The following is a 56,384-nucleotide window of genomic DNA, read 5'->3' as shown; positions in this document are numbered from 1 at the left end:
GGAGGCCAGCGCCGATGTGCTGATCGACGAGGTATCGCTCGCCGAGAATATCGAGCGCGCTCCGCTGCATCCGCTCGATCAGTTCCGCGCTTTCCAGGCCATGCGCGAAAAGGGCATGACCGAGGAAGCCATCGCCGCCGCCTTCTTTGTGGATGCCAAGGTGGTGAAGCAGCGCCTGCGTCTGGTTTCCGTCTCACCGGCATTGCTCGACGTCTATGCCGAGGACGGCATGACGCTGGAACAACTCATGGCCTTCAGCGTCAGTTCTGACCATGCCCGTCAGGAGCAGGTCTGGGAAGCGATCAGGGATGGCTGGCAGAAGGAACCCTACCACATCCGACGCCTGCTGACCGAAACCACAGTCCGCGCCGCCGACAAACGGGCGGTGTTCGTTGGTATCGATGCCTATGAAGAGGCTGGCGGCTGCGTGCTGCGTGATCTCTTTCAGCAGGACAATGGTGGCTGGCTGCAAGATCCGGTGCTGCTCGACCGGTTGGTGGGCGAAAAACTGAAGGCCGAGGGCGAAGCCATCGCCGCCGAGGGCTGGAAATGGATCGAGGTCGCCATCACCTTCCCCTATGGTCACGACCATGGCCTACGCCAGATTGTCGGCACCACGGTCGATCTGAGCGAAGAGGAACGCGCCACCCGCGAAGCATTGCGCGACGAGTATGACCGGCTTGAAGTCGAATATGGCGAGGCGGACGAGCTGCCTGACGAGATCGACGCCCGCTTGGGTGAGATCGAACTGGCTCTGGAAACCTTCGAGCGCCGTCCGATGACCTTCGAGCCGGACCAGATCAGCATGGCGGGTGTCTTCATCAGCATCGACGCCGATGGCGCATTGCTGATCGAGCGCGGCTATGTTCGCGCCGAAGATGAAACGCCTGCGGAACCGGAAGCTGAAATCGTTGACCCGGAAACCGGCGAGGTGATCCAGCGGTCAGAACCGGAGGTAAGCCGCATGGGTGCAGTTATCACGCTGGGCGGCCAGGCGGTCGAAACTGAGGAGGAAGACGAGGCCGACATCATCAAGCCGCTGCCCGATCGCCTGGTCAGCGAGCTGACCGCGCATCGCACGCTGGCGCTGCGGGATGCGGTGGCAGTAAACCCGCATGTCGCTATGACGGCACTGCTGCACAGGCTGGCCATGGATTGCTTCATGCCGCATTCCAGCAAGGGATGCCTCGAAGCCCAGGTCCGGGAGGTTCATCTGCCCGCACAGGCCGAGGATCTGCGCGACAGCGCGTCGGCCAAGGCTATCGCTGACCGCCACGAACGCTGGTGCGATCATGTCCCGGCAGACGATGCCGCCCTCTGGGATTGGCTGACCGATCTGGACGATGGTTCGCGCATGGAGTTACTCGCCCATTGCGTCAGCTTCGGTGTCAATGCGCTCTATGAGAAGCCGAACCCTTACAGCGGCACGGGCGTCAGCCAGCACGGGCTGGACATCCGCCTGTCGCAGGCTGACCGGCTGGCCCGTTCGACCGGCCTCGACATGGTGGCCGTGGGCTGGCGGCCGACGGTCGGCAATTATCTCGGCCGCGTGACCAAGCCGCGTATCCTTGAAGCTGTACGTGAAGGGGCCGGAGACCGGGCCGCCGAGTTGATCGGACATCTCAAGAAGGGCGACATGGCCAAGGAAGCCGAACGCCTGCTGGCGGAAACCGGCTGGCTGCCTGAGCCGCTGCGCATGGCGGACGAGGGTATCGAAGTCGACCCGGCATCGGGCACTGCGGCGGAAGCCGACAATCTGCCCGATTTCCTCTCCGGCGATGGCGAGGACGACCCCGCTGACGATGAGGAAGAACAGCATATGGTCGCTGCTGAATAGCACTCATGCGGGGCGGCTTCGGTCGCCCCGTTCTAACCGCTCCGTTTCCGTAACTCGCCCGATCCTCGTGATCGGGCTTTTTCTTTGGAGAGCCGCCATGGCTGCCAGCATCGACGTTGATGAAATATTTGCTCAGGATCGGGAAAACCGTCCGCTGGAGCGTACACTGCCCTGGGAGGAAAGCCGCGACGGCATGACCGTTGTTGTGGAGCCAAAGCCCCATTGGGCCGAAGATATGCGCGTTTTCCGGCTCGATGCCCGTGAATACTGCCGCTATGCCGAATGGACTGCCCATGGCGGCCGTGCGCGCTTCTATGGTCACATCGATACATCGGGCGACGATCTGATGATGAAAGCCCGCGCGATGGTTGCCCGCGAAATTGCCGATGGGCTTTGGAGCTGAAGACCCGATCGCAGGGTCTCTGGCCGTGAGGATGGGATGTCTGCACCGGACGGGCCCAATCCGGCTTCACCATGCAATCCGCCATCCCGATCAGGACAAGCGGCAGCCATCTCTGGCCTGAAGGAACACGATCCTGATGCCAGCATGGTGGCAAGGCTGACGCGGCAGAGCATCTGCGACGGGTATCCGGCATCCTGTCAGATGCGAAAAACCACCCCCGCTTCCATTCGCAAACCTTGGTCCGATCCGTCTCTTTGACATTCAACCCCAAAGGGGTCGGCTTACGCGCGCGTGCCGCCCTCGGGGATTCGGGAAAAGTCCGAACGCCCTCGGGTGATTGCAGATCCGGTCAGACACTTCGGGCGCCTGTCGCGCGGGGGATGGTCCCCCGCCTCCCAAAGACAGGAGCCGGAACCCATGTCCTATGCAGATGCCACCGCCTTCGCCGCCAGCCTTGCCGCCACGCTGATGGTTTCGATCGTTGTGTTCCAGGCCGGAGACGGCACCCACGCCGCGTGCCCTGCCGCCGAGTTCGACGGCGACGACGACATGGTGAAGCTGGAGCTGGACCCGTGGGAATAAGGCGCGAAAGCGCCTCATCCCCGACGGCCCGAGCGCGGCAGCCCGCGCTTCGGGCCTTCAGCGCCTCGCGATGGTTCCCATCGCCGGCAGCGGAACCGGGAACGAGCCCGGTCAGAGAGGAAGAGTGCGGGCCGTTCGGCCGTGACGGGTTGAGGGTCGGAGAGAGAGGCTCACCGGCGCCCGTCATGGAGTGATCCCGATGACCTTTGCCCGTTCCGAAACCTTCCGTTCCATCGGCCAGATTCTGGCTGCCGATGTTCTGCCCGCGCTTTATCGGTCGCAAAAGCTGCCGCTGCGTATCTCATGCCTTGGCGTGGCCAGTTATGACGCCAGTGACGCGGCGAACGGTTTTGACCGCGTGATCCCGCTTGGCGAATGCCCGTCACCGGAAGAGGCCATCCAGGCCGCAGCCTTGCGCCTGTCGCGCGGTGATATTCGCACGGGGCCGGACAGCTTTCCGTATTTTCAGCCGCGCATCATGCTCATTCAGGACCGAGATCAGCGCCTGGTCCTCGCCGGTGAAATCCGCGCCGGCATTATCCTCTGGCAACAGCCAGTCGCATCCGATGCCGAGGCACGCAGGATCGTGACCGAGGCCAGCCGCTTGCGCGGTATGGCATTCCGGGCCTCGGACCCCGGTGATGCGAGACGGCTGCGTTATCGCGCCGCTGCGCTGGAGGCCCGGTTGGTCGATCCCTTCTGGCGCGAAACCTCGGCCGATCTGCTCCGCCTGCCGCAGGCCGCCTGAGCTTAACCCTTTCCATCCCATTCGGCTCGGCCATACGCCGGGCCATGTCATGTCTGGAGACCGCCATGCCCGACTATTACACGCATTTTTCTTGCCTCCTCGACGTAGGCACCCCCGAAAACGCTGCCCGCGCGCTTGATCTCTACAACGCTCTGGCGGATGACAATGCCGCCGAAGATCCGCCCTCGGATGGCTTCCTGCTCTCCATCCAGCCAGAACATGGTGGCACACAGCTCTGGATGCGTGATGATGTCACCGGCGATCCCGAGCATGTCATCCAGTTCGTCAAACGCTGCGCCACTGAATTCCGCCTGACGGGCCTATGGGGCCTTCAATACGCAAACAGTTGTTCCAGGCCGAGAATCGACGGCTTCGGCGGTGGTGCGCATGTCCTCGATCTTGCCACCGGCGAAACAGTGGACTGGATCTATACTGACGGCTGGCTTTCCTCAGTTTTGGAAGGGAGAGATCCCTATGCCTGAGATCATCGAAACCACCGTCTATCGCTTGGGAGAACTTTCCGACGCGGCGAAGGACAAGGCCCGCGCCTGGTATCGTGAGGGCGGCTTCGACTATGACTGGTACGATGCCGTCTATGAGGATTTCCAGCGCATCGCCGAAATCCTCGGGCTCAACCTCAAGACCCGCACCGTCCGGTTGATGGACGGCGGCACACGGCAGGAACCGTGCATCTGGTTCCGGGGCTTCTGGTCACAAGGGGACGGTGCCTGCTTCGAATCTCTCTATTCCTACCGCAAACAGGCGCCGCACCTGATCCGGGAATACGCCCCGCAGGACACCGAACTGCACCGCATCGCCGATGCCCTTCAGGCGATCCAGCGCCGAAACTTCTATCAGATTCGCGCAGAGGCGAGCCATCGCGGCCATTATTATCACGAATACTGCATGTCGATCTCGGTCGAGCGCGACAGCCCGACCTGGCAGGACATGACCGCTGATGCCGAGAAGACGATCATCGAGGCGTTGCGCGATCTGGCCCGCTGGCTCTACCGCCAGCTTGAGCGCGAATATGACTATCTGTCCTCGGACGAAGCGGTCGATGAAACCATCGCCGCCAATGAATACACGTTCACCGAAGCCGGTCGCCGCTTCGGATGATCCCGAGAAGACACTGACAAGCGCCCCGCCGTCCGGTCGGGGCGCTTTTTCATGCTGCGCTTTGAGAGTGAGAGGTGGGCCGGAAAGGGTCAGGTCCGGGTGGTCGAGAGAGAGCGCTGTCCGGGCTTGTCCTTCCCGCTCTCCTGAGGTTCCCGACATGAACATGGTTTTCCCCGTAGCCGATCCGGTCACACCGTTGGCGGCCACGCCTGCGATCCTGGCTGCGGCCAATCTCCTGCTCCCCCATCTCGAACGGGGTCAGCGTGTCGATGCCGCCACCTTGCGCGGTGCTATGGAAACGGCCTTCGGCGCATCCGATGCTACCGGCGCGTGGGACTGGAAGATGGCTTATGAGGCGTGCGAGGTCGCCACAGTTCTCTTCCTGCGCAAATACGGAAAGGCGCTTTTCCGTAAAGCAGCGTCTCGGGCTGCACGGATTTCCGTGCTGGCAAAGATCGCCGGACTATTGCCGACGCAGACCCGGCGTTCCGAGGAAAGCCAGAACTTCCAGCAATTCTCGACGCCGATCCCCCTCGGCCTTGCCGCTCTGACGGCTGCCGCGATTACGCCCGATGACAGGGTGCTGGAACCATCGGCGGGCACCGGCCTTCTGGCGATCCTGGCGCAGACCATCGGTGGCTCGCTGATCCTCAACGAACTGGCCGAGACCCGCGCCGATCTGCTTGCCGAGCTCTTTCCGGCTTTTGCCGTCACCCGCTTCGACGCCGCCCAGATCGATGATCATCTGGCTCCGGATGCTGTCCCGTCCGTGGTGCTGATGAACCCGCCATTCTCGGTCATGGCCAATGTCAGCGGTCGCATGGCCGATGCCGCGTACCGCCATGTTGCCTCGGCACTGTCTCGTCTTGCTCCCGGCGGCCGCCTCGTGGCGATCACCGGCGCTGGCTTTGGCCCCGAAGCTCCGGCATGGCGAGACGCCTTCATCCGCTTGCAGGCCCGTGGCCGCGTGGTGTTCAGCGCTGCCGTCGATGGTGCGGTCTATGCAAAGCACGGCACCACGATCGACACGCGGCTGACCGTGATCGACAAACTGCCCGCCGACGATCCTGGCATCTTTCCGGCCTCACCGGGCATCGCTCCCGATGTTGCCACGCTGATCGGCTGGATCGAGGCGCATGTCCCGCAGCGTTCGCCGGTATCATTGCCGAAGATCGTGGTGCCTGCTTCGACCGCCGCGCCGAAAACCGTGCGGGGCTATCTGACCCGCGCGACAGCGGCACGACCTGCCGCTGCTCTCGCTAACGATCCCGAGGGCGCCGAACTCGCCTATGAGACCGTGGACTGGACGCAACCGGAAGGCGCTCGCCTGTCCGACGCCATCTATGAGGAATATACGCCGCAATCGCTACGCATTGCTGGCGCGCAGCCGCATCCGACCAAGCTTGTGCAATCCGCAGCCATGGCCTCGGTCGCACCGCCGAAGCCCTCCTACCGGCCTTTGCTGCCCGCTGACATCTGCGCGCGTCTGTCGGACGCCCAGCTTGAAACGGTGATCTATGCTGGTGAAGCCCATGCCGATCATCTCGCGGGTGCATGGACCGTGGACGAGCATTTCGACAATGTGAGTGCCGCGCCCGAGGATGCTGCCGGATCGATCCGCTTTCGCCGGGGCTTCATGCTCGGTGATGGAACCGGCGCTGGCAAGGGTCGCCAGTCCGCCGCCATCATTCTCGACAACTGGCTTCGCGGTCGGCGCAAGGCGATCTGGATCTCCAAATCCGACAAGCTGATCGAGGACGCGCAACGCGACTGGTCGGCGCTCGGCATGGAACGGCTGCTGGTCACGCCTCTGTCACGCTTCCCGCAGGGCAAGCCGATCACGCTGTCGGAAGGCATCCTTTTTACCACCTATGCCACGCTACGCTCCGACGACCGGGGCGAGAAGGTTTCCCGCGTCAAGCAGATCGTCGAATGGTTGGGGTCCGATTTCGATGGAGCCATTATCTTCGACGAGAGCCATTCCATGCAGAATGCCGGTGGCGGAAAAGGTGAACGCGGTGATGTCGCCGCCTCGCAGCAGGGACGTGCGGGCCTGCGGCTTCAGCACGCGCTGCCCGACGCCCGCGTCGTCTATGTCTCGGCGACTGGCGCCACCACCGTCCATAATCTCGCCTATGCTCAGCGCCTCGGCCTCTGGGGCGGTGAGGACTTTCCGTTCCAGACCCGCGCCGAGTTCGTCGAGGCGATCGAATCCGGTGGCGTTGCGGCCATGGAGGTCCTGGCCCGCGACCTGCGATCTCTCGGCCTCTATACCGCCCGCTCACTCTCCTATGATGGCGTCGAATATGAACTGATCGAGCATCAGCTCACGGACGAACAGCGGCACATTTACGACTCATATGCTGCCGCCTTCGCTGTCATTCATGGAAACCTGGTCGCGGCGATGGAAGCCGCCAACATCACCGGCAGCGATGGGACGCTGAACCGGCAGGCCAAATCCGCCGCCCGTTCGGCCTTTGAAAGCACCAAGCAGCGCTTCTTTGGCCATCTGCTGACCTCCATGAAAACCCCGACCCTGATCCGGTCCATTGATGCCGATCTTGAAGCGGGCCATGCGGCCGTCATCCAGATCGTCTCGACCGGCGAAGCGCTGATGGAACGCCGGCTATCCGAGATCCCCACCGAGGAATGGAACGATATTTCCGTCGATGTCACGCCGAGGGAATATGTAGGCTCGTATTTGCAGCATTCCTTCCCGGTGCAGCTCTATGAGCCGTTTACCGATGGCGAGGGCAACCTGTCGTCACGCCCCGTCTTCCGCGATGGTCAGCCGGTGGAATGCCGCGAAGCCGTGGCGCGGCGCGACGAGATGCTGGAGCAGCTGGGTTCGCTTCCGCCTGTCCCGGGGGCGCTCGACCAGATCGTGCAGCGCTTCGGCACGGATATGGTGGCGGAGGTCACAGGCCGTTCGCGCCGGATCGTGCGCAAGGGCGAAGGTGCAGCGGCACGTCTTGCGGTCGAGAACCGTGCGCCTTCTGCCAACCTTGCCGAGACTTCGGCCTTCATGGATGACCAGAAGCGCATTCTGGTCTTCTCTGATGCCGGTGGCACGGGGCGCAGCTACCACGCCGAACTCTCGGCGAAAAACCAACGGCTGCGCGTCCATTATCTGCTGGAACCGGGCTGGAAGGCAGATGCCGCCATTCAGGGGCTGGGCCGCACCAACCGCACCAATCAGGCGCAGCCGCCGCTCTTCCGGCCCATCGCCACGGATGTCAAAGCCGAGAAGCGCTTCCTCTCGACCATTGCCCGCCGCCTCGACACGCTGGGCGCGATCACCCGCGGTCAGCGCCAGACCGGCGGTCAGGGGCTGTTCCGTCCCGAGGATAATCTCGAATCCGCCTATGCCCGCGATGCGTTGCGCCAGCTCTATCTGCTGATCGTGCGCGGCAAGGTCGAGGGTTGCTCGCTGGAGCGGTTTGAATCCGCCACAGGGCTGAAGCTGATGGACAGCAATGGTGTGAAGGACGAACTGCCGCCGATCACCACCTTCCTCAACCGCCTGCTGGCGCTGACCGTCGAGTTGCAGGGCATCCTGTTCTCGGCCTTCGAACAGCTCCTGCAGGCGCGGATCGACGGGGCGATTGCATCCGGCACCTATGATATGGGGCTGGAAACGCTGAAGGCCGAAAGCTTCATCGTCACCGACCGACAGGTGATCCACACCCATCCGGGCACCGGGGCGGAAACCCGGCTCCTGACGCTCACCGAGCGCAAACGCAATCAGCCGGTCACGCTCGATGCCGCCCTGGCGGAACTGGATGATCCGCGTGCCAAACTGCTCATCAACGAGCGATCCGGTCGTGCCGCCGTGCAGATCCCGACCACCAGCGTCATGCTGGATGATGGCGAGATCGAACGGCGCGTGCGGCTGATCCGGCCCATGGAGGCGATGAACATACCGGTGCGGGCGATGGGCGACACCCATTGGCTTGAGGCCGACCATGCCGCCTTCACCGTGGCCTGGAAGGCGGAACTGGCCGAGGTGCCGGAGTTCACCGATAATATCCTGCATATGGTGACGGGGCTGCTTCTGCCGATCTGGAAACGCCTGCCGCAGGAATCCTCCCGCGTCTATCGGCTCCAGACCGACGAGGGCGAACGCATCATCGGTCGCCGGGTCTCGCCGGCCTGGGCCGCCAATGCCTCGACCAGTGGCGTTACCAGCAGCCTGACACCGGATGCCGCCTATGCCGCGCTGATCGAAGGTCGCACGATCCTTGATCTCGCCGAGGGGCTGCAACTGCGTCGCGTCCGCGTCATGGGCGCCAACCGGATCGAACTGACCGGCTTTACTGACGCGATGCGCGACCGGCTGCGGGCCTATGGCCTCTTCAGCGAGATCATCTCGTGGAAACTGCGCTTCTTCGTGCCTGTCGATGCAACGGGACCGGAGATCATCGGCAAACTGCTTGACCGCTTCGCGGCCCTGCGCATCGGTGAGCGGGAGGCCGCATAATGGCGCGTCTCAACGCTTCCGAACTCGCGCAGCGTCTCGGCCGACAGGCCGAGGCGGTGTGCCGCCACTATCTGTCGAATGGTCGCAAGCAGGGCAATTACTGGCAGGTTGGCGATGTCCGAAACACGGCTGGCCGCTCCATGTTCGTCCGGCTGCACGACAGCGTGAAAGGCATTGCCGGTAAATGGCATGACTCGGCCACGGGGGAATATGGCGATCTGCTCGACGTCATCCGGGACTCGCTCGGTCTGATCGACTTCGCAGACGTTGCCGAAGAGGCCCGGCGCTTCCTCAGCCTGCCGCATCCTGAACCGCAGCCGCCATCCCGTCAGCCCCGAGCGCCAGCACCATCGGGATCATCCGAGGCAGCACGCCGCCTCTGGCGCATGACGCAGCCGCTGATCGGCAGTACCGCAGAAGCGTATTTACGCGGACGCGGCATTACGGATTTACGCCAGACCGCAAATCTGCGTTTCCATCCCAACTGCTACTGGCGGCCCGAGGACGATGGCCCGACCGAAACATGGCCCGCCATGATCGCCGCCGTCACAGACCTCGATGGCCGGATCACCGGTGCGCACCGCACCTGGCTGGCCCCGGACGGTTCCGGCAAGGCACCTGTCGATCCGCCGAGGAAGGCAATGGGCGACCTGCTCGGACATGCGGTTCGTTTCGATGATGCGCAGGATGCCATGGCAGCGGGGGAAGGTATCGAAACCATCCTGTCGCTGCGTCAGGCTCTGCCCACCATGCCAATGGTTTCCGCACTCTCGGCCGGGCATCTCGCTGCCATCCTGTTCCCGCCGCAACTTCGCAGGCTCTATATCGTCCGCGACAACGATCCGGCAGGTGACAGCGCCCGCGATAGCCTGGTGGACCGGGCGCACGAGGTCGGGATCGAGACCATCACGCTCTCCCCCATGATGGGGGACTTCAACGAAGATCTCACAACTCATGGACTGGATGCCGTTCGGACAGAGATCCGGGTGCAAATCGCTCCCGAGGACGTCAGCCGCTTCATGGCTTCAATTGCATAGCCGGCACGGGGCCGTGATCGGACCGTTCCGATCCTGTCATGCGTGCAGGCTGCATCCTGTCATCAGCAGAGGACCGCGCCTTGGCCTTCCGAGAGGGCGATCGGCCCACAAACGCTCCGGTCAGGCAATGGCGGCGCCCGACTGATTTCCGTCGGCGGGCAGCCCGCCTTTACAGCGCGAAACAAATCAGCCGGGCTTTGCCATCAAGGCCCTCGCCAGAGGCTCGCGCTGCCAGACCGGAGCGCCCGTGGGCGTGTCTCGCCATGAAGGCCGCGACGGTCGCGGTCCAACTGACGGAAGCATCCCATGTACGCGCACGACGATTTCGAACCCGATCACAGCACGTCCCCGACCGGCCATGCCATCGAAGAACTCGAACTCTACGGCTACCGTCCCTCCGAAGACGAGGCCGATCCCCGGATCACACCCGAAGATCACGTCATCCAGGGCGCAGTCTCCGATATCTTCGACGCCCTGATTTCCACCATGGCCGACACCAGCCTCGATTTCGACCTCGACGAAATCCTGTGGTCCACCGTCAACACCTTCCACCGTGCTGTCGAGCGGATCGAGATCAAACTCGACGATAACGAGCAGGCACAGAAGCGCCTTCAGCGTGAACAGGACGGCAGCGAGGTCAAATCCGTCCAGCTCGAAACCCTGATCGGCGCGGGCCAAAGCCTGATCGAGCGCCGCGACAGCATGGAAACCTTCCGCGATACCGCTGCCGACATTTATCTGCGCACCACCGGAACGCCCTGGTCGCAACGCTCCGGTTCACGGGTCAACCATCGCCAGATGACCTCGGCCATGATCGACAGCCGCGACTTCATCGCCGCCAAACGTCGGGCCGACAACGAGGTGCTGTTGCCCGCCGGACCAAAGATCGCCTTCTCGGGCGGTGACACCACCGATCACCGGACGATCTGGTCCAAGCTCGATCAGGTCCATGCCAAGCACCCGGACATGGTGCTGATGCACGGCGGATCGCCCAAGGGCGCGGAACGCATCGCGGCCACCTGGGCCAACAATCGCAAAGTCGCGCAGGTCGCCTTCAAACCCGATTGGGCGAAACACGCCAAGGCGGCGCCCTTCAAACGCAACGACCAGATGCTGGGCATCATGCCGATCGGCGTCATCATCTTCCCCGGCACGGGCATTCAGGACAACCTTGCCGACAAGGCTCGCAAGATGGGCATCCCGGTCTATCGCTTCGGGACCGGCAGCGCGTGAGCGCTGCCTGTTCGGCATAAGCACTACTGCAATAGCGCCAGGTCGTCCCAACGAATTCGGACATAACGGCCTGAGCGCTTTGGCAATTGCTTGCGGCTGACCATTCGCCCGGAGACCTGGAATTCCGCATTAATTTTGACCACGAGCAGCTTGCTGAAATGCCTGGCTGTATCCACCATCACCACGTCTTTGCTCTTGAAAGGAGTGATGGTTTTGATCTCGACATGATCATTTTCAAGCCTGCCGTCCGAACCTTGCGCGTAGGTCTTGTTCAACTTGATGCCGTAGGCGATGGCACCGAACAGCTCACCGATGTCGCCATACACAGATAAATGCAGGCCCGTCTCCAGATTGTAGCTCTCAGCGAGTGAGATCAGGTCCTCAAAATACGGGATCATTGATCGGATGGCGTTTGGATACTTCGCTCCCCATTCCTTGTGGCGAAGCTGTTCGTCAATGTCTGACCAGCTTACCCATTCGCCGTCATCATAAAATGCCCGATCTGACCAATCGATTTCTGCCATAGACTTTAACCTGCAGCCTTCCACCCAACAATATAGCCACCGTAGAGGTAGAGCCGATACTGGTCTACCAGACGCATCAGCTTTCCTGTTCAAGCGGCGAGTTTACAGAGAGGCTTGACCTTACAAACTATCTCATCTCGCCCGGTGAGAGAAACGCTGCTATTCTGTGGCTGCGCCGTGGTGGTGGTGGAAGGCGCAACCGTCCAACCTTTTGCACGGAGACACCACCATGATCGTTCTCGGAATCCTCGTCTCCATCGCAGCCATTGGCACCATGTGCTGGCTGCTGTTCAATCTCGCCGTATTCGCTTTGCCGTTCTTTATTGGCCTGAATGCAGGCGCTTGGGCCTATGATACTGGGGCTGGCTGGCTCGGCGGCATCGTCGTTGGTCTTCTCGCCGCCGGTCTGACGCTGGCTGTTGGTCAGGGCCTGCTCATGCTGATCCGCCCGATCTGGGCGCGTCTGCTGATTGCTCTGGCCTTCGTCGCTCCGGCGGGAATGGCCGGGTTTTACGCCACGCTCGGTATTGTCAAGCACATGATGCCCTCGGAGACATGGCAACTCATCTTCTCGGTGATCGGAGCGGTTGCGGTGGGCGTGACGGCGTTCCTGCGCGTTGCAGGCATGGCGGCAACCGGCCCTGCGGACAGGAACCTTGCACGCACCTGAACTGGAGTGACCCGTAGAGGCAGGACCAGAAGCGGATACGGATCATCTGCCGTCTTCGTCAGGAGGCGGGTGGGTAGATGCGTGTGGATCCCGGGGCAGCGTGAGGCACAGGCACGGTCCATAGGAGCGCAGGACGGTCAGTGCCAGCATTCGAGGACTGACCAAAAACCGGTTGGGGCAATGCCGATAGCACAGGCCGGAGAAAAGGATGTGCACGACCTGAAACGCGGGGGGCCAGACAAGCCGGTGCGCCGGTCTGGTCATCCTGATGGAGCGTCGAGGTTGCCACCGTCCCCGTTCAACCCCCGTGTCTCGACCGCTCCAAACGGCCTCTTCAATGGCCTGATCTGGCCGAAAACCAGCGCGATGCGCTTCGACCGCTCTAGCGCAACAGCGTCGTCACAACTTTCTTCCCCTGCCGGCAAAGCCGACATTCCGCGCGGAACAAGAAAGTTTCTCCTGTGCTGTCCAGCCCCTTTGGGGTGCGCCAGCGTTCGTCTCCGGCCGGTCGATCGCCATAGAGGCCGCAATGGTGCGGGCTCGGAAACGGAAATCGGAGACTTAAAATGGCAACCATCGGCACCTTCAAGAAGACCGGCTCGAACGAATTCACCGGCGAAATCGTCACCCTCAGCGTCCAGGCCAAGGGCGTGCGCATCATCCCCGACCTGCGCGCCACCGGCGAGAACGCCCCCAGCCACCGCGTTCTGGTCGGTCGCGCCGAAATCGGCGCCGCTTGGTCCAAGCGCTCCAACGAGGGCCGCGACTATCTGGGCCTCAAGCTGGACGATCCAAGCTTCAACGCTCCGATCTACGCCAACCTCTTCGACGAAGAGGACGGCGAAACCTTCTCCCTCATCTGGTCCCGCCCCAACGGTCGCCGCGGCGACTGAGGCGCGGAACAAAGGCTCCGACCGCAAGGTCGGGGCCTTTCCCGTGCCCGCGGGAAAGCCGCCAGGCCCGGTGACTTGTCCGGGCTGGAACTGCTCAGCCGGTCAGGATCGGGATCATGGTTTTCACATGGGCGTCGATCCGTTCCAGCACGAGAGGGGGGACCACTTCGCGTTCCGGCAGGGTCCACCATTTTGCATCGATGCGTTTCACCGTCTCGACAACGGCCTTGAGCACGGCTGGCTCGGGAAGCCTTGCCCGATTGGCAAACATCTTCCAGCGGGCCGGGGCCAGGCCCTTGAAGGCCCGCTCGCCGCCCAGAGACAGCGCCAGCCCATCTGCCGGAATATAGGGCACGGTCGAAAGCATGTCGTAGATCGGTGCAAGAGCGGGCGTGTCGCCGTCACCCGGATAGATCAGCGACCAGTTCTTGAGGTGCATGTCGCCATTGCCCATGACCACCGAGAAGGTCAGCCGCCGGACAAACTCCAGCGCGGCGAACGGCGAGATCGCAACATTCAGCACAGAGGCGATGTCGTGGGAGGCGGCGCCATCATATTTGCGCGCCGGGTACAGGCCGAAAACCTGCGCGAAATCCTCGATATGGATGCGCTGCCCGTCTGCCCCGCGATCAAAACGCCGCACGAGCAGGACCAGCCCCTCGGCAAGTGTTTCGAACTCTTCGGGAATGCCCTCGAACTGGTCTCGGCTGACCAGTTCTCGCTCAGGCACGTCCATGCCGATGGCTTCGGCAAGCGCGAGGTTCGCGAACTCGTTTTCCGACACGCCCGGAAAGGCGGTCGAGGGGAATTTCGCAATATATTGGCCCTCGTCATCCCCGAGCGGCAAGGTCAGCCCGCCGCCCTTGCCGGTGTTCTTCATCACCGAGAGCTTCATCTGCACGCCTGCAAGCGAGAAGCGGGCCTTGGGCCGCCCTTGGGATGGCGCCGCCCCGATGCCGGGTTGACCGTCACTGGGCAGCACCCGAACGGCCCCCGGCAAATCCGCACCAAGGGTGGCCAGGAGATCGAAATCGTTCCCCGGCCGCACATTACCCGCATGGTGCTTTTCCATCGCCTCGCGCAGCCGGTCTTCGGGCAGAAGGTTGGCAAAGAAGGGCGGCAGGCTGCCTGCGACAGGTCGCGGATCCTTGCGCAGGCCCCCTGATGCCGCGCGCAGGGACAGGCTCAGAACCGGAATACCGCCGGTCGCGCGATAAGCCGGATCAAGGCTGAAGGCGTTGAAATCACCCGGCGTCCTGACGATCGTGCCGACCTTCGCACTGTTCAGGAACACGTCCAGCGCGGTAATGGTCTCAGCGGTGCGGGCGGCTGTCATCGTCGCTCTCCGGTTGCGGGCTGAAGGCGGGATGATCGTCCTCGGCATCGGGGCGCAAAAGCGCCTCGATGGCCGGCACCATTGCCTGCGGAACCAGCATCATTTCCAGCCCAAGCGCCCTGGCAATGTTGATCAATGTCGTGGTGCGCGCAGCCGCTGCCCCCGTCTCGATGTCGCGGTAGCGCGGGCGCGAAATGCCGGCAAGATCGGCCACTTGCTCCTGGGTCAGCCCCGCTGCAAGACGCGCGCGGCGAAAATGGTCGCCGATCAGCCCCAGTGTTTCTGCTTCCGCCTTCATGTGATGCCTTTACAGATCATTCCTGCTGCATTGATCTGGATAGGTATCATATCTAGTGTGGAATGCAAAGAAAATGATCTCCAAACATATCACGATTATTTCCCATGGAGCGTTTGGGGATCATCTTGCGCTGGTCGGCACTACGGCCAGCACAAGTGCTGCAATTGCGGCATGCAGGCGAATCAGACGGACTGCATGCTCAGCCGTGCAGATAACGTCCTGGCCAGATTCGACGAATTCGTATGGCGTATCGGGCGAAGGCGACTAAAATAGCCGTAGTTCTGGAATGCGCGCCGGTCGCGATGGGAGGTGATCATGCATGATCACCGCTCGACAGTCGCGGGCCGCACGCGCGTTGCTGGGTTGGACGCAGGAGACGCTTGCTGACAAGGCCCGAATATCGCTGACTGCCCTGAAACGCCTTGAGTCCGAGAACCGGCTCGAGGTGTATGAGACAACGCGGGATCAGGTGCGCCGGGCGCTTGAAGCAGCAGGGATTGTTCTCCTGTCCACGGATCGCGGACAAGGAGTATTGCTGGTTCATGGGGAAGACGAGAAGAGACACCGACAGATCCATGGCGCCTGACCGGCGCGGGCGGCATCATCGATCCGCTGCGGCGGCCTATGCTCTGTGGCGACTCGCGACATGACATCTCCGCTTCCCCCCTTCGACGATATTGCACCTGTTAGCGGCGAGCTGACCGAATATGATCGCGCACATATCAAGCTCTATATGCGGCTGCTCGATGCCGCCGATGATGGGGCGGAATGGACCGAAGCCGTCAATGTGCTGTTCGGAATTGACCCTGTTCGGGAACCTGAACGCGCCCGGCAGGTCCATGACAGCCATCTGGCACGGGCGCGCTGGATGACACGGAGCGGCTATCGTCAGCTGCTGCGTCATCCAACAGATCGGACCTGACCTCGCCGCCGTCGCACCAGTGATGCCCTCAGAGCATCACCCCATGTCTTCGTTCCGGCTTCCATCTCGGTAGAGGTGCCGCAATTCTTTCACGCTCCACCTGTGCAGTTTCAACCAGGAGCGGAGCAATGAAGCCGGATACATCCCGCTGGCGAGACCAGGACCAGTATGAATTCTACGATGCGCTGCCCGTTGAGGGCGTCGCCTGGGAATGCCTGCGCCGTAACGCCTCCTATCAGGCCAGTTTCGATGATCTTGTAGCGCAAGGCACCGGGCATCTTCCCTTTGCGGATGATGTCCAACATCGCTGGGGGTTGCGATTTTCCGGCAGACCCCTGCTTTTCCGCGCTCGACCAACCGGTCATCTGGTCGCCTGCTGCCAATCCGGACGTGCTGATGCTCGGGGCGGCGCCCGATTTTCTTCCGCCTTCTCCGTCCGCCTTATCGGTCGATCTTGCTGATGCCATCTGCGGACCAGAGGGGACATATGGTGTCTTTGACGCCAGAGACGGCATTCAATATCTGATCCTCGCCGACACCGATGCCAATTCGCAGCCGGCGATCATCCTGCCAATTGACCAAAATCTGCCGGATCGGCTCGAAGCCATTCTCAGGCTCTGGCACATGCTGGCCGGGAAACCCGCGCGCCGCGACCCCAGAATGACGCCGTATCAGCGCCGGCGGTTCCGCCTGATGATGCAAGCCGCCGACGGAAACACCAACCACGCGACTTATCGTGAGATTGCCATCGCCATCTACGGAGAGGCGCGCGTTCGGGCCGAACCGTGGAAGACATCGGCTTTGCGCGCCTCTGTTATCGCCCTTGTCCGATCTGCCGCCACTCTGATCGACGGCGGCTACCGTGACCTTCTGCGTCATCGTCGCAAACCCTGACGCTGACGCCTGATCGAGGGTGAGGATTTTACCCCTTCGATCTTCCTCATCCCCCATGCCGCCGCGCCTTCGCCACCGTGCGCATGTCATGCCGTTGATCGTCAGCGGCATCCTGCACAACCACGGAGGCCACCCCATGCGACCTGATCTCGCCGCCTTGCCGCCACGCTACCTGCGCACCAAGGAAGCTGCCGATTTCCTCAGCCTGTCCGCGCGCACGCTGGAAAAGCACAGAACCTACGGAACCGGACCTGCCTATCACAAGCTCGGCGGCCGCGTTGTCTATTCGGTCGAGGATCTCGCAGCCTGGGTTGCGCGCGGATCAGTCACTTCCACGTCGGACCCGCGTGGACAGGTTCTCCCGGCGAAACCTTTGCCCCCGACCGCGTTCACCTCGCCCAAGCGCATCACGCGCTGAACGTGGTTGTCACCCCCTGATGGCAGCGCAGCATCCATCCGCCTCGGAACGCGGACAACTCGATCTGTTTCGGGCGCTTCCCGGGGAATTCGCACCACGAGACGCGCAGGATCTCATGGCCTATCCTTTCTTTTCCCTTTCCAAATCGCACCGTATCCGCCCGATTGACTTTGCCTTGGGCAACGTCTCGATCCGTGTCGAAGCTGTTCCCGATCACGGTATGGCGACGATCTGGGACGCCGATATACTGATCTGGGCGGCCAGCCAGATCGTGGAAGCGCGGGACGCCGGTCTGCGCACGTCGCGCCTGATGGCGGCAACGCCTTATGAAATCCTGACATTCACAGGGCGCGGAACCTCCCTGAGGGACTATCAGCGCCTGAAGGCGGCGCTGGACCGGCTGCAATCGACCACGGTTGCAACCTCGATCCGCCAGCGCGCGAATGGACGGCGACATCGTTTTTCGTGGATCAACGAATGGCACGAGCGGACCGATGCCAATGGCCGTCCGGACGGCATCGAGATGATCGTGCCCGACTGGTTCTACAGTGCGGTTCTGGATGACGCCCTGATCCTCACCATCGACCGGGCCTATTTCAATCTGACCGGCGGGTTGGATCGCTGGCTCTATCGCCTGGTGCGCAAGCATGGTGGGCGACAGAAAAACGGTTGGCGGTTCGACTTCCGTCACCTGCACCAGAAATCGGGCAGTCTGTCGCCGTTCAAGCGCTTCGCCTTCGAGCTGCGCGACATTATCCGCCGCCAGCCACTGCCCGGCTACACCCTGTTCGCCGAGGTCGAAACCGGCGGCCGGATGCTGCTCGCTTTCGAGCCTGTCCCGGCCTGTGGAAAACCTGTGGATAGTCTCGTGCTATCGGGAACCCGGACTATCGTGCCATCAGGAACCGGAGGCTCGTGCTATCGGGAACCCAAACACCTCCTATCCTTCGGTAACAAAAGCGAAAATCGCGCCCTTAACTTAGAGTCTAACACAGAATCTAACTTTGAAGAGCGGCGGCGCGATGTGGAAAAGCTCATCGCGAAGGCTGGTGCGGCCCTCAGATCGGGTGCCCATAAAGGCAAGCTGACACCCCCAAAGCAAGGATCGCCCGCGTCAACAAGCACGCCTGAACTTCCTCTCGGCAAGCCGGGAGGACAGCGATGATCGTCGCTCTCCTCAATCAGAAAGGCGGTGTCGGAAAAACCACGTTGGCGCTGCATCTCGCCGGTGCGTGGGCTGCGGAAGGCAAACGCGTCATCCTGATCGACGCCGATCCGCAAGGCTCCGCACTCGACTGGTCGCAGCGGCGTGGCCATGAAGGGCTGCCAAGGCTGTTCAGTGTCATCGGCCTGGCCCGCGATACGCTGCACCGGGAAGCGCCGGAGCTGGCGCGTGACGCCGACCATGTCGTCATCGATGGTCCGCCCCGTGTCGCTGGTCTGATGCGCTCAGCGCTGCTTGCAGCCGATCTGGTGCTGGTCCCGGTGCAGCCATCTCCTTTCGACGGCTGGGCCTCCGCCGAGATGCTGGCGCTTCTGAACGAAGCACGCATCTATCGTCCTGAACTGGCCGCCCGTTTTCTGCTGAACCGATGCGCTGCGCGCACCGTCATCGCCCGCGAAACGGCTGAGACACTGGCGGACCAAGATCCGCCGTTGCTGGCCACGACCATCGGCCAGCGCGTCGCCTTTGCTGAAGCCGCACAAACTGGGCGACTGGTCTCAGAGACCGATGGCGGCGAACGGGCTGCACATGAGGTCACAGCGCTGGTGGCCGAGATCGATAGCCTCGGGATCGGGAGGATTGTGCGATGACACGTCCACCCGCCAAATCCGGCTTCGCATCGCGTCCGGGTAATCCCGATAGCTGGGTCAGGGCCGCCGATGCGCCGGCAACCGGAAAGATGGCTGCCGAGGCGTTTACCGCCCGCCTGACCATCGACATCACACCCGAACTGCGCGGGCGCATCAAGGTGGCCGCTTTCCGGCGCGGCGTCACCGTCGCCGTGATGCTGCGCGAGCTGCTGGGCCGCGAGTTTCCACCCACCGAAGGAGACCGGCCATGACCGGCAAAACCGGGCGTGGTGCGCATGAACATCCGCTGGCGGACGGTCCAGCGCCCTTCACCACACTTGTCGAACTGGCCTTCCAGAAGCGGAAGGTTGAGCACTGGATACGCTTCGGCCACAAGAGCTTTGAGCAGATCATCGACCGCCGCCGCAGTCTCGTCGGCTTCGCACCCGAAAGCATCTTCGCCTTCGTCCGCTGGGCCTCCAACGACTACGGCACCATCGTCTCGCGGCTCGACATACTGCGCGCTGTCGGGCGTGGCGAGCCGTTCCAGACCGTGCCCTTCGTTCGCCCCGGCGGCGAGATCCTGCTGCGTATTGATGGCTGGCCAAAGGTGCAGCAAGCGCTGGCCGCCATCGACGCCGTGGACGCGCTTGGCGTCGATCCTGCGGATGCTGCGCCGGACCATTGGCGGCACGTCCACAACCGCATGATCGCCGGTCAGGACCCCAACCCCTACACGCCGGAACGCCATGCCGCATGGGTCAGCCGCCGGAGGATCGCACCATGAGCCGCCGTCATATCCTCGCCGTGTCCATGTTGGCCGTCGGTACGCTTGTCGCCACGGCCGTTGCCGATCCGCCAACCAGGCTGATCTGGAATGCGACCGCCAGCGCGCCCATCGGCTTCTACACAGTTGTTCCTGCCGATGTGGTCGAAGTTCCTGAACTCGTCGTCATCGCGCCGCCCGAACCGCTGGAGCGGTTCATGGTCGAGCGCGGCTATATCGGGCGGGGCGTGCCGCTGCTGAAACGCGTCCTCGGCTTGCCGGGACAGCGCGTCTGCCGCAGCGGTGCGACGATCACCGTCGATAACGTCGAGATGGGCGATGCACTGGAGCGCGACCGGATGGGACGCGATCTGCCGGTCTGGCAGGGCTGCCGCATCATCCGCGACGGCGAACTCTTCCTCATGAATTGGGAAATCCGGGACAGCCTCGACGGCCGTTACTTCGGACCTGTTCCCGCCAGTTCCGTCATCGGCCGGGCGCTTCCGCTCTGGACCGATGAGGAAGGCGATGGCCGCTACGAATGGCGGGCGGTCACGCATTGAACCCACGCCAAACCCACCAACACAGGAGACATACCATGCCACAGATCGGTCAATTTGCGCGTGACGCATCCGGCTTCGCCGGTCAGCTCGTCACGCTCACCATGAAGCGCGATCTCGTCATCGTGCCCGCTGAACATTCCGATGCGGAGAATGCGCCGGACTATCGCGTCCATTACATTGAGCATGACGGTCCCGAGGTCGGTGCTGCATGGAAACGCACCGGCGAAAAGGCTGGCGAATATCTCTCGGTGCTGCTCGACGATCCGGCCTTACCGCACCCGATCCGCGCCAACCTGTTCCGCGACGACGATGCAGGCTCGTCATGGTCGCTGCACTGGAGCCGCCCGCGGCCCCGCGAAGATCGCGACTGAGATCATGCGATCCCGCACCTTTCTTCTCTTCACGGCCCTGCTGTCGGCTGGCAGCGGCTCGATGCCGGCCATGGCGCAGGTCACGCTGCAACCTGCGCCTGTCACCGCGCATCCCCATGCTGCGTTCATTGCCGAGGCGTCACAGCGTTTCGGCATTCCAGAGCACTGGATTCGAGCCGTGCTGCGCGTGGAAAGCGCGGGCGATGTGCGCGCAATTTCATCGGCGGGCGCGATGGGACTGATGCAGGTCATGCCCGATACCTGGGCGGGCCTGCGCCGCCGCCATGGTCTCGGGCGCGACCCTTACGATCCGCGCGATAACATCTTCGCAGGCACGGCGTATCTGCGCGAGATGTGGGACCGCTATGGCAATGTTGCGGCCATGCTTGCCGCCTACAATGCTGGTCCCGGTCGCTATGACGAGCATCTGGCGACGGGCCGCACTTTGCCCGCTGAAACGCGCGCCTATGTCGCCACGCTCGCACCTGTTCTTGGCAGGGCGACTGCGCCTGATGTGCCGACGATCGTGCCGCCGCCACCGCCGGATTGGCGCGAAGCTCCGCTCTTCGTTGTGCAATCCAGCGGCCATTCGGCGACGGCCAATCAACCGTCGAACGACGTCCGCGCAACCGTTCCTATGCGCGTTTCCGTCGATCAGGAGCCGCAGGACGGCGGCATATTCGTGGCCCGTGCGGGCAATGGAGACGAGCCATGAGCATGGTGTCTCCACGCACTTTCGGTCCGCTTCCGGTGTGCAGTCAGGCAAGGGGTCGCCTGGCTGCATTCCCGGCAGGAAGGGCAAAAAGGGGAAGAAAGGCGGAGGGCAAGATAAAGGAAACCGGCACCCTGTCGGGGCGGTTTCTGGGCAAGCCCTTGCCTGCACACTGTTTTGGGACGCGGCGCACGGCACCCTGCTTTTGGGCCTCGCGTGCCGCGATATGGCGCAAAGCCTTGGCGTTGCGGGGTTTTGACCGGCACTCTAACCGAATATCGGCCGATTTTCCGCCGTCACGGCTTCGGATACGATGATGAGTGGCGACGACGAGAGCCGCTTTCTCCCAAAGCCTGGCCGCATCAGGTCGGACGTGCCGAAGGCGGGCAAGGCGAAGAGCTTTCTGACGCAGGCAAAGAAGCTGGCGCGTCAGCATAGCAACCGCCCCGGCAGATCATCATCATTCGCATCACGGACCTACTCGTCGCCTTCATCTGGTTCGGCCGGAAAGAGTGGGAAGGCATCGCCGGCCGGCAAAGGTCCGGGCGTCAAGCGTGGTCGTGGTGCGGCCTTTGTCCGCGTCCGAATGCTGTCGGGCGGCTGGCGGCACAGTACGGCCGGCGTGCGCCGCGTCGTTGTCAAGACCCGTTATGCCCAGAGCGCGGGGAAGAATGGCAAAGGGGCTGCCCATCTGCGCTACATCCAGCGCGACGGCACCTCGCGCGATGGCGAACGTGGCCAGCTCTATTCGGCGACCGAGGACCGCGCTGATGGAGATGCCTTCCTTGATCGCAGCAAGGATGATCGCCACCAGTTCCGCTTCATCGTCTCGCCCGAGGATGCCGCCGATCTTTCCGATCTCACCGACCACACCCGCGATCTGATGAACCGCATCGAGGCCGACCTTGGCACGAAACTCGATTGGGTGGCTGTCAATCACCACAATACCGGCCATCCCCATGTCCACGTCATTGTTCGGGGGAAGGACGATCTGGGCGAGAACCTGGTTATCAATGGCGACTATCTCGCCAATGGTATTCGTGAGCGGGCGAGCGAACTGACCACGCTGGAACTCGGCCCCGTGACCGAGATCGAGCAGAGCCGCAAGCTGTCTGCCGAAATCGATCAGGACCGCTTCACGCGCATCGACCGCGCCATGACCGAGGAAGCCGACGAAAGGTTCCTCGATCTGCGCCACGAACCAGCAGATGCACGCCGCCAGTTCAACCGCACACTTCGCCTGCGCCGTCTCGCCAAGCTGGAAAAGATGGGGCTGGCTATGGAACATGCACCCGGCGTCTGGGAGCTTGGCGCGAAGATGGAACCGGCGCTGCGTGAACTCGGTGAGCGCGGTGACATCATCCGCAACATGCACAAGGCGCTGAAGGCCGATGGGCAGGAACGTGATCCGATGACCTTCCAGCTTCACGATGCCGCACCCGCGGCGCCCATCATCGGCCGCGTCGTGGACAAATATCTCACCGACGAGATGGGCGAAAACCTGACGCTCGTGGTGGACGGTATCGACGGGCGAACACACCATCTTCCCGGCATTGATCCGGCCCGCGTCGAAGATGCCCGAATCGGCAGCATCGTGGAAGTCGGCCCCGCCGACACGGCGCAACGTCCCTCTGATCGCACCATCTCTGCGATCTCGGAGAATGGTATCTACCGACCGAGCCGCCACCTCGAACAGGCGAAGTTCGAGGGACGTGTGCCGGGTGGCGATTATGAGGGCTATGTCGATGCCCATGTCCGGCGATTGGAGTCGCTACGCCGGGCCGGGATTGCCGAGCGGATCGACGCCGACCAGTGGCGCATCCCCGAAGACTTCGAGAGCCGCGCCACCGCCTATGATGCCGGTCGCAACCGGCAGGCCAGCATCCGTGTCGTCTCGACCTTCGATCTGGAAAAACAGATCGGCGCCGATGGCGCGACCTGGCTGGACCGACGATTGGTCACACCGGACGCCTCGGACCTTACCCCGGCAGGGTTCGGCCAGCAGGTGCGCGAGGCTATGGACCAGCGGCGTGAACACCATATCGCACAGGGCGATGCCACGCGGCAGCAGAATGGACGCATCCTCTATCGGCGCAACCTGCTCGCCAATCTGCGAGAAAGGGAAGTGGCCCGCGTCGGTGCGGAAATGGCCAGCAGCAAAGGCTTGCCGTTCCGGGCGGCTGCAGATGGCGAAAATATCAGCGGCAAGTTCACCGGGACCGCACATCTATCGAGCGGCAAGTTCGCCATTGTCGAAAAGAGCCACGAGTTCACTCTTGTCCCATGGCGGCCAGTGATCGACCGCCAGCTCGGCCGCGAGGTTGCGGGCATCGTGCAGGGTGGATCGGTATCGTGGCAAATGGGGCGAACACGAGGGCTCGGGATTTGAGCCTTTGCCGATCTGGCACCTCGCAAATTGTTCTGTCGACATCGGCATCTGAAAGGGCCTGTCCGATGTGCCGCCGATAGTATCCGGCAACACGGCACCCCTGCTTTTCCTGTTGCCGCTTTCGAAAACGTCTATTCTTTGATCGGCTCCGACTCTCTTGCCGATTGGAGCCTGTATGCGTGGTGGCCGAATACTCTGGGGCCAGATCATTGTCGTATTCACCATTGTCCTGGTGATGGTCTGGACTTCGACACAATGGGTGGCCTTCCGCCTTGGCTTTCAGCCCCAGCTCGGCAATCCATGGTTCGATGTTGCGGGATGGCCGGTCTATTATCCTCCGGCCTTTTTCTGGTGGTGGTTTTCCTATGACGCCTATGCGCCCGACATTTTCACCGAGGGCGCGTTAATCGCCACGTCCGGGGCGTTGTTCGCTATCGCCGCCGCTTTTTTCATGTCGATCATCCGGGCGCGCGAGGCGCGCAACGTCGCCACCTACGGTTCGGCGCGATGGGCCGAGAACAAGGAAATCCATGTTGCCGGACTGCTCGGTCCCGATGGCGTGGTCCTTGGCAGGCACAGCAAGGACTATCTCCGGCACGACGGCCCCGAGCATGTCCTTTGTTTCGCGCCCACCCGATCAGGCAAAGGCGTCGGTCTCGTTGTGCCGACGCTGCTGACCTGGCCGGGAAGTTGCATCGTGCACGACATCAAGGGTGAGAACTGGAATCTGACGGCCGGCTTCCGGTCCCATCACGGCCGCGTCCTGCTGTTCGATCCGACCAATGTGCATTCCGCAGCTTACAACCCGCTGCTGGAAGTCCGTCAGGGGGAGTGGGAAGTCCGCGATGTCCAGAACATCGCGGATATTCTGGTCGATCCCGAGGGCAGTCTCGACAAGCGCAACCACTGGGAAAAGACCAGCCATTCGCTACTGGTCGGCGCCATCCTGCATGTACTCTATGCCGAGAAGGACAAGACGCTGGCCGGCGTCGCGAGTTTTCTGTCCGATCCCCGCCGTCCGGTCGAGGCAACCTTGCGCGCCATGATGGACACACCGCATCTGGGCGAAGCCGGTGTGCATCCCGTCATCGCTTCGTCGGCACGCGAGCTGTTGAACAAATCCGAGAACGAACGCTCCGGTGTTCTGTCCACAGCGATGTCTTTTCTCGGCCTCTACCGAGATCCGGTCGTGACCTGCGTGACGGCCCGCTGCGACTGGCGCATTGCTGATCTGGTCGAAGCAAAAGAACCCGTCAGCCTCTACCTCGTCGTACCGCCATCGGACATCAATCGCACAAAACCGCTGATCCGCCTCATCCTCAATCAGGTCGGGCGGCGGCTGACCGAGGAGTTGGAAACCTCCGGCAAGCGCCATCGCCTGCTGTTGATGCTGGACGAGTTCCCCGCGCTCGGGCGGTTGGACTTCTTTGAATCGGCACTCGCCTTCATGGCCGGTTATGGCCTCAAAGCGTTCCTGATCGCGCAGTCGCTCAACCAGATCGAGCGCGCCTATGGGCAGAACAACGCCATTCTCGACAACTGCCATGTGCGTGTCGCCTTTGCTGCCAATGATGAACGCACCGCCAAGCGGATCAGTGATGCGCTCGGCACGGCCACGGAAATGCGCGATTCCACCAACTATGCCGGTCATCGCCTCGCGCCATGGCTGGGGCACCTCATGGTGTCGCGGCAGGAAACGGCGCGGCCACTCCTGACGCCCGGCGAAATCATGCAGCTTCCGCCAACCGACGAGATCGTCATGGTAGCGGGTGTGCCGCCCATCCGCGCCGCCAAGGCGCGCTACTATGCCGATGCGCGGCTTCAGGAACGGGTGCTGCCGCCGCCCGATCTACGCAAGCAGTCGGTGAAGATGGAAACATCGGCACCAGACGACTGGACGAGCCGTGTTGTTACGCCCACGGTTGGCCACGGACCCGCGTCGAACACGTCCGACGGCGATCCTGCCGATGCCGGTATCCGTCGTGAGCCGGAGCTTCCCGAGCATGAGGAAATCATCCCGGCACCACCGCCGCCATCGCAAGAATTCGACTTTCTCGATGATGAGCCCGACGTCGATGCCGCCAAGGCCCGCGCTATGCGTCAGCGGATGCGCATGGTCGCGCGGCAGGCATCTCTCGACCCCAATGACGGCATCGACCTTTGAGAAGGAAGGCAGGCATGACGAGCCGCACCCGCATGAATGTCTACTTCTCCCCGGATCTACTGAAGCAGGTCGAAGGCTTGGCGCTGCGCCGCAATGTTTCAAAATCCGCAGTGATCGAGGCTGCGGTAGCATCCTTCCTGTCTGGTGACACGACCGAACGGCTGGAAGCCGCAATGTCGCGACGCCTGGATAAGCTTGGCCGCCAGTTCGATATGCTGGACGAAGATGTGGCCATCCTCGGCGAGACGCTTTCGCTGTTCGTACAATTCTGGCTCACCATGACGCCGCCGCTGTCAGATAGCGCGAAACAGTCGGCGCGCATCAAGGGCAACGAGCGCTTCGAAGGCTTCATGCAGACGCTGGGCAAGCGCCTGGCTTCCGGCGACAGATTCCTGAAAGAGTTGTCGCGGGATATGGATTCGCTTCACGATCTTTCGTCACAAGGCCAGTCCGAAGCGGATGGAAACCAGCTCTGAACTTTCGATCCATCCTATTTGCCGCCCTGCGCCGCCGATGCCCGCACGCGCACAAACATCTGTTGAAACGGCCCTAAATCAGGTTCTTTTAATCGACCCCAATCCGGGGTCCGTCTTTTGCGCGTCCCGCCATGAACGGGGCCGCCATGACCGCATCACATCAGAAACCCGAGACGATTGCGCGTGGTGCGCGGATGCTGCGCACCGCGCTCGGGGCATCGATTGCCCGGTTTCTGGAAGATCCCGGTGTGGTCGAGGTGATGCTGAATCCCGATGGCCGCATCTGGGTGGATCGGCTCTCCGAAGGTCTGGCCGATACGGGAGACAGGCTGTCTGCGGCTGATGGCGAGCGGATCGTCAGGCTGGTCGCCCATCATGTTGGCGTCGAAGTTCATTCCCGAAGTCCGCGTGTATCGGCCGAACTGCCTGAGACCGGAGAGCGCTTCGAAGGGTTGCTGCCGCCTGTCGTCACGGCGCCAACCTTTGCCATCCGCAAGCCCGCCGTCGCGGTGTTCACGCTCGACGACTATGTAAACGCTGGGATCATGACCAGCCATCAGGCCGAGGTGTTGCGCCTGAACGTCGCCACGCGGGCCAATATCCTCGTCGCGGGCGGCACCTCCACTGGCAAGACCACGCTGATCAACGCGCTGCTGGCAGAAGTCGCCAAGACTTCGGATCGCGTCGTGATCATTGAAGACACGCGCGAACTGCAATGCGCCGCGCCCAATCTGGTCGCGATGCGCACCAAAGATGGCGTGGCGACGCTCTCCGATCTGGTGCGCTCGTCGCTACGCCTGCGCCCGGATCGCATCCCGGTCGGCGAGGTTCGCGGGTCCGAAGCTCTCGACCTCCTTAAAGCCTGGGGCACCGGCCATCCGGGCGGGATCGGCACCATCCATGCCGGTTCCGGCATTGGCGCGCTGCGACGCCTCGAGCAGCTCATCCAGGAAGCCGTCATCACTGTCCCGCGCGCCCTGATCGCCGAGACTATCGACCTTGTCGCCGTTCTTGCCGGACGTGGATCGTCCCGCCGCCTGGTCGAACTCGCCCGCGTCGATGGGCTGGGACCGGACGGCGACTACGCCATCACGCATCTCATTACTTTGGCAACCACCCCGAAAGGAAACCCTTCATGATCCGCACGATTTCACGCGGCTGCCGCATCATGGCAACCGCCGCTGCCACTGTTTCCATCAGTCTGATGCTGGCGCCTGCCGCACACGCCTCCGGCTCCTCCATGCCCTGGGAGGCCCCGCTTCAGTCGATCCTCCAGTCGATAGAAGGTCCTGTCGCCAAGATCATCGCCGTCATCGTCATCATCGCCACCGGCCTGGCGCTGGCCTTTGGCGATACCTCCGGCGGCTTCCGCCGCCTGATCCAGATCGTCTTCGGCCTGTCCATCGCCTTCGCTGCGTCGAGCTTCTTCCTGTCGTTCTTCTCGTTCGGCGGCGGGGCGCTCATCTGATGGCGGGCGGGTTTGAACAGCTCGATGCGGTGCCGGGCTTCTCTATCCCGGTTCACCGGGCGCTGACCGAGCATATCCTGCTCGGCGGCGCACCGCGTTCGATTGCCATCGTCAACGGCACGCTGGCCGGCGCCGTCGGCCTCGGCCTTCGTCTCTGGCTGGTTGGCATCGCCATCTGGGCGGTGGGACATTTCCTCGCGGTATGGGCTGCCAAACGCGATCCGCTTTTTGTCGAGGTGGGCCGCAGGCATCTGCGCATCCCCGGTCATCTGTCGGTGTGAAGGCGCGCCCATGATGAACCTCACCGAATATCGCCGTACCGCCACCCGCCTCGCGGATTTCCTGCCCTGGGCCGCGCTCGTTGGCTCGGGCGTCGTGCTGAACAAGGACGGCAGTTTCCAGAGGACAGCGAAGTTTCGCGGGCCGGATCTGGATTCCGCTATCGCCGCCGAGCTGGTCGCGGTCGCCGGGCGCATCAACAACGCCGTGCGCCGCCTCGGCTCCGGCTGGTCGATCTTTGTTGAGGCTCAACGAAGCGAAGCCGCGATCTATCCCGGCAGCCAATTTCCTGATCCGGCTTCCGCTCTGGTCGATGCCGAGCGCAAGGCTGCCTTTGAGGAAGCGGGCACGCATTTCGTGTCAGGTTACTTCCTGACCTTCCTCTGGCTGCCACCCGCCGAAGATGCAGCTCGCGCCGAGACCTGGCTCTACGAGGGCCGTGAGCAATCCGGCGTCAATCCATGGGAGCTGATGCGCGGCTTCATCGACCGCACCGACCGCGTGCTGGCGCTACTCGACGGCTTCATGCCCGAATGCCACTGGATCGATGACGCGGGCACGCTGACCTATCTCCATTCCACGATTTCCACGAACCGCCATCGTGTCCGCGTGCCCGAAGTGCCCATGCACCTCGATGCGCTGCTGGCCGATCAGCCGCTGACTGGCGGTCTGGAACCGCGCCTTGGTGACAAGCATCTGCGCGTCCTGACCATTATCGGCTTTCCGACAGCGATCACGCCCGGCCTGCTCGACGAGATGAACCGGCTCGCGTTCCCGTATCGCTGGTCCACCCGCGCCATCCTGATGGACAAGACGGACGCGACGAAACTCCTCACCAAAATCCGCCGTCAATGGTTCGCCAAGAGAAAATCAATCGCCGCGATCCTCAAGGAGGTGATGACCAACGAGCAATCGGCGCTGGTGGACACCGATGCGTCCAACAAGGCGCTCGATGCCGACATGGCCTTGCAGGAACTGGGCGCTGACGTCGCCGGCATGGCCTATGTCACAGCAACCGTCACCGTCTGGGACGCCGACCCCCGTATCGCCGACGAGAAGCTGCGTCTGGTCGAGAAGATCATTCAGGGCCGTGACTTCACGGCCATGCCGGAAACTGTCAATGCCGTCGATGCCTGGCTAGGCTCGATCCCGGGACATGCCTACGCCAATGTCCGGCAGCCGCCGATCTCGACGCTCAACCTCGCCCACATGATCCCTCTATCGGCCGTGTGGGCGGGGCCGGAACGGAACGAACATCTCGGAGCGCCCCCCTTGCTGTACGGCAAGACCGAAGGTTCGACTCCGTTCCGGCTTTCCCTTCATGTCGGCGACGTGGGCCATACCCTCGTCGTCGGCCCGACCGGCGCGGGCAAGTCCGTGCTGCTGGCGCTGATGGCGTTGCAATTTCGCCGCTATGATCGCAGCCAGATTTTCGCTTTCGATTTCGGGGGATCGATCCGGGCATCCGCGCTCGCCATGGGGGGCGACTGGCATGATCTTGGCGGTGGGTTGACCGAGGGATCGGAGGTTTCCGTTTCCCTGCAACCGCTGGCGCAGATCGATGATGCCTATGAGCGGTCATGGGCCGCTGACTGGATCGCCGCGATCCTGATGCGTGAAGGCATGACCATCACGCCGGAGGTGAAGGAGCACATCTGGACGGCACTGACATCGCTGGCATCCGCCCCGGCGGGGGAACGGACCATCACCGGCCTTGCCGTGCTGCTGCAATCCAACGATCTGAAACAGGCGTTGCGCCCATACTGCATTGGCGGCGCCTATGGCCGGTTGCTCGACGCCGAGGCCGAACATCTCGGATCAGCCGATGTACAGGCCTTCGAGATCGAGGGGCTGGTCGGCACTGGGGCTGCGCCTGCCGTCCTGTCCTATCTGTTTCATCGGATCGGCGACCGGCTCGATGGTCGGCCAACCCTGCTCATCATCGACGAAGGCTGGCTGGCGCTCGATGATGAGGGGTTCGCCAATCAGCTCCGCGAATGGCTGAAGACACTCAGGAAGAAGAACGCGTCCGTCATCTTCGCCACGCAGTCGCTCTCGGACATTGACGGCAGCAATATCGCGCCCGCCATCATCGAAAGCTGCCCGACGCGGCTGCTTCTCCCGAATGAACGCGCCATCGAGCCGCAGATCACGGCAATCTACCGCCGCTTCGGCCTCAATGACCGGCAAATCGAGATCCTCGCGCGGGCCACGCCCAAGCGGGACTACTACTGCCAATCGCGGCGCGGCAATCGCCTGTTCGAGCTTGGCCTTTCCGAAGTCGGTCTCGCGCTCTGCGCCGCATCATCCAAATCCGATCAGACCCGTATCGCCGAACTCATCGCCGAGCATGGGCAGGACGGTTTTCTCGCGGCCTGGCTGCGCGATCGCGGCGTCGAATGGGCCGTCGATCTGATCCCGAACCTCACCAATCTTGTCGAACGGACAGAGCCCGCTCGGTCGGTCGCGCCAGATCAAATCCATCCAGATGACAGCCAAGAAAAGGAGACCCTGCCATGATCCGTATCCCCGTTTCCCGATATGTCAGTGCATCCGTGCTGGCGCTGACGCTCGCCATGCCTGTTGCACTGTCGCCCATGCTGGCAAGCCCCGCTCACGCTTTTGGCTTCGGCCGCATCGTCTATGATCCGACCAACTATGCGCAGAACCTTCTGACCGCCGCACGCACACTGGAGCAGATCAACCACCAGATCACCTCGCTTCAGAATGAAGCGCAGATGCTCATCAATCAGGCGAAGAATCTCGCCAGTCTGCCATATTCCTCGCTCCAGACTTTGCAGCAGAATGTCCAGCGCACGCAGCAGCTTCTGGCCCAGGCGCAGAACATTGCCTTCGACGTGCAGAATGTCGATCAAATGTTCCAACAGAAATACGGCAAGGTTTCGCTGTCCGCGACCGACGCCCAACTCGTCGCCGATGCGCGGTCCCGCTGGCAGAATACGGTCGGCGGTTTGCAGGACGCCATGCGCGTGCAGGCTGGTGTCGTCGGAAATATCGACACCAACCGCGCTGAAATGTCCGCCCTTGTCGGGCAGAGCCAGAACGCGACCGGCGCGTTGCAGGCGACACAGGCGGGCAATCAGCTTCTCGCGCTCCAGTCGCAGCAGCTTTCCGACCTGATCGCGCTGATGTCCGCCAATGGTCGCTCCGAAGCCCTGATCGAAGCCGAGCGCGCCACTGCTGCCGAACAGGGCCGCATCCAGCGCGAGCGCTTTCTGACGCCTGGATCGGGCTATCAGCCCGGCAATGCCCGGATGTTCGGCAACGGCAACAACTGACCGGACAGGAGGGGCGCGACATGGACGGCAAGATGCTGGCCCGGCTGGGCGCGATCATATTCGTGGCCATCGCCATCACCGCAACGGTGATCGAAATGACACGCGAGTACGAACCAGCGCAGCCCCGACCGGCCCCGGCGCTTCAGGCGCCTGCCGATCCGCCGCGCCAGAGCCTGCGCCACTGCCAGCAGTTAGGCGAGGCCGCCGTGAACGATCCCGGCTGCCTCGCCACTTGGGCCGAGAACCGCGACCGGTTCCTCGGCCGGACGCCGGTGCCCGCCGCTCCGCATCAGAACGGGGGACAGTGAACCATGGGCGGCACCGGCGTCATCGACAACTTTCTGGGTGTTTTCACCAGTTACATCGACAGCGGCTTCGGCCTGCTTGGCGGCGAGGTCGCCTTCATCGCCACCACCCTGATCGTCATAGACGTGACGCTTGCGGCACTGTTCTGGTCCTGGGGTGCGGATGACGACGTCATCGCCCGGCTGGTCAAGAAGACGCTCTTCGTCGGGGTCTTCGCATACCTGATCGGCAACTGGAACAATCTCGCCCAGATCATCTTCGACAGCTTCGCCGGTCTTGGCCTGAAAGGTTCGGGCACCAGCTTTTCCGCCGCCGATCTGCTGCGGCCCGGCAAGGTGGCGCAGACCGGCCTCGATTGAGAGCGGCGGTGCAAAAGTCGGCCACGGTAGCGGCGGCATAATGCTGCTGCGGGCGGAGTAAAATCCGGCCACCTATCTTCCTTCTGCAATGATCGCAGGAGGGACAGGGGATCTACACCGTGGAACTATATCTGAAGGTTCGTCTGGCTGTTTCGGAAGGGATGACGCAGCGTCAGGCGGCGAAGCATTTCAACATATCGCGCGACAGCGTGGCGAAGATGGTGTCGTATTCGACGCCACCCGGTTACCAGCGGCGATCACCGATCCGGCGTCCGAAGCTGGATGCGTTTGTTTCGACGATCGAGCATTGGCTCGACGAGGACCTGAAGGTGCCGCGCAAGCAGCGGCATACGGCCAGGCGGGTATTTGACCGCCTGCGCGACGAGTGCGGGTTCACCGGCGGCTACACGATCATCAAGGACTACATGCGCGAGCGGGATCAGCGCCGGCAGGAAGTGTTCGTGCCACTTGCCCATCCGCCGGGCCACGCGCAGGCCGATTTCGGCGAGGCGATGGTGGTGATCGGCGGTGTGGAACAGAAGGCCCGCTTCTTCGTGCTGGATCTTCCGCATAGTGATGGCTGCTATGTTCGGGCCTATCCGGCGGCGGTGGCCGAGGCCTGGGTGGACGGTCACATCCATGGATTTGCCTTCTTCGGGGGCGTGCCGCAGTCGATCGTCTACGACAACGACCGTTGCCTGGTCGCAAAGATCCTGCCCGACGGTACACGCAAGCGGGCGGTGTTGTTCAGCGGCTTCCTGTCCCACTACCTGATCCGGGATCGCTATGGGCGGCCGGGAAAGGGCAATGACAAAGGGAATGTCGAGGGCCTTGTGGGCTACGCCCGGCGCAACTTCATGGTGCCGATCCCGCAGTTTGCGACATGGGATGCGTTCAACGCCTTTCTGGAGGAGCAGTGCCGCAAACGCCAGCGCGACAGGCTGCGCGGCGAGAGCGAGACGATCGGCGAGCGCCTGCAGCGGGATCTGGCGGCCATGCGTCCATTGCCGACATCACCCTTCGATGCCTGCGATCAGGCCAGCACCAGCGTAACGGCCCAGTCCCTGGTGCGATACAAGACCAACGACTATTCCGTGCCGGTCGCCTACGGTCATCAGGACGTCTGGGTGCGGGGCTATGTCGACGAGGTGGTGATCGGCTGCCGTGGCGAGATCATTGCTCGCCATCCGCGGTGCTGGGATCGGGAAGACGTCGTCTTCGACCCTATCCACTACCTGCCGCTGATCGAGCAGAAGATCAATTCCCTGGATCAGGCCGCCCCTCTGCAAGGCTGGGACCTGCCGGAAGAGTTCGCTACGCTGCGCCGGCTGATGGAAGGCCGCATGGCCAAGCATGGTCGGCGGGAATACGTTCAGGTTCTGCGCCTGCTGGAGAGCTTCGAGCTCGCCGACCTGCATGCGGCGGTGAAGCAGGCAATCCAGCTCGGCGCAATCGGATTCGATGCGGTCAAGCATCTGATCCTGTGCCGGGTCGAGCGACGGCCACCTCGACTGGACCTGGCGATCTATCCCTACCTGCCGAGGGCGACGGTCGAGAAGACCTCGGCGAAAGCCTACATGCGGCTTTTGTCGTCTGATGCGGGAGAAGCGGCATGAGCACCGAAGCACCCGAGATACTGCTTGCCCACTATCTCAAGACCCTGAAGCTGCCGACCTTCCAGCGCGAGTATCAGAAGCTGGCCCGGTTATGCGCCACCGAGGGCGTCGACCACATCGACTACCTGTTCCGGCTTGCCGAACGGGAGATGATCGAACGCGATCGCCGCAAGGTCGAACGCCGGATCAAGGCGGCCAAATTCCCTGTCGTCAAAAGCCTCGACAGCTTCGACTTCACAGCCATCCCCAAGCTGAACAAGATGCAAGTGCTGGAGCTGGCACGTTGCGAGTGGATCGACCGCCGCGAGAACGTGATCGCTCTCGGCCCCAGCGGCACGGGCAAGACGCATGTCGCACTCGGCCTCGGACTGGCGGCCTGCCAGAAGGGGCTGTCCGTCGGCTTCACCACGGCCGCCGCCCTGGTCAGTGAGATGATGGAGGCGCGTGACGAGCGGCGTCTGCTCCGTTTCCAAAAGCAGATGGCAGCCTACAAGCTGCTGATCATCGATGAGCTGGGCTTCGTGCCGCTGTCCAAGACCGGCGCGGAATTGTTGTTCGAGTTGATCTCCCAGCGTTACGAGCGCGGTGCGACCATGATCACCAGCAATCTGCCTTTCGACGAATGGACGGAAACCCTGGGGTCCGAGCGTCTGACCGGCGCCCTGCTCGATCGCATCACCCACCACGTCAACATCCTCGAGATGAACGGCGACAGCTACCGTCTCGCCCAAAGCCGCGCCCGAAAGGCCGGCTGACGCCTTCTCTGAAAATCGCCGCGGGCGCCGGGGACCCCCCCTCGGGCTACGCCCTCCCGGCGGTCTCAGGCGCGCGCCAAGGTGGCCGACTTTTGCTCCGCCCCGTGGCCGGTTTTTACTCCGCCGTTGACAATCTGCTTCTGGAACCGAAGCAGACGCCGCTCATCACGCGCCTCCATCATCTCACTGACCAGGGCGGCGGCCGTCGTGAAGCCGACGGACAAGCCTTTCTGGCATGCGGCCAGGCCGAGGCCGAGAGCCACATGCGTCTTACCCGTGCCGCTGGGGCCCAGGGCGATGACGTTCTCGCGGCGCTCGATCCATTCGCATCGGGCCAGTTCCAGCACCTGCATCTTGTTCAGCTTAGGTATGGCGGTAAAGTCGAAGCTATCCAAGCTTTTGACGACCGGGAATTTGGCCGCCTTGATCCGGCGTTCGACCTTGCGGCGATCGCGTTCGATCATCTCCCGCTCGGCAAGCCGGAAGAGATATCCGACATGATCGACACCTTCAGTGGCACATAGCCGGGCCAGCTTCTGGTACTCCCGCTGGAAGGTCGGCAGCTTCAGGGTCTTGAGATAATGGGCGAGCAGGATCTCTGGTGCTTCGGTGCTCATGCCGCTTCTCCCGCATCAGACGACAGGAGGCGCATATACGCTTTTACCGAGGTCTTCTCGACCGTCGCCCTTGGCAGGTAGGGATAGATCGCCAGGTCCAATCGCGGCGGCCGGCGCTCGACCCGGCACAGGATCAGATGCTTGACCGCATCGAAGCCGATCGCACCGAGCTGTATCGCCTGCTTCACCGCTGCATGTAGATCGGGAAGGTCGAAGTTTTCCAGGAGACGGAGAACCTGCACATATTCCCGCCGCCCATGCTTGGCCATGCGGCCTTCCATCAGCCGGCGCAGCGTCGCGAACTCCTCCGGCAGGTCCCAGCCCTGGAGTGGCGCTGCCTGATCCAGCGCATTGATCTTCTGCTCGATCAGCGGCAGGTAATGGATGGGATCGAAGACGACGTCTTCGCGTTCCCAGCATCGCGGATGACGCGCGATAATCTCGCCGCGGCAGCCGATTACCACCTCATTGACATAGCCCCGAACCCAGACGTCCTGATGGCCGTAGGCGACCGGCACGGAATAGTCGTTCGTCTTGTAGCGCACCAGCGACTGGGCAGTCACAACAGCGCTGGCCTGATCGCAGGCATCAAACGACGACGCCGGCAAGGGACGCATGGCCGCAAGATCGCGCTGCAGCCGTTCTCCGATCGTCTCGCTCTCGCCCCGCAGCTTGTCGCGCTGGCGTTTGCGGCACTGCTCTTCCAGAAAAGCGTTGAACGCATCCCATGTCGGGAACTGTGGGATCGGTACCATGAAGTTGCGACGGGCATAGCCCACGAGACCCTCGACATTCCCCTTGTCGTTGCCTTTCCCCGGACGACCGTAGCGATCCCGGATCAGATAGTGGGACAGAAAGCCGCTGAACAGCGCTGCCCGCTTGCGTGTGCCGTCCGACAGGATCTTCGCCACAAGGCAGCGGTCGTTGTCATAGACGATCGACCGCGGTACGGCCCCGAAGAACGCGAACGCATGGATGTGGCCATCGACCCAGGCTTCGGCCACCGCCGCCGGATAGGCCCGCACATAGCACCCGTCGCTATGCGGCAGATCGAGCACAAAGAAGCGCGCCTTCTGCTCCACGCCGCCAATCACGACCGTCGCCTCACCGAAGTCCGCCTGCGCATGGCCGGGCGGATGCGACAGCGGCACGAACACCTCCTGGCGGCGCTGATCACGCTCGCGCATATAATCCTTGATGATCGTGTAGCCGCCGGTGAACCCGCATTCGTCGCGCAGGCGGTCGAACACCCGCTTGGCCGTATGGCGCTGCTTGCGCGGCACCTTCAGGTCTTCATCGAGCCAATGGTCGATCGTCGAAACGAATGCATCCAGCTTCGGACGCCGGATCGGTGATCGCCGCTGATAGCCGGGCGGCGTCGAATAGGCCACCATCTTGGCCACGCTGTCGCGCGATATGTTGAAATGCTTAGCTGCCTGGCGCTTCGTCATTCCTTCTGAAACAGCCAGCCGAACCCTCAGATAAAGTTCCACGGTGTAGATCCCCTGTCCCCCCTGCACTCGTTGCAGAAAGGAAATAGGTGGCCGGATTTTACTCCGCCCGCAGCAGCATTATGCCGCCGCTACCGTGGCCGACTTTTGCACCGCCGCTCTCAGCGAGGGCAACTTCGCCAGGATGATGTCAGGCGCAACCGCACCGCAAACGCGGCGTATGCTGCAATCTGCATTCAACCGGTCGTCCAGTTGGCCGATGGTGCTACTCGCGCAATCCCGCGTCGGGCGTGAGGGCCTGAATCTGCATGAGGCCTGTCGCACAGTGATTCTACTGCACGCGGAGTGGAATCCCGGCATTGTCGAGCAGCAGATTGGGCGTGTGGATCGCAAGAACAGTCTTTGGCTTCGCGAATGGCGGAAATGGAGGGATCATGGTGATGGTCTCCCGCCCCGCATTCGGGTTCACCCTGTTGTCGTCAGTGGCACATACGACGATCACAACTGGCAGGTTCTCAAGGCGCGTTGGCTGGAACTGAGGGCGCAGTTGCATGGCGATGTCCTGCGTCCCGTTCCAGGTCGGTCAGAGGTGATAGATGACAAACGAACCTGCGCTGACCGCGTTCGGCGCGCAGTGCCGGATTTTTCGCCGCCGCTCTCAGCTTGCGATATCAGCTCGCTGGATTGATCGCCTGAAGCGTCACCAACGTGCCTTGCCGCCCTTCTAGAATCCCGCGCGCATCTTCAAGCCGGCCTATTCCAGCAATCCCGCCCGCGTTCGCAAAATCGCACGCCGCTTCGACTTTCGGTCGCATGGACCCGGCCGCGAACATATCGCTGGTCAATTCGGCAGGCGTTACTTTGCGGATCGGCCGCCTATCCACCGTTCCCCACCCCTCATAAACGGCGTCCACGTCGGTCAGCATCAGGAAAGCGTCGGCCCCGAGCGCCCTGGCGAGAAGCCCGGCTGCTTTGTCCTTGTCGATCACCGCTTCCAGTCCCCGAAGCGTCCCATCGGCTTCGCGCATGACCGGGATACCTCCACCGCCGGCGCAGATGACAGTGACGCCAGCCTCCACAAGGAGCCTGATCGTCTCGATCTGGGTAATATGCTGAGGTAGTGGTGACGGGACGACCCGGCGCCAGCGGCCCTGCGCTTCTTCTACCATCGGCCAGCCATATGCCTCTTTCGCCTTTAGCGCCTCGTTCTGCGTGTAGACCGGACCTATCGGCTTTTCCGCGCGAGCGAAGGCGGGATCGTCCCGGTCCACCTCGATCTGGGTCAGCAGTGTCGCGATCCTTGAACCCGCAGGCATCGCATTGGTCAGCTCCTGCTCGACCAGATAGCCGATCATGCCGACGCTCTCTGCACCCAGGACATCGAGCGGATAGGGGTCGACGTCTTTGTAGGCCGCCGCCTGCAAGGCGAGGAGACCGACCTGTGGTCCGTTTCCATGGGCGACCACGATGTCATGGTCGCGCGCCAGATCGGCCATCGCTGCGGCCGCCTTGCGAACGTTGGTGCGTTGCGCATCGGCCGTCATTGGCTCGCCGCGCTTGAGGAGCGCATTACCGCCCAGTGCTATCACGACCCTCATGTCACGACCCCAAGGTTGCGACCAGCAGGGCCTTGATCGTGTGCATTCGGTTTTCCGCCTGGTCGAAGACGATGGACGCTTCGGACTCGAAGACCTCTTCGGTCACTTCCATGCTGTCGATGCCGTATTGCTGGAAGATCTTCTCGCCGACCTCGGTCTCGCGATTGTGGAACGCGGGCAGGCAGTGCATGAATTTCGCATGCGGATTGCCCGTCGCCGCCATGATGCCAGCGGTGACACGATAGGGTGTGAGCAGTTCAATGCGTTCCTTCCAGACCGAGTCCGGCTCCCCCATTGACACCCACACATCGGTGTAGACGAAATCGCAGCCGTTGACGGCCTCGTAAGGATCTTCGGTCAGGGCGATCTTCGCACCGGTCCTGGCTGCGATCTCCTGGCACTGACGCACCAAATGGTCCTCAGGCCAGCAGGCTTTCGGCGCGCCGAGGCGCACATCCATGCCGATCTGCGCGGCGCCTGCCAGCAGCGAGTTGCCCATGTTGTTTCCGGCGTCACCGAGGAAGGCGAAACTTACCTGGGACAGGTGCTTGCGCGTGTATTCCCGCATGGTCAGGAAATCGGCGAGAATCTGCGTCGGATGGAACTCGTCGGTCAGTCCGTTGTAGACCGGAACGCCGGCATAGGCCGCCAAGGTTTCCGCCTGTTCCTGTCCGAAGCCGCGATACTCGATGCCGTCATACATCCGCCCGAGAACGCGGGCGGTATCCTTCATCGACTCCTTCTTGCCGATCTGGGTGCCGGTTGGCCCGAGATAGGTAACGTGGGCGCCCTGGTCATAGGCGGCCACCTCGAAACCCGTGCGTGTGCGCGTCGAATCCTTCTCGAAGATCAGCGCGACGTTCTTGCCTTTCAGGCGTTGCTCCTCGTAGCCGCCATATTTCGCCTGCTTGAGCGAAGCTGACAGTTTGAGCAGGAAACGGATCTCGTCCGGCGTGAAATCGAGCAGCTTCAGGACACTGCGACCTCTCAGGTTAACGGGCATGATAGACCTCCTTTAAACCGGATCCCGGATGAGGGGGCACGTCATGCAATGACCGCCACCCCTGCCGCGGCCGAGTTCGGCGCCCGGCACGGTGATGACCTCTACGCCTGCCTTGCGCAGTTGGGTGTTGGTGTAGGTGTTGCGGTCGTAAGCGACGACGACGCCAGGCTCGAGCGCCACGACGTTGTTGCCGTCATCCCATTGCTCGCGTTCAGCGACATAGGCATCGCCGCCCGTCTCGACCACGCGCAACTGCTTCAGCCCCAGCACCTCGGCCGCGACCTCTACGAGCGGCCGCTCTTCCTTGCGTACATCGATCGTGCCTTCGCGCTCGCCCGGACGAATGGAATAGGGCTCGATCTTGTGGGCGACATCCGCAAACAGCGTCACGAGATCGCGGTCGCAGAAGCTGAAGACGGTGTCGAGGTGCATGGAGGCGCGCTCGATAGGCAGTTTGCAGGCGATCACTCTTTCCGCGCCGCCCTGTGCGAACAGCGACCGCGCGAGCTGACCGACGGCCTGTGGTGTCGTCCGCTCGCCCATGCCCACAAGAACCGTTCCGTTGCCGATCGGCATGACGTCGCCCCCCTCGAGAGTGGCAAGGCCGTGGTCCTTGTCGGGATCGCCCCACCAGACCGGGAAGCCCATGTCGCGGAAATCCGGGTGGAAGCGATAGATGGCGGCGATGTTGACGGTCTCGAGCTTGCGCGCGTTCCAGCGCATCGGATTGAGCGTGACGCCGCCATAGATCCAGCAGGTCGTGTCACGGGTAAAGAGGTGATTGGGAAGCGGCGGCAGGACAAAATCCTCCGGCCGCAGCGTTTCGGCGAGAAGGCCGGCGCTTTTGATCGGTAACTCCGTCTTGCTCAGTCCGCCCAGCAGGATCAGGGAAAGGGCGTCCGCCTCGATCTCCATCAGATGCGCCCTGAGATCATCGGCGAAGCCGACGCCAACCGTGTCGTCATTGACCCGCCGTTCAAGAAGCCATCGGCGAGCCTCGGGAATCTGTAGCGTTTCTACCAGCATCTCGCGCAGAAACACGACCTCGACGCCGCGATGGCGCATGGCGTCCACGAAGGTCAGATGCTCGACGCGGGCCTGCTTGACCCAGATGACGTCGTCGAAGAGCAGTTCGTGGCAATTCGACGGGGTGAGCCGGGCAAGCGCTGCCCCAGGTCGATGGACCAGAACGCGCCGAAGCTTGCCGACCTCGGAATGGACTCCGTAGGCGTGGGGCATGACAATCTCCTTCAGACGATGATGGCGGCGATGCTGAGGCTCGCCATGATGATGACGGTGAGGATCACGAGAAGCGGCCACATGAAGCGCAGCCACCGTTCGTATGGGATGCGACCTATGGCGAGCGCACCCATGACCACGGCGAAGGTCGGATTAATGAGATTCACGATGCCATTCGCCGACTGATAGGCAGTGACCACCAGATCGCGGCCCACGCCGGCAAAATCGGCGACCGGGGCCATGATCGGCATCGACAGGACTGCAAGACCCGACGACGACGGCACGAAGAACGACAGCAGGATCTGAAGCCAGTACATCACGTTGATAAAGGCGACCTTGCCGAGGCCTGCGACCGAACCTTCGGCCCAATGCAGTATGGTGTCGGTAATCTTGCCCTCATCCATGATGACAACGATGCCGCGCGCCAGACCTATGATCAGGGCAACACCGAGAAGGTCGCGTGCTCCGTTAACGAAGGCATCCGTGAAGTTCTTCTCACCCGTTCGCGCAATGACGCCTATGACAATGGCGGAGGCGAGGAAGAGACCGCTCATCTCGCCCATCCACCAGCCGCCCTTGAGCACACCCCAGATCATCACCACGAAGGTGATGCCGAAGACCGCAAGCACGACCTTGTGTACCAGGGTGAAGTCGATCGTCCCCTCGTGATGAGCGCTGAGGAAAAGCTTCTCGTTGTCGGCTTTCATGTCGTAGACGAGCGATTTGCTCGGATCGAGCCGAACCCGTTCCGCATAGCGCATGACGTAGGCAACGCAGGCGAGCCAGCTCAGCCCGAGAATGACGACGCGCAAAACCAGCCCTTGCGTGAACGGCACGCCGGCCGCGTCAGAGGCGATAACGGTGGCAAATGCGTTGACCGTGGACCCCAAGACACCAACGCCTGCTCCAAGGAGGATGATGGCGACGGCGGTAACCGCGTCATATCGCGCGGCGATCATAATCGGGATCAGCAGCATATAGAAAGCGAGCGTTTCTTCGGCCATTCCATAGGTGGTGCCGCCGAAGGCAAACAGCGCCATCAGGAACGGGATCATCCACTTTTCCCGTCCCTTGAGCTTGGCCATAGCGCGCTCGATTCCGGCATTTATCGCGCCTGTCGAGGTGACGACCCCGATGAACCCGCCAATCACCAGGACGAAAAGAGCGACATCGATGGCGTTTGCGGTGCCGGCTGCGGGGTCGTAGAACCCGCGGATTGGCGCCATGATGATGTCGACTATCCCCTGCGGCGCCGGCTCAGCGACCGCATAGGTCCCGGCGACGGGCACTTGCTTGTTCAGGGCCGCATTCTGAACACGGTCGTACTGCCCGGCCGGTATGATCCATGTGAGTGCGGCGACTAGAACGATCAAGCCAAAGAGGATGGTGAATGCGGTTGGGAACTGAAAACGTCGTTCCTCCGGTGCTTCAGAAACAGTGCTCATACCCCCTCCCAGGAAATAGTTGACAAGCTAAGCTGGCATCTGACCGCAAGCGAATGCTCCGGAACAGAGAAAGGCTTCTCCATCGAGCCAAAGTGACCATTGCTTATTTTCTAGGCCAGGGAATTGATCTGAGTCAACAGATGATGACTAGTAGAATTCAACGCTATGGCACTTTCCCGAAGGCTGATTCCTGGGCTGTTGTGTTCAACCAAAGCGTCGGTCAACGATCTCGCGCTGCATTGTCTGCTTGCTGACCGAATTCTGGGAAAGGAGCCGCGCTTCGATATCCGGCGCAGTCAGGTAAGGTATACCGGATGCCAAGCGTAGATATCGATCAACATCGGTTTGGGCGAAGACAATATCAAGTCGGTTTGCCGGAGAAGCTCGCACCCGGTATGCCCTCGATGACACATTTCACGGCCCGGAGTTGAAGATCTGTCAAATGTACTCCGGTGACCGCGACCGTCCCGCCGTGCACGTCGATCTTCAGCCTTTCCGGATCAAATCCGAGGTCATTGCGGATACGCGCCGAAGCTGCAAGCCTGATACCTTCGTCTCCACGCGCAATGTGTTCGATACCCGAAAAGGAGGTCGCCTTTAAAAGGTCGCGGCGGCTGACGATCCCGATAACCGCACGGTCGGACGTTACCGGAATACGCTTGATGTTGCGGCTCAGCATCATCTCGGTCACCGTCGCCAAGGAGGTGGTATCAGCTACTGTCACAACTTCCGGGGACATGACATCACCAACGCGCCAGCTGTTGCAATGAATGTAATTTTTAAGATCGTTCTCATCGGTCATCGGATGGTCCTGCCGATCGAGCAAAGACCTTCCGATCTCCTTGCGGGACATCAGATCGCCTTCCGTAATGATCCCAACGAGCTTTCCGTCGCTATCCGTCACCGGCAGACCGCTGACGCCACGCTCCAGCATGACTGAAACAGCGTGACGCACATGAGCATCCACACTGATCGTGGCAACGTCCCGCGTCATGATGTCGGATGTGATCATGTCTAACCCCTTTTCAAAAACCGCAGCGCCAAACTGATCAGGCTGCCTTGCCTGTCATGTCGAGAACCACACGGCCGTCGACGCGGCCGGCTTTCAGCTCCTGAAATATCCGGTTGATGTCCTCAAGCGGCGCCGGCGTGACCTGAGCCTTGATTTTGCCTTCGGCAAAAAAGGCGATGGCCTCGTCAAGATCCCGGCGCGTGCCGACGATTGAGCCCCGCACGGTTATGCGCTTCAGGACGACATCGAAAATAGGGGTCGCGAATTCGCCTGGCGGCAATCCGACCAAAGCAACGGTGCCTTTTCGTCGAACGAGCTGGAGCGCCTGCGAGAACGCCGGAGGCGATACCGCGGTGACGAGCACTCCGTGTGCTCCGCCGCCTGTTGCTTCGAGGGCCTCGGCGATGGCGTCCGGGGACCGCGCGTCAAGCGCCAGATCGGCTCCGGTTCTTCTGGCCAATGTGAGCTTCTCAGACGCCAAATCCAGTGCAACGACCTTCAGTCCCATTGCTTTGGCGTATTGGATGGCTACCTGGCCCAGGCCGCCGATGCCGGAGATTGCGACCCATTGCCCGGGTCGCGCTTCGGTTTCCTTGAGCCCTTTGTAAGTCGTGACCCCGGCGCAGAGAATAGGCGCGACCGCCGCGAAATCAACGTCGTCAGGCAGTCTTGCGGCGAATGCAGCATTGGCAATCGCGTATTCCGCGAAGCCTCCATCGCAGCTGTAGCCCGTATTGTGTTGATGCTTGCAAAGCGTCTCCCAGCCGGTTTCGCAATGTTCGCACCGCATGCAGGCGTCATGGAGCCATGCGATGCCGACGGCATCGCCGATTACAAAGTCCGTGACACCTGGACCGAGTGCCGCGACGGTGCCTGCTACCTCATGGCCGGGAATGAAGGGCAGGGATGGCTTGACCGGCCAGTCGCCGGAGGCGGCATGCAGATCGGTGTGGCACACGCCACAGGCGGCCACTTTCACCAGCAGTTCGCCCGGGCCGGGTACGGGTATCGGAACGTTTTCGATCAACAGTGGCTTTCCGAATTCATGAACAATTGCAGCTTTCATAAGTCCTTGCATGACGACAAACCTCCCGTTCGAATAAATCGCTGCTGTATTTCGATCGATTACCTGGATAAGGCTGCGCGGATCACCGCGGCCTCACTTATTGCAAGAAGGTTCGGAAGCGGCGGAGCGCAAACACAAAGAGCGCCGCGCCGATCAGCACGAGAGCCAGCAGCTGTGGCCAGACCACATCTATGCCCGCGCCGCGAAACAGGATCGATTGCGCAAGGATCACGAAGTGGGTGTTTGGCGCTGCGAGCATGATGTCCTGAATGACCTGTGGCATGCTTTCGCGCGGCGTGACACCACCCGACAGGACCTGAAGCGGAAGCAGGACCAGCATCAGCAGAAGGCCGAACTGCGGCATCGAGCCTGCGATGGTGGCGAGGAAAATTCCCATGCATGTGGTGGCGATGAGCTGCAACGCGGCGCCTGCCAGAAAAAGTCCGACAGAGCCCTGGATCGGCACCTGAAGAATCCCCTGCACGACGAACACGATCGACACGGCTGAGGCAACAAGCACGACCAGCCCCATCGACCAGATCTTACTCAGCATGATCTCGGTCGGCGTCACCGGCATCACGAGAAGATGCTCGATGGTGCCATGCTCGCGTTCACGTATGAGCGCCGCGCCCGTGAGCACGATCGAAAGCATCGTGATCGACGAGATCACATTGGAAATGGCGCCGAACCAACCCTTGTTGAGCTCCTGGTTGAAGCGAGAACGCAGAGCGAGATCCACAGGAACCTCGGTGGTTCCCCGGTAGCGGTTGAGATATTCGCTGACTTCGCTGGAGACGATGGACTGGATATAGCCGCCGCCGCTGAAGGCCTGCGACATGCGGGTGGCGTCGACATTGAGCTGGATCGTCGGCGTTCGACCGGCAAGCAGATCACGCTGGAAATTCGGGGGAATGTCGAGGGCGAAGGTGTCGAGCCCCGCATCCATGCGACTGTCCATCTCATGCTGCGATATGATCTTGGGAATGGAAAAGTAAGGCGGATAGAACGCGGTCAGGATGCGGGAGGAGACCGGCGACTGGTCTTCGTCGACGATGGCGATGGCAGCCTTGTTGAGCGTCTCGGGCATCGAGGTCGATGCCGTGTAGATCGACAGGGTGAAGGCATAGAGGATAAGGACGACAAGCATAGGGTCCCGGGCGAGACCGCGCAGTTCCTTGACGCCGAGTTGAACGATATTGGCCAAGCGCATGGATCACCCCGCCTGTTTCTTGAGGAGCGCCGCGCTGCTGGCGAGAAGAACCGGGACAGCGATCAGGAGCGGGATGAAGGACGCCGCGAGATCGCTGAACTCTAGCGCTTTGGAGAACGTACCGCGTGCGATCGTGACGAAGTAGGTCGCCGGATAGATCTGTCCGATAAATGCGCCGGCCCCCTCCAGCGAGGAGACCGGATCGATCATTCCGGAATACTGGACGGCCGGAATGAGTGTGATCAACGCGGTCCCGAAGATCGCAGCAATCTGGCTGTTCATGAAGGTGGAAATGAGAAGTCCCAGCCCGGTCGCCGCCGTGACGTAGAGAAGTGCAGCACCGGTCAGCGTCAGGAAGCTGCCTGTCACCGGCACCTGGAACACGAAGATCGCGAAGGCCGTCAACATGAAGAAGTTGAGCATGGCAAGCGCGATATAGGGTAACTGCTTGCCGAGGAGGAACTCCACCCGAGTGACGGGCGTCACGTAGAAATTGATGATAGAGCCGAGTTCCTTTTCGCGCACGACGCTCAGAACGGCGAGCATGGCGGGGATCATCATCAACAGCATCGGGATGACGGCCGGCACCATGGCCTTGAGGCTCTCGACGCTCGGATTGTAGCGGTATCGAAGGGCGATCTGGAAGGTGCCGGTGGTTGCCGCGTCGCCATAGAGTTCACGTGCCTTCTGGGTGAGCCATGTCTGATGCATGCCTTGCACATAACCCCGCACAGTCTCGGCCCGCGAAGGCATTGCACCGTCGATCCAGGCGCCGATTTCGACCTTGGTGCCCCGCGCGACATCGCGCCCGAAGCCTGGCGGGATCTCCAGTGCGAGGCTGAGTTCGCCATTGCGCATGCGTCGATCGAGGTCGTTGTAATCGACGATCGGCGCCTTCTCCGTGAAATAGCGGGATCCGGCGATCTGGAGTGTGTAGTCGCGGCTGATCGTGGTGTCGTCCCGGTCGAGCACGGCAAAGGACAGGTTCTCGATATCCATGTTGATGCCGAAGCCCACGACGAACATCAAAATGACGCTGCCGAAAATGGCGAGCGTCGCGCGGATCGGATCCCGGCGCAGTTCGAGCGATTCCCGCCGCGTATAGGCGAGCATACGGCGTAGGTTGAAAGTCGAGCTGGCGGATGAAGCCGGCGGGGGCGCGGCGGCTTCATCCGCCTCTTCACGCTGCGCGATTGGGGCGGACGCTGGTGAAGTCTTGTCGCCGATAGCCTCCTCCAGATAGGAAATGAAGGCTTCCTCCAGCGTCCCAGCTGAACGCTTTTCGATGATGCCGCGTGGCGTGTCGCTGACAAGCACTTTGCCGGCATGCATGAGTGAAATCCGGTCGCAAAGCTCGGCTTCGTTCATGAAATGGGTCGAAACGAAGATCGTCACGCCATCCTTGCGCGACAGGTCGGAGAGGATCTGCCAGAACCCGTCGCGCGCCACCGGATCGACGCCCGATGTGGGTTCGTCCAGGATCAGAATGTCGGGCGCGTGGATCATCGCCACGGCGAGCGACAATCTCTGCCGGATGCCGAGCGGCAACGCATCCGGCAACGTATCCATGATCTCATCGAGGTCGAAACGTTCGGCCATGTCCGCAATGCGCGTCGGAATTTTATCGGGCGGCAGGTTGAAGAGCCTGGCGTGCAAGTCGAGGTTCTGGCGGACCGTAAGCTCGGTGTAGAGCGAGAAGGCTTGGCTCATATAGCCGACCTTCCGCCTTACCTCGATATCTTTCGGATCGACCTCGTGGCCGAACAGCTTTGCGGTTCCCTCGCTCGCCGGCAGGAGGCCGGTGAGCATCTTCATGGTCGTGGTCTTGCCGCAGCCGTTCGAGCCGAGGAACCCGAAGATTTCGCCGCGCGGAATCTGGAAGCTGACATTGTCGACGGCGGTGAAGTCGCCGAAACGCATGGTCAGGTGTTCGGCTTCGATGGCGAAGTCCGACCCTCCCTCATCGGATCGGGGCGGTATGACCACCTCGTGGTGACCGGAACGCCTTTCTTCAGGAAGAAGGGCGACGAAGGCGGCATCGAGATTGGCCGCTCCGGTGCGGGCGAGCAACTCCTGCGGCGTACCCGTGGCAAGGATCTTGCCGTCATCCATGGCAACCAGCCAATCGAAGCGCTGCGCCTCTTCCATATAGGCGGTCGCGACGACGACGCTCATCGACGGGCGGTCGCGGCGGATATCGTCGATCAGCTCCCAGAATTGCCTGCGTGACAGGGGATCCACGCCTGTCGTCGGTTCGTCGAGGATCAGCAGATCCGGGTCGTGGATCAGGGCGCAGCAAAGTCCGACCTTCTGCTTCATACCGCCCGACAGTTTGCCGGCCGGGCGGTCGGGGAAGGGGGCCAACCCGGTACGCCGGAGCAGGTCGTCGATGCGGAGTTCACGCTCGCGCTTGTCCTGGCCGAACAGGCGCGCGAAAAACTCGATGTTCTCGAACACCGACAGTGTCGGGTAGAGGTTCTTTCCGAGACCCTGGGGCATGTAAGCGATCTGCGGGCAGGTCCGGTCGCGGTGCTTCTTGTCGGCGATGTCGCCGCCTAGCACATCAATATGGCCGTCCTGGATCTTGTGGGCGCCCGCAATCAGGCTGAGCAGACTGGATTTTCCGACGCCGTCCGGGCCTATCAGCCCGACCATGATGCCGGCGGGAATGTCGAGGCCAACAGTATCGAGCGCGCGCGTCTTGCCGTAAGACAGGCTGACATCCTTGATTTTTACGACGGCGGAAGGAGATTCCTGCGCGTCGTGCTCTCCTTCCGACAAGCGTCTCATTTCACCAGGGCCTCGGTGAGGTGCGCAGGCCATTCGGCATCCTGCGCGATGCGGACATATGCCATCCCCGGGAGCCCCGTCTTGACGTACTGAATATGCTCGCGCAGCAGTTCCGGCGATATTTTCGCCCTGATGCGGAACATCAGCTTCTGACGCTCCTCCTCTGTCTCGACCGTTTTCGGTGTGAACTGTGCGACGTCCGCCACGAAGCTTGCCGTGGCGGGGATGACGTACTGAGGGGCGGCGTCGAGAACGAGACGAACCTCGGATCCCATCTGAATGCGGCCCGCTTGCTCGGTTGGCAGGAAGAAAGTCATGTAAACGTCGCTCAGGTCGACAATGTTGAGGACGCGGCCTCCCGACGACAGCACTTCGCCCGGCTGGGCTACGCGGTACTGTACGCGCCCTTCGCGGGGTGATCTCAGCGTGCTGTCATTGATATCCGCAACGATGCTTTCGATGGCCGCCTGGGCGGCCACGACAGAAGCTTCTGCATCAGTGATCTGGGCCTTGGCGGCACCGATGGCAGCATCGGAGGCGGAAAGTGAAGCCTTCGCAGCCGCGACGGCTGCCCGTGCTCTCTGTGCCGATGCCCTGTCGTCATCAAGTGTTTGCAGCGATGTCGTATTGGTTCTGATCAGTTGCTCGGTGCGTGCGAGTTTCCGCTCGGCAGCATCCTGCTCGGCTTCGTGTTGGCCGATCACCGCAGCGGCAGCTTCACGCTCCGCCTCGCGCTGCGACAGAAGGCTTCTTGCCGTATCGACGCTGATGACGGCGCGCTGCAGCGAGGCTTCTGCCTGTTTTTTCTGCGCCTCCAGCTGCTGTGTGTCCATGGTAGCGAGCACCTGACCGGCGCTCACGAATGCGCCTTCCTCGACCAGGATCTCCTTGATCCGGCCCGCGGTCTTCGTGGAGATATCGATTTCCGTGGCCTCGATCCGACCGTTTCCGCCGGCGATCCCGGCCGGCAGCCCCGATGCATCATAAATGCGCAAGCCGTAATAGGCTCCGGCGACCACGGCAATGACGACGATCGCGACTATCCAGTTCTTGAGCGATTTCACGCGCGGACCTCCCCTTGCGGAGCGGCCGCACGAGCGTACCGCGGATGGCTATGGAGACTATCTGAGGTCATCATGCGAAATTTCATTGTCATGGAAAAGACCCTGTGTTGGTCACGGAAAGCGGCGCTCGGGTAAACACGAGACGGTCCCGCTTCCTTTCCCGGGTGCGAACGAGCGATTGATTGCGCGCGATAATCGAGAGAGCGTGGAAGTCGGGTGAGAATGAGCCGTCGCGGCGCTCTGCTGCCTTCGCACGGCCTGCAACTAATCTGCCTTGTGGTCTCGAGATTCAAACCTAATAGAAAGCTCGTCGTAGACGGGTTTTTTTGCACGTTCTTCATGGCTCACCAGAGTGTTTGCGTGAAGAACTGCTACTCGCCCCAGCCTCATCAACGCTTGTCTTGAAATCGCGAGCATATCATCACTCGATGACTAGGGTCAGGACCCATTGATTTGAATTGACGGCTATGATTCAGACGGGCGGATAGGAGCCCGACTGATGAGTAATTTGTTCTGGCTGACGGAGGAGCAAATGGCCCGTCTTCAGCCCTATTTCCCCAAGAGCCATGGCCGCCAGCGTGTCGATGATCGGCGTGTTCTGAGCGGCATCATTTTCGTCAATCGCAACGGCCTCCGGTGGTGTGATGCGCCGAGGGAATATGGTCCGGCGAAGACCTTGTATAACCGCTGGAAACGCTGGAGCGACAAGGGCATCTTTATCCAGATGATGGAGGGCCTGGCTGTGCCTGAAGCTGCAGAGCACAAGACCATCATGATCGATGCGACCTATCTCAAGGCCCACCGCACAGCTTCCAGCCTGCGGGTAAAAAAGGGGGTGCGGGCCGCCTGATTGGACGCACGAAAGGCGGCATGAACACCAAGCTTCATGCCGTCACGGATGCGAATGGTCGCCCGGTCAGCTTCTTCATTACGGCCGGTCAGATCAGCGATTACACCGGTGCTGCCGCCTTGCTTGATGAACTTCCCAAGGCCAAATGGCTACTGGCCGACCGTGGCTATGATGCCGACTGGTATCGTGACGCTTTACAGGCGAAGGGGATCACCCCCTGCATTCCGGGGCGGAAGTCCCGCAACAAAACCATCAAATACGACAAACGCCGCTACAAACGGCGCAACCGGATCGAGATCATGTTCGGGCGTCTCAAAGACTGGCGGCGTGTCGCTACGCGCTACGACAGATGCCCAATGGTCTTCCTCTCCGCCATCGCTCTCGCTGCAACCGTTATCTTCTGGCTCTGATCAATGAGTCCTGACCCTAGAATGTCAACGGTGGACGCCGATTTGTCGTGAGCGGATGGTTCGGGAGTAGTCGGCCAAGGAAGAGGTCTGCCGGGCGATGTCGCTGATCACGGCCTCCCGTTTCAGTTCCTGTAGCGGACGATCTGTCCGGATGACCCCGAGATCATGGAGATAGTCGGGAAGATAGCCCGAGAAAAGGATGCGCCAGTCCGTGGGAATGCGCGGCTCCAGAAGCTGTGCCAGCTGGAAGATCACCGTCGTGCAGTTGGTCGTGATCGTGTGGTAGAATCGTGGTTCGGCGGCCAGTTCATTCGCCTTTCCGAGATAGGACAGGAACAGCGCCCTGGCCTGCTCGGGTGTCACCTCGAGAGGGAAAAGGGAAACCTCCTCCTTGCGGATATTGGTGCGCAAGCGGACGATGTCGTTCTCCTCTGCCGCGATCATGACCAGTTCGAACTCGCGGAAAAATCCGCCGATTTCGGAAAACGACTCATGCTCTTCCCGCCGGATCTCGGCAGAGAACACCAGATGCCGGCCGTCGGAAAAGCCGAAGCTGATCAGGGTGTGCGCGATGGCGGGGTTCGCCCATACGGAGCTGATCAGATCAACTTGGCCGATTTCGTTAAGGTCGTAGCGGCGCGTCTCCCAGCGCGGCATGAAGTCCTCGGCGCTACGCCATTCGAAGTTCCGGACGTTGCGGAGCGTCACCTGCGATCCGCTGATTTCGCCGGTCACGCCATGAGCCACATCGGCCGCCCAGTTGCGATCATTCAATGGCGTGATCGAACTCCACCAGACCGCGATGATGAAGACTTCGAGGACGAGCAGGAGCCAGGGCGACAGCCGCCGGCGCCTTCCAACGACAAGGATGGCGAGCGCTGCCGCCGCAGCGGCTGCTAGGGAGGGCCAGGTGAATGGTGGCTCAACCTGATGCCAGATCGCCAGCATCCTCCAGATCGATACCGACATGACGGCGAGGGCCAGCAAGGCACGGCCGACACGCGAGCGTGAGCGGCTTTCGGTCGTGAGGGCGAGGTCTGGCCTGACGCGGTCGCTCATTGTCTCTCCATGGCACGCGCCCTCCCAAAGGTGGCGAAAGAAACTCAAGCGGGTGACTGTGGTCGCCGCCTCAGCGCAAAGGCAAAAATGATCATGGCCAAGCCGTTGAAAAGGAGATCGAACGCCAGCAGCGCCCCGATCAGCCACAGGCTATTGACAGGCCATCCGGCAATCACGATCGCCCCGGCGACGAATGCAATAATACCCGCCGGCACTAGCCAGCCCCATCCTTGCGCGGGTCGCAACGCAAAGCCGGTAACGATACGCATAGCGCCCGCCGTGATGATGCTCAGAGAAAAAAGCAGCGTCAGGATCGTCGAGGCGAGAAGCGGGTTGGCAAATGCGAACAGACCGGCGACGATGTAAAAGGCACCGATCAGCAGCCAGCCGGCGAACTGTCTCCAACCTTTGACGTTGAAGGCGCAGATGACCTGCACGGAGCCTCCGACGAGCATCATCGCACCGACGAAGAAAACTGGCCGTGAGGACATTGGCGAGCGCCAGTACTCCAACTGCCGCAAGGGCGATGCCTGCGCCGCTCAGCACCTCCCATCTCGATCGCAGACGTTCGAGATCGTCCCGAGTGAGCTTCAATGAGTTCAATGCTGCCATGCAGCTCTCCTTATGTCTGTGCGGCGCAGAGCGATTCGCGATCGCCGCACCCAAGCCGTAAACCCCGGATGCAAAACGGTTGAAATTCTATATAAAACAAAGTAAACGAAACCGTATCGTTTAACTAGCCAGCTCGTCAAGGAGCGGCATCTGAAGGAATGTTCCGTCTCCGGAGGCATTCCCTGCCAATCCCTGTTCATAAGGCAACGTAGCAAAAAGCGCTTCAATGACGCCGACCGACAAGATCAATCATGCGCGTGTGGCGAGCCACCACGGCGGACGGCCGACACCGGCGGAGTCTGAACGCATATCGGCCCGGATCATGGCGGCTGCGCGCAAGCTGTTCCTGCGAGACGGGTTTGCGCAGACGAGCATGGACGCGATCGCCGCGGAAATTGGAATTTCCAAGCGGACTCTTTATTCGCGCCATCCAGGCAAGGCCGCACTTTTCGAAGCGATTGTCCTCGATGTTGTAAACACGGGCCTATCGAATATCGTCACGGAGCAGTTGTCGGGCAAGACTCCGCGGGACAAGCTGCTGGCTTTGTCGTTGCGCATTCTAGAAGTAGCGACTGATCCGCTCATCATTTCCCTGGAAAGAGTTGTTGTTGGCGAGTCGTGGCAGTTTCCGAAGTTGGCGAGTCTCGTCGGCCAGTATGGAATGCCGCCGATCCGCGAGGAGGTAATGGCCGTGCTGCGCGACCACGGTGCAAGTGAACCCGGTCTGGCCCGTGATGCGGAGATATTCCTGTCCATCACGATGATACCGCAACTGCGGCAGGCCGTTCTTCAGCGGACGCCGCCGGGGATCGCGGGGATAGACCGGGCCGCCCTTGAACGCACCATCGATATCTTCGTCCGAGGAATTGAGATGGAACTATGAGTGGCATCCACACGATCGGAAAACGCCGCGCAATAACACGCTGGCTGCCTGTTTCGGACTGTGCTTCCCGATCTCAGGACACAATGGTTCCGAGCAGAGCCACGGTTGAAGGCGTCACGCAGGTGGGTGCGCTGGGGGCGGCGACGAGACACGCGAGCATCGATGCCGACGTTGGTCTGGGGGACCACCTCGGGGCGGGGGCGATGCAAGCAGCGCAGACCGTCGGCGTAGCGGCGAGCGTGGCCGTCAGTGCGCCGATCACTGTTTTCGAATCGACTATGCGGCGCAGCATCGGCGAGCAGGTCGAAAGACTTGGCCGCGCGGCAGGTAACGCGCTCGGATCGGCAGTAAGCCGATGACCCGAGCCTCTTCTGCAAACGCATGGAATCGAAAGGCCACCACTGGAATGGGTTGTCTGCGCACGCTCAGGGATGGTCCCGCCAGAAATCAATCAATGGAAGTCCGCCGAAAAAGATGATTCAAGTTAGCCCCTTTCTATCTTTCACGATTGCGGTCCTGCTCCTCATCGTGGGCAAGATCTTGACGATGAACATCGCGGTGCTGCGAAAGTACTCGATACCGGAGCCTGTTGTCGGCGGCATTTTGTGCGCCTTGCTAGTGGCTTTGGCCTACTGGATTGCGGGCTGGAGAATCCAGTTCGAACTCGGCGTGCGTGACCACCTGCTACTGCTGTTCTTCGCCAGCATCGGTCTGAAGTCGGATACGGCCACCCTTTTGCAGGGCGGCAGGCCGCTCATCGTGCTGCTCGCGCTCGCAACCGCGTTCATGCTCATCCAGAACGTCACGGGGATGGGGATCGCCGCATTGTTCGGGCTCGATCCGAAGGCCGGCCTGATGGTCGGGTCCGTCTCGCTGACGGGCGGGGTCGGCACCACGGTCGCCTGGGCGCCGATCTTCGTCGGGGACCTCGGGATCGCCAACGCGATGGAGCTCGGCATCGCCAGCAACACGGTCGGGCTGATCGCGGCATGTGTGATCGGCGGCCCCATGGCCGCCCTGCTGATCCGCCGCAATGGAATCGTCACCTCGGGCGACGCAGATATCGACGTCGGCGCCGCCCATGAGGAGCCGGAGCCGAAGATGGACTATTTCTGCCTGCTCTGGGCGATCCTGGCGCTCAATGTCGCGGTCATGCTCGGCATGGCGCTCGACTCCCTGATCGCGCTGACGGGCTTCAGACTCCCGACCTTCGTCAGTTGCCTGCTGGCCGGCATTGCAATCCGCAATCTGATGCCGCTGGCAGCCGGGGCGGCCATCACCCGCATCTGGCCCGGCGTGCGACAAGGATTGTCGCTTCTGTCCGACCTCTCTCTCGGCCTGTTCCTGACGATGGCGCTGATGGGCCTGCAACTGTGGCAGTTGAGCGGCGTCTTCACCTTTGTCGTCGCCGCGCTCGCGGTGCAGATCGCGCTCACGATCGTCTACACGGTTTTCATCGTCTTTCCCGCCATGGGGCGTGACTACGAAGCGGCCGTGATATCTGCCAGCTTCGGAGGCATCACGCTCGGATCCACTGCCACTGCCATCGCCAACATGACGGCCGTCACCCAGCAATATGGCGCGGCGCACAGGGCCTTCATCGTCGTGCCGCTCGTCTGCGGCTTCTTCATCGACCTCGTCAATGCGGTCGTGATCGCCATATTCGCAGGATAGCGCCGGCTACGTTTCGTCCGAACCCCAAGAGAAAAAAATGGATGATAAGAACCAACATGACCTGCCGACAGGCTCTTCTGAGGACAGGCCCGCCGACCGTGCCCCCGAAGCGTTGGCTGACGCTCCGGTCGAGGCGGGGCCGACCAGGACGGGAGTCCGGGTCGGCGTGCTCGTTATCGGGCTCATGGTCGCCTTCGTAGCCTGGTACGCCGTTTCCGACAAGCTCGCCCCCTATACCGACCGCGGCACGGTCAGCGGCTACATTGCCCGACTAGCGCCCCGTGTTTCAGGCCCGGTAATCAGCGTCCACGTTGAGGACAATACGATTGTCCAGGAGGGCGATCTTCTTTACGTGGTCGACCCGCGCCCGTTCGAGATCGCGGTCCAGCAGGCGGAAGTCGAACTCGAACAGGCGACCCAGTCAATCAACGCCTCGTCGGCGGCGCTGATCGCTGCACAGGCCAAGGTGTCGCAGGCCAGGGCCAAATTCGAAAACGCCAAGACCTCGAACGCCAGGACGCAAAGCCTTGTCCAGCGTGGTGTTGCCGCGCGGAAGCAGGAGGAAGCATCTCGCGCGGAACTCGAGGTCGCGCAGGCGGAGGTCGATGCGGCGGAGGCTGATCTGTCTAGCGCGGAAGCCGAGTTGGGGGCGGCGGGCGCCAGCAATCCGCGCATCAAGGCCGCTCGACTCAAGCTGGAAAGGGCGCAGCTCGACCTGATCTACACACGGGTCGTGGCACCGACGCTCGGCGTGGTCACGAATCTCGATCTAGCAGTCGGCCAGTACGTGAGCGCGGGTTCGGCCGCTCTCACCTTCATCGACGGAAGGGGAGCCTGGATCACGGCCGATATGCGCGAGAACCAGCTCGCCAATATCGAGCCGGGCAACAAGGTGGGCCTGCTTTTCGATGCCTTGCCGGGGCAGATTTTTACCGGGACCGTACACAGCGTCGGCTGGGGCATCGATACCGGACGGACCGCATCCAGCGGTCTGGTGCAGAACGAGCCGGAAACGCGCTGGTTCGAGCCGGCCCGCCGGTTTCCCGTGCGCATTGAACTCGATCGAGCGCTTTCGGAATGGCCTCGCACCGTCAGGGTGGGCGCGAAGGCCACCGTCGTGGTCTACGCCGCAGGCGAAAGCAATCCGTCAGCGTGGATCGCAATGGCCCTGCACCGCGCCCAGTCGCTTCTGTCCTATCTGTATTGAGGTGGGGCCATGTATGTTTCGCCCCGGCCGAGCTTTCGCGACGACCCAAATTTTCCTTTGCGCATGGCGCTGCTTGCGGTGATCTCGGTGGGCGCGATACCCTTTGTCATGCCCTCTATGCCGGCGCTGATGGCGGCCCTGCCGTTTGGCCTGATGGCCGGCATGCGCAAGGCCTTCGATCCGAAGAAAGCCATAGGAGGTCCTCTGGCGCTCATCATGATGATTTGGTTGGCAAGCGGCGTGCTCACCCTTCTCATGTCTTGGCCGGTGGCGTTCCTGATCGCGGTCGGCAGCCTCTATTTCGTCGCGTTCTATCTCATCCAGAGCACCGGCAACCCGATGGGGATGCTGATCCTGGTGTCCGTTGGCCTCGCCTCTATCCTGGGTATGAACTCCATCACTGCGCTCGACGCCCTAAGTGATTCGGTGGTCGAGGCGGGCATCCTCGCATTGATCGCGATTCCGGTCCTTTACCTCCTCATT

Annotated in this window: 55 protein-coding genes and 2 pseudogenes (2 of these 57 running past the window's edge); 41 read left to right on the top strand and 16 right to left on the bottom strand. The window is 62.0% G+C overall.

Annotation, left to right across the window (positions count from 1 at the left end):
- The 9 genes from MOE34_RS16785 to MOE34_RS16745 all read left to right on the top strand — a co-directional run.
- Window positions 1–1,837, top strand: the 3' portion of a protein-coding gene (locus MOE34_RS16785; RefSeq protein WP_009450569.1) for a ParB/RepB/Spo0J family partition protein. 302 nt of this gene lie to the left of the window's left edge; 1,837 of the gene's 2,139 nt are visible here — the last part of the coding sequence; its start codon lies off the left edge, out of view; the stop codon is at window positions 1,835–1,837.
- Window positions 1,838–1,934: 97 nt separating this feature from the next.
- Window positions 1,935–2,240 (top strand): hypothetical protein, encoded by a 306-nt coding sequence (locus MOE34_RS16780; RefSeq protein ID WP_009450568.1) that lies wholly within the window; start codon window positions 1,935–1,937, stop codon window positions 2,238–2,240.
- 417 nt (window positions 2,241–2,657) lie between these two features.
- Window positions 2,658–2,822 (top strand): hypothetical protein, encoded by a 165-nt coding sequence (locus MOE34_RS16775; RefSeq protein ID WP_009450567.1) that lies wholly within the window; start codon window positions 2,658–2,660, stop codon window positions 2,820–2,822.
- 199 nt (window positions 2,823–3,021) lie between these two features.
- Window positions 3,022–3,570 carry a hypothetical protein gene (locus MOE34_RS16770; protein ID WP_009450566.1) on the top strand — a complete coding sequence of 183 codons (549 nt, stop codon included), beginning with the start codon at window positions 3,022–3,024 and terminating at the stop codon, window positions 3,568–3,570.
- A 65-nt stretch (window positions 3,571–3,635) separates the two neighbouring features.
- Window positions 3,636–4,052: a hypothetical protein gene (locus MOE34_RS16765; RefSeq protein ID WP_009450565.1), complete on the top strand. Its 417-nt coding sequence runs from the start codon at window positions 3,636–3,638 to the stop codon at window positions 4,050–4,052.
- Entirely contained in the window at window positions 4,045–4,689 is a 645-nt protein-coding gene (locus MOE34_RS16760; protein WP_009450564.1) for a hypothetical protein, read from the top strand. The genes MOE34_RS16765 and MOE34_RS16760 overlap by 8 nt, the downstream gene beginning before the upstream one ends.
- 157 nt (window positions 4,690–4,846) lie before the next feature.
- Window positions 4,847–9,169 carry a strawberry notch family protein gene (locus MOE34_RS16755; RefSeq protein WP_242218639.1) on the top strand — a complete coding sequence of 1,441 codons (4,323 nt, stop codon included), beginning with the start codon at window positions 4,847–4,849 and terminating at the stop codon, window positions 9,167–9,169.
- Window positions 9,169–10,206 carry a DUF7146 domain-containing protein gene (locus tag MOE34_RS16750; RefSeq protein ID WP_242218637.1) on the top strand — a complete coding sequence of 346 codons (1,038 nt, stop codon included), beginning with the start codon at window positions 9,169–9,171 and terminating at the stop codon, window positions 10,204–10,206. Before MOE34_RS16755 ends, MOE34_RS16750 begins: the two co-directional genes overlap by 1 nt.
- A gap of 306 nt (window positions 10,207–10,512) precedes the next feature.
- Complete coding sequence (locus MOE34_RS16745; RefSeq protein ID WP_242218635.1) at window positions 10,513–11,439, top strand: DUF2493 domain-containing protein; 927 nt, start codon at window positions 10,513–10,515, stop codon at window positions 11,437–11,439.
- Between the two features lie 23 nt (window positions 11,440–11,462).
- On the opposite strand, the gene MOE34_RS16740 is transcribed toward MOE34_RS16745, so the two are convergent.
- On the bottom strand, window positions 11,463–11,963 hold the full coding sequence (locus MOE34_RS16740; protein ID WP_242218633.1) for a hypothetical protein: 501 nt from the start codon (window positions 11,961–11,963) through the stop codon (window positions 11,463–11,465).
- A gap of 229 nt (window positions 11,964–12,192) precedes the next feature.
- Here MOE34_RS16740 and MOE34_RS16735 point away from each other — a divergent pair, with 229 nt between their 5' ends.
- Window positions 12,193–12,633, top strand: coding sequence for a hypothetical protein (locus MOE34_RS16735; RefSeq protein WP_242218631.1), 441 nt, complete (start codon window positions 12,193–12,195; stop codon window positions 12,631–12,633).
- Between the two features lie 566 nt (window positions 12,634–13,199).
- Entirely contained in the window at window positions 13,200–13,526 is a 327-nt protein-coding gene (locus MOE34_RS16730) for a DUF736 domain-containing protein (RefSeq protein WP_009450558.1), read from the top strand.
- A gap of 94 nt (window positions 13,527–13,620) precedes the next feature.
- On the opposite strand, the gene MOE34_RS16725 is transcribed toward MOE34_RS16730, so the two are convergent.
- Together MOE34_RS16725 and MOE34_RS16720 are read right to left on the bottom strand one after the other, a co-directional pair.
- Window positions 13,621–14,862, bottom strand: a complete 1,242-nt coding sequence (locus MOE34_RS16725; protein WP_242218630.1) for a type II toxin-antitoxin system HipA family toxin — start codon at window positions 14,860–14,862, stop codon at window positions 13,621–13,623.
- Window positions 14,840–15,160 carry a helix-turn-helix domain-containing protein gene (locus tag MOE34_RS16720; protein WP_131389702.1) on the bottom strand — a complete coding sequence of 107 codons (321 nt, stop codon included), beginning with the start codon at window positions 15,158–15,160 and terminating at the stop codon, window positions 14,840–14,842. Before MOE34_RS16720 ends, MOE34_RS16725 begins: the two co-directional genes overlap by 23 nt.
- Window positions 15,161–15,479: 319 nt before the next feature.
- Between MOE34_RS16720 and MOE34_RS16715 the strand changes: the two genes are divergently transcribed.
- From MOE34_RS16715 to istB, 24 genes and pseudogenes are all read left to right on the top strand, one after another.
- A complete protein-coding gene (locus MOE34_RS16715; RefSeq protein ID WP_131389705.1) occupies window positions 15,480–15,746 on the top strand; it encodes a helix-turn-helix domain-containing protein in 267 nt (88 codons plus the stop codon).
- A 60-nt stretch (window positions 15,747–15,806) separates the two neighbouring features.
- The gene (locus MOE34_RS16710; protein WP_242218628.1) at window positions 15,807–16,082 is read left to right on the top strand and encodes a DNA -binding domain-containing protein; all 276 of its coding nucleotides are present in this window, start codon (window positions 15,807–15,809) and stop codon (window positions 16,080–16,082) included.
- A 128-nt stretch (window positions 16,083–16,210) separates the two neighbouring features.
- Window positions 16,211–16,543 (top strand): transcriptional regulator domain-containing protein, encoded by a 333-nt coding sequence (locus MOE34_RS16705; RefSeq protein WP_240532777.1) that lies wholly within the window; start codon window positions 16,211–16,213, stop codon window positions 16,541–16,543.
- The gene (locus MOE34_RS16700) at window positions 16,479–16,976 is read left to right on the top strand and encodes a DUF2285 domain-containing protein (protein ID WP_051017999.1); all 498 of its coding nucleotides are present in this window, start codon (window positions 16,479–16,481) and stop codon (window positions 16,974–16,976) included. The genes MOE34_RS16705 and MOE34_RS16700 overlap by 65 nt, the downstream gene beginning before the upstream one ends.
- A gap of 136 nt (window positions 16,977–17,112) precedes the next feature.
- Window positions 17,113–17,394, top strand: coding sequence for a helix-turn-helix transcriptional regulator (locus MOE34_RS16695; protein WP_010336149.1), 282 nt, complete (start codon window positions 17,113–17,115; stop codon window positions 17,392–17,394).
- 19 nt (window positions 17,395–17,413) lie between these two features.
- The gene (locus MOE34_RS16690) at window positions 17,414–18,559 is read left to right on the top strand and encodes a replication initiator protein A (protein WP_009450550.1); all 1,146 of its coding nucleotides are present in this window, start codon (window positions 17,414–17,416) and stop codon (window positions 18,557–18,559) included.
- Window positions 18,556–19,209 carry a ParA family partition ATPase gene (parA, locus tag MOE34_RS16685; RefSeq protein WP_009450549.1) on the top strand — a complete coding sequence of 218 codons (654 nt, stop codon included), beginning with the start codon at window positions 18,556–18,558 and terminating at the stop codon, window positions 19,207–19,209. Before MOE34_RS16690 ends, parA begins: the two co-directional genes overlap by 4 nt.
- On the top strand, window positions 19,206–19,460 hold the full coding sequence (locus MOE34_RS16680) for a hypothetical protein (RefSeq protein WP_009450548.1): 255 nt from the start codon (window positions 19,206–19,208) through the stop codon (window positions 19,458–19,460). The genes parA and MOE34_RS16680 overlap by 4 nt, the downstream gene beginning before the upstream one ends.
- Window positions 19,457–19,975, top strand: a complete 519-nt coding sequence (locus tag MOE34_RS16675; protein WP_009450547.1) for a DUF2840 domain-containing protein — start codon at window positions 19,457–19,459, stop codon at window positions 19,973–19,975. Before MOE34_RS16680 ends, MOE34_RS16675 begins: the two co-directional genes overlap by 4 nt.
- A complete protein-coding gene (locus MOE34_RS16670) occupies window positions 19,972–20,517 on the top strand; it encodes a S26 family signal peptidase (RefSeq protein ID WP_009450546.1) in 546 nt (181 codons plus the stop codon). Before MOE34_RS16675 ends, MOE34_RS16670 begins: the two co-directional genes overlap by 4 nt.
- A gap of 35 nt (window positions 20,518–20,552) precedes the next feature.
- Window positions 20,553–20,888, top strand: a complete 336-nt coding sequence (locus tag MOE34_RS16665) for a DUF736 domain-containing protein (protein ID WP_009450545.1) — start codon at window positions 20,553–20,555, stop codon at window positions 20,886–20,888.
- Window positions 20,889–20,892: 4 nt separating this feature from the next.
- Window positions 20,893–21,603 carry a lytic transglycosylase domain-containing protein gene (locus MOE34_RS16660; RefSeq protein ID WP_009450544.1) on the top strand — a complete coding sequence of 237 codons (711 nt, stop codon included), beginning with the start codon at window positions 20,893–20,895 and terminating at the stop codon, window positions 21,601–21,603.
- Window positions 21,604–21,913: 310 nt separating this feature from the next.
- Complete coding sequence (locus MOE34_RS25505) at window positions 21,914–23,989, top strand: relaxase/mobilization nuclease domain-containing protein (protein ID WP_338086163.1); 2,076 nt, start codon at window positions 21,914–21,916, stop codon at window positions 23,987–23,989.
- A gap of 175 nt (window positions 23,990–24,164) precedes the next feature.
- Window positions 24,165–26,153 (top strand): conjugal transfer protein TraG, encoded by a 1,989-nt coding sequence (locus MOE34_RS16650; RefSeq protein ID WP_009450542.1) that lies wholly within the window; start codon window positions 24,165–24,167, stop codon window positions 26,151–26,153.
- Between the two features lie 14 nt (window positions 26,154–26,167).
- A complete protein-coding gene (locus tag MOE34_RS16645; protein WP_009450541.1) occupies window positions 26,168–26,629 on the top strand; it encodes a CopG family transcriptional regulator in 462 nt (153 codons plus the stop codon).
- A gap of 146 nt (window positions 26,630–26,775) precedes the next feature.
- Window positions 26,776–27,768: a P-type conjugative transfer ATPase TrbB gene (gene trbB / locus MOE34_RS16640; protein WP_009450540.1), complete on the top strand. Its 993-nt coding sequence runs from the start codon at window positions 26,776–26,778 to the stop codon at window positions 27,766–27,768.
- Window positions 27,765–28,097, top strand: a complete 333-nt coding sequence (locus tag MOE34_RS16635) for a TrbC/VirB2 family protein (RefSeq protein WP_009450539.1) — start codon at window positions 27,765–27,767, stop codon at window positions 28,095–28,097. The genes trbB and MOE34_RS16635 overlap by 4 nt, the downstream gene beginning before the upstream one ends.
- Window positions 28,097–28,378 carry a VirB3 family type IV secretion system protein gene (locus tag MOE34_RS16630; protein ID WP_009450537.1) on the top strand — a complete coding sequence of 94 codons (282 nt, stop codon included), beginning with the start codon at window positions 28,097–28,099 and terminating at the stop codon, window positions 28,376–28,378. The genes MOE34_RS16635 and MOE34_RS16630 overlap by 1 nt, the downstream gene beginning before the upstream one ends.
- Window positions 28,379–28,388: 10 nt before the next feature.
- Entirely contained in the window at window positions 28,389–30,896 is a 2,508-nt protein-coding gene (gene trbE / locus MOE34_RS16625; RefSeq protein ID WP_009450536.1) for a conjugal transfer protein TrbE, read from the top strand.
- Window positions 30,893–31,675 (top strand): P-type conjugative transfer protein TrbJ, encoded by a 783-nt coding sequence (trbJ, locus tag MOE34_RS16620; protein WP_009450535.1) that lies wholly within the window; start codon window positions 30,893–30,895, stop codon window positions 31,673–31,675. Before trbE ends, trbJ begins: the two co-directional genes overlap by 4 nt.
- Before the next feature lie 20 nt (window positions 31,676–31,695).
- The gene (gene trbK-alt / locus MOE34_RS16615; protein ID WP_009450534.1) at window positions 31,696–31,983 is read left to right on the top strand and encodes a putative entry exclusion protein TrbK-alt; all 288 of its coding nucleotides are present in this window, start codon (window positions 31,696–31,698) and stop codon (window positions 31,981–31,983) included.
- 3 nt (window positions 31,984–31,986) lie between these two features.
- A pseudogene (locus tag MOE34_RS16610) lies at window positions 31,987–32,337 on the top strand (type IV secretion system protein); the annotation flags it as partial.
- A 122-nt stretch (window positions 32,338–32,459) separates the two neighbouring features.
- Window positions 32,460–33,956 carry an IS21 family transposase gene (gene istA / locus MOE34_RS16605; RefSeq protein WP_431522392.1) on the top strand — a complete coding sequence of 499 codons (1,497 nt, stop codon included), beginning with the start codon at window positions 32,460–32,462 and terminating at the stop codon, window positions 33,954–33,956.
- Entirely contained in the window at window positions 33,953–34,711 is a 759-nt protein-coding gene (gene istB, locus MOE34_RS16600) for an IS21-like element helper ATPase IstB (protein WP_242218626.1), read from the top strand. Before istA (MOE34_RS16605) ends, istB begins: the two co-directional genes overlap by 4 nt.
- A gap of 131 nt (window positions 34,712–34,842) precedes the next feature.
- Here istB and MOE34_RS16595 read toward each other — a convergent pair.
- Window positions 34,843–35,328: pseudogene (locus tag MOE34_RS16595) on the bottom strand (ATP-binding protein); the annotation flags it as partial.
- Window positions 35,325–36,821, bottom strand: coding sequence for an IS21 family transposase (gene istA, locus MOE34_RS16590; protein WP_431522391.1), 1,497 nt, complete (start codon window positions 36,819–36,821; stop codon window positions 35,325–35,327). The pseudogene MOE34_RS16595 and the gene istA (MOE34_RS16590), both read right to left, overlap by 4 nt.
- 142 nt (window positions 36,822–36,963) lie before the next feature.
- Here istA (MOE34_RS16590) and MOE34_RS16585 point away from each other — a divergent pair, with 142 nt between their 5' ends.
- Window positions 36,964–37,467 (top strand): helicase-related protein, encoded by a 504-nt coding sequence (locus MOE34_RS16585; protein ID WP_347342764.1) that lies wholly within the window; start codon window positions 36,964–36,966, stop codon window positions 37,465–37,467.
- Here the strand turns inward: MOE34_RS16585 and arcC are convergent.
- The 9 genes from arcC to MOE34_RS16540 all read right to left on the bottom strand — a co-directional run bounded on the left by arcC (window position 37,451) and on the right by MOE34_RS16540 (window position 49,206).
- Window positions 37,451–38,377, bottom strand: a complete 927-nt coding sequence (gene arcC, locus MOE34_RS16580; protein ID WP_040672458.1) for a carbamate kinase — start codon at window positions 38,375–38,377, stop codon at window positions 37,451–37,453. The genes MOE34_RS16585 and arcC overlap by 17 nt on opposite strands.
- Before the next feature lies 1 nt (window position 38,378).
- Complete coding sequence (gene argF, locus MOE34_RS16575) at window positions 38,379–39,380, bottom strand: ornithine carbamoyltransferase (protein WP_009450513.1); 1,002 nt, start codon at window positions 39,378–39,380, stop codon at window positions 38,379–38,381.
- A gap of 12 nt (window positions 39,381–39,392) precedes the next feature.
- Entirely contained in the window at window positions 39,393–40,619 is a 1,227-nt protein-coding gene (gene arcA / locus MOE34_RS16570) for an arginine deiminase (protein ID WP_009450512.1), read from the bottom strand.
- 11 nt (window positions 40,620–40,630) lie between these two features.
- Entirely contained in the window at window positions 40,631–42,064 is a 1,434-nt protein-coding gene (locus tag MOE34_RS16565; RefSeq protein WP_009450511.1) for a YfcC family protein, read from the bottom strand.
- A gap of 361 nt (window positions 42,065–42,425) precedes the next feature.
- Window positions 42,426–43,076 carry a CBS domain-containing protein gene (locus MOE34_RS16560; protein ID WP_009450508.1) on the bottom strand — a complete coding sequence of 217 codons (651 nt, stop codon included), beginning with the start codon at window positions 43,074–43,076 and terminating at the stop codon, window positions 42,426–42,428.
- Window positions 43,077–43,113: 37 nt separating this feature from the next.
- Window positions 43,114–44,154, bottom strand: coding sequence for an alcohol dehydrogenase AdhP (gene adhP, locus MOE34_RS16555; RefSeq protein WP_040672457.1), 1,041 nt, complete (start codon window positions 44,152–44,154; stop codon window positions 43,114–43,116).
- An 85-nt stretch (window positions 44,155–44,239) separates the two neighbouring features.
- Entirely contained in the window at window positions 44,240–45,352 is a 1,113-nt protein-coding gene (locus MOE34_RS16550; protein WP_242218618.1) for an ABC transporter permease, read from the bottom strand.
- Between the two features lie 3 nt (window positions 45,353–45,355).
- Window positions 45,356–48,142 carry a ribosome-associated ATPase/putative transporter RbbA gene (rbbA, locus tag MOE34_RS16545; protein WP_242218617.1) on the bottom strand — a complete coding sequence of 929 codons (2,787 nt, stop codon included), beginning with the start codon at window positions 48,140–48,142 and terminating at the stop codon, window positions 45,356–45,358.
- Window positions 48,139–49,206, bottom strand: a complete 1,068-nt coding sequence (locus MOE34_RS16540; protein WP_242218615.1) for an HlyD family secretion protein — start codon at window positions 49,204–49,206, stop codon at window positions 48,139–48,141. Before MOE34_RS16540 ends, rbbA begins: the two co-directional genes overlap by 4 nt.
- A 499-nt stretch (window positions 49,207–49,705) precedes the next feature.
- On the opposite strand from MOE34_RS16540, the gene MOE34_RS16535 reads away from it, so the two are divergent.
- Window positions 49,706–50,466, top strand: a protein-coding gene (locus MOE34_RS16535) for an IS5 family transposase (protein ID WP_097142046.1) whose coding sequence is annotated in 2 segments (ribosomal slippage) — window positions 49,706–50,030 and window positions 50,030–50,466 — 762 coding nt in all. Because the reading frame shifts where the segments join, the coding sequence is not laid out codon by codon here.
- Between the two features lie 24 nt (window positions 50,467–50,490).
- Here the strand turns inward: MOE34_RS16535 and MOE34_RS16530 are convergent.
- Both MOE34_RS16530 and MOE34_RS16525 read right to left on the bottom strand, forming a co-directional pair.
- Window positions 50,491–51,525, bottom strand: coding sequence for an Lnb N-terminal periplasmic domain-containing protein (locus MOE34_RS16530; RefSeq protein ID WP_160787895.1), 1,035 nt, complete (start codon window positions 51,523–51,525; stop codon window positions 50,491–50,493).
- Between the two features lie 44 nt (window positions 51,526–51,569).
- Window positions 51,570–51,962 (bottom strand): HdeD family acid-resistance protein, encoded by a 393-nt coding sequence (locus MOE34_RS16525; protein ID WP_206366707.1) that lies wholly within the window; start codon window positions 51,960–51,962, stop codon window positions 51,570–51,572.
- Between the two features lie 401 nt (window positions 51,963–52,363).
- Here MOE34_RS16525 and MOE34_RS16520 point away from each other — a divergent pair, with 401 nt between their 5' ends.
- From MOE34_RS16520 to MOE34_RS16505, 4 genes are all read left to right on the top strand, one after another.
- Window positions 52,364–53,020: a TetR/AcrR family transcriptional regulator gene (locus MOE34_RS16520; protein WP_009450501.1), complete on the top strand. Its 657-nt coding sequence runs from the start codon at window positions 52,364–52,366 to the stop codon at window positions 53,018–53,020.
- 477 nt (window positions 53,021–53,497) lie between these two features.
- Window positions 53,498–54,694: a sodium/glutamate symporter gene (gltS, locus tag MOE34_RS16515; RefSeq protein WP_035224722.1), complete on the top strand. Its 1,197-nt coding sequence runs from the start codon at window positions 53,498–53,500 to the stop codon at window positions 54,692–54,694.
- Between the two features lie 37 nt (window positions 54,695–54,731).
- Entirely contained in the window at window positions 54,732–55,901 is a 1,170-nt protein-coding gene (locus tag MOE34_RS16510) for an HlyD family secretion protein (protein ID WP_009450498.1), read from the top strand.
- Between the two features lie 9 nt (window positions 55,902–55,910).
- Window positions 55,911–56,384 carry the start of an FUSC family protein gene (locus MOE34_RS16505; protein WP_009450497.1) on the top strand. 549 nt of this gene lie beyond the right edge of the window, so the window shows 474 of its 1,023 coding nt (coding positions 1–474); its start codon is at window positions 55,911–55,913; its stop codon lies off the right edge, out of view.

The organism is Shinella zoogloeoides, assembly GCF_022682305.1.
GTDB classification, from domain to species: domain Bacteria; phylum Pseudomonadota; class Alphaproteobacteria; order Rhizobiales; family Rhizobiaceae; genus Shinella; species Shinella zoogloeoides_B.
This window is presented reverse-complemented; position numbering and strand designations above follow the sequence as displayed.

What these genes read in the sequence shown, in the direction of transcription:
- MOE34_RS16780 (WP_009450568.1), top strand. Translation starts at nt 1,935, where the DNA reads ATGGCTGCCAGCATCGACGTTGATGAAATATTTGCTCAGGATCGGGAA.
- MOE34_RS16775 (WP_009450567.1), top strand. Translation starts at nt 2,658, where the DNA reads ATGTCCTATGCAGATGCCACCGCCTTCGCCGCCAGCCTTGCCGCCACG.
- MOE34_RS16770 (WP_009450566.1), top strand. Translation starts at nt 3,022, where the DNA reads ATGACCTTTGCCCGTTCCGAAACCTTCCGTTCCATCGGCCAGATTCTG.
- MOE34_RS16765 (WP_009450565.1), top strand. Translation starts at nt 3,636, where the DNA reads ATGCCCGACTATTACACGCATTTTTCTTGCCTCCTCGACGTAGGCACC.
- MOE34_RS16760 (WP_009450564.1), top strand. Translation starts at nt 4,045, where the DNA reads ATGCCTGAGATCATCGAAACCACCGTCTATCGCTTGGGAGAACTTTCC.
- MOE34_RS16755 (WP_242218639.1), top strand. Translation starts at nt 4,847, where the DNA reads ATGAACATGGTTTTCCCCGTAGCCGATCCGGTCACACCGTTGGCGGCC.
- MOE34_RS16750 (WP_242218637.1), top strand. Translation starts at nt 9,169, where the DNA reads ATGGCGCGTCTCAACGCTTCCGAACTCGCGCAGCGTCTCGGCCGACAG.
- MOE34_RS16745 (WP_242218635.1), top strand. Translation starts at nt 10,513, where the DNA reads ATGTACGCGCACGACGATTTCGAACCCGATCACAGCACGTCCCCGACC.
- MOE34_RS16740 (WP_242218633.1), bottom strand. Translation starts at nt 11,963, where the DNA reads ATGGCAGAAATCGATTGGTCAGATCGGGCATTTTATGATGACGGCGAA.
- MOE34_RS16735 (WP_242218631.1), top strand. Translation starts at nt 12,193, where the DNA reads ATGATCGTTCTCGGAATCCTCGTCTCCATCGCAGCCATTGGCACCATG.
- MOE34_RS16730 (WP_009450558.1), top strand. Translation starts at nt 13,200, where the DNA reads ATGGCAACCATCGGCACCTTCAAGAAGACCGGCTCGAACGAATTCACC.
- MOE34_RS16725 (WP_242218630.1), bottom strand. Translation starts at nt 14,862, where the DNA reads ATGACAGCCGCCCGCACCGCTGAGACCATTACCGCGCTGGACGTGTTC.
- MOE34_RS16720 (WP_131389702.1), bottom strand. Translation starts at nt 15,160, where the DNA reads ATGAAGGCGGAAGCAGAAACACTGGGGCTGATCGGCGACCATTTTCGC.
- MOE34_RS16715 (WP_131389705.1), top strand. Translation starts at nt 15,480, where the DNA reads ATGATCACCGCTCGACAGTCGCGGGCCGCACGCGCGTTGCTGGGTTGG.
- MOE34_RS16710 (WP_242218628.1), top strand. Translation starts at nt 15,807, where the DNA reads ATGACATCTCCGCTTCCCCCCTTCGACGATATTGCACCTGTTAGCGGC.
- MOE34_RS16705 (WP_240532777.1), top strand. Translation starts at nt 16,211, where the DNA reads ATGAAGCCGGATACATCCCGCTGGCGAGACCAGGACCAGTATGAATTC.
- MOE34_RS16700 (WP_051017999.1), top strand. Translation starts at nt 16,479, where the DNA reads ATGCTCGGGGCGGCGCCCGATTTTCTTCCGCCTTCTCCGTCCGCCTTA.
- MOE34_RS16695 (WP_010336149.1), top strand. Translation starts at nt 17,113, where the DNA reads ATGCGACCTGATCTCGCCGCCTTGCCGCCACGCTACCTGCGCACCAAG.
- MOE34_RS16690 (WP_009450550.1), top strand. Translation starts at nt 17,414, where the DNA reads ATGGCAGCGCAGCATCCATCCGCCTCGGAACGCGGACAACTCGATCTG.
- parA (WP_009450549.1), top strand. Translation starts at nt 18,556, where the DNA reads ATGATCGTCGCTCTCCTCAATCAGAAAGGCGGTGTCGGAAAAACCACG.
- MOE34_RS16680 (WP_009450548.1), top strand. Translation starts at nt 19,206, where the DNA reads ATGACACGTCCACCCGCCAAATCCGGCTTCGCATCGCGTCCGGGTAAT.
- MOE34_RS16675 (WP_009450547.1), top strand. Translation starts at nt 19,457, where the DNA reads ATGACCGGCAAAACCGGGCGTGGTGCGCATGAACATCCGCTGGCGGAC.
- MOE34_RS16670 (WP_009450546.1), top strand. Translation starts at nt 19,972, where the DNA reads ATGAGCCGCCGTCATATCCTCGCCGTGTCCATGTTGGCCGTCGGTACG.
- MOE34_RS16665 (WP_009450545.1), top strand. Translation starts at nt 20,553, where the DNA reads ATGCCACAGATCGGTCAATTTGCGCGTGACGCATCCGGCTTCGCCGGT.
- MOE34_RS16660 (WP_009450544.1), top strand. Translation starts at nt 20,893, where the DNA reads ATGCGATCCCGCACCTTTCTTCTCTTCACGGCCCTGCTGTCGGCTGGC.
- MOE34_RS25505 (WP_338086163.1), top strand. Translation starts at nt 21,914, where the DNA reads ATGATGAGTGGCGACGACGAGAGCCGCTTTCTCCCAAAGCCTGGCCGC.
- MOE34_RS16650 (WP_009450542.1), top strand. Translation starts at nt 24,165, where the DNA reads ATGCGTGGTGGCCGAATACTCTGGGGCCAGATCATTGTCGTATTCACC.
- MOE34_RS16645 (WP_009450541.1), top strand. Translation starts at nt 26,168, where the DNA reads ATGACGAGCCGCACCCGCATGAATGTCTACTTCTCCCCGGATCTACTG.
- trbB (WP_009450540.1), top strand. Translation starts at nt 26,776, where the DNA reads ATGACCGCATCACATCAGAAACCCGAGACGATTGCGCGTGGTGCGCGG.
- MOE34_RS16635 (WP_009450539.1), top strand. Translation starts at nt 27,765, where the DNA reads ATGATCCGCACGATTTCACGCGGCTGCCGCATCATGGCAACCGCCGCT.
- MOE34_RS16630 (WP_009450537.1), top strand. Translation starts at nt 28,097, where the DNA reads ATGGCGGGCGGGTTTGAACAGCTCGATGCGGTGCCGGGCTTCTCTATC.
- trbE (WP_009450536.1), top strand. Translation starts at nt 28,389, where the DNA reads ATGATGAACCTCACCGAATATCGCCGTACCGCCACCCGCCTCGCGGAT.
- trbJ (WP_009450535.1), top strand. Translation starts at nt 30,893, where the DNA reads ATGATCCGTATCCCCGTTTCCCGATATGTCAGTGCATCCGTGCTGGCG.
- trbK-alt (WP_009450534.1), top strand. Translation starts at nt 31,696, where the DNA reads ATGGACGGCAAGATGCTGGCCCGGCTGGGCGCGATCATATTCGTGGCC.
- istB (WP_242218626.1), top strand. Translation starts at nt 33,953, where the DNA reads ATGAGCACCGAAGCACCCGAGATACTGCTTGCCCACTATCTCAAGACC.
- MOE34_RS16585 (WP_347342764.1), top strand. Translation starts at nt 36,964, where the DNA reads ATGATGTCAGGCGCAACCGCACCGCAAACGCGGCGTATGCTGCAATCT.
- arcC (WP_040672458.1), bottom strand. Translation starts at nt 38,377, where the DNA reads ATGAGGGTCGTGATAGCACTGGGCGGTAATGCGCTCCTCAAGCGCGGC.
- argF (WP_009450513.1), bottom strand. Translation starts at nt 39,380, where the DNA reads ATGCCCGTTAACCTGAGAGGTCGCAGTGTCCTGAAGCTGCTCGATTTC.
- arcA (WP_009450512.1), bottom strand. Translation starts at nt 40,619, where the DNA reads ATGCCCCACGCCTACGGAGTCCATTCCGAGGTCGGCAAGCTTCGGCGC.
- MOE34_RS16565 (WP_009450511.1), bottom strand. Translation starts at nt 42,064, where the DNA reads ATGAGCACTGTTTCTGAAGCACCGGAGGAACGACGTTTTCAGTTCCCA.
- MOE34_RS16560 (WP_009450508.1), bottom strand. Translation starts at nt 43,076, where the DNA reads ATGATCACATCCGACATCATGACGCGGGACGTTGCCACGATCAGTGTG.
- adhP (WP_040672457.1), bottom strand. Translation starts at nt 44,154, where the DNA reads ATGCAAGGACTTATGAAAGCTGCAATTGTTCATGAATTCGGAAAGCCA.
- MOE34_RS16550 (WP_242218618.1), bottom strand. Translation starts at nt 45,352, where the DNA reads ATGCGCTTGGCCAATATCGTTCAACTCGGCGTCAAGGAACTGCGCGGT.
- rbbA (WP_242218617.1), bottom strand. Translation starts at nt 48,142, where the DNA reads ATGAGACGCTTGTCGGAAGGAGAGCACGACGCGCAGGAATCTCCTTCC.
- MOE34_RS16530 (WP_160787895.1), bottom strand. Translation starts at nt 51,525, where the DNA reads ATGAGCGACCGCGTCAGGCCAGACCTCGCCCTCACGACCGAAAGCCGC.
- MOE34_RS16520 (WP_009450501.1), top strand. Translation starts at nt 52,364, where the DNA reads ATGACGCCGACCGACAAGATCAATCATGCGCGTGTGGCGAGCCACCAC.
- MOE34_RS16510 (WP_009450498.1), top strand. Translation starts at nt 54,732, where the DNA reads ATGGATGATAAGAACCAACATGACCTGCCGACAGGCTCTTCTGAGGAC.